Below are 46,128 nucleotides of genomic sequence, written 5' to 3'. Positions count from 1 at the left end.
CAATGCTTCATGACCAAATCCTCGAAGATTTGGTCCGGTTTGGCTAGGAATTACCCAAAGAAAAGCCCGGCACGGGGCCGGCGTTTCGCGTCATGCGGATGCCGCGGCGATCAGCCGGGGCTGAAGCCGATCGTGCGTCGCGTGGTGACCGGTGCGTCGACCGGCTCGAAACGCCAGCGTCGCACCGCATTGAGCGCTTCGCGATCGAATACGCGGGCAGGGTTGGCGCGTACCACGCGTGCGTTGGTGACGGAGCCGTCCGTGCCTACCGTGATTTCCACGAGCACTTCGCCACTGGTGCCCGATCGCAGCGCTTCCGGCGGATACCGCGGCGCCGGCGTGCTGACCGCGCGCAGGGACTGCGCCTGCGCGGCGGCGGCGGGAACCGCAGCGCGCGCGGCGGCGGCCTGGCGCTCCGCGGCTTCCCGCTGCGCAGCCGCCTGGCGTTCGGTTTCCTGGCGCGCGGCTTCCGCACGCGCGGCTTCCTGCTGCTGGACGAGCTGCTGCGCGGCTGCAGCTTCGGTCGCACGCTGCTGCTCCGCCACCTGGGTCAAGCGCTGCTGCTCCTTCAGGCGGGCATCTTCCGCCGCCTTGGTCTTCGCGGCCTCGTCGGTGACGGCGCGCTGGGCAACGGCCTGTTGCGAGGCCGCGATGCTCTGCTGCAGGCGCGGCAGCGCCGGTGCCTTCGGATCGGCCTTCTCGATGATCGCCGACAGGCGCTGGGCCTCGGTGAACTCCTCGCGGGCGATGCTCTGCTCGGCGGCGATCAGCGTGTACGGCATCAGGTCGGTCAGCGCGCTGCTGACACCCGGATCGTTCGGCAGCTTGTCGCGCAGGGCCAGGTAATACTCCATGGCGTTGTCGCCACCCGGCGCGTAGATGCGGTTCTCGCGCAGCGCCTTGGTGGCGGCCTCGCGCAGCGCATCGGCATCCATCGCCTGGACCTGGGCGGATACCGCGGGCGGTGGCGGCGCTGCGGGCGCAGCGGCCGGGGTCGCCGCAGGCGCGGCAGCCTCGTCCTTCGAGCACGCCGCCAGCGCGACGATGAGCAGCAGCGGCACGGCGTAGCGCAGGCGCCCGGTGGTCTGGATCAAGGACATCGTTTCAACTCCCCCAAGTACGTTTCTAATGGTGTCGACAGCCCATCGACCCGCGCGGCAGCGCGGAACCGGGTATCGCGAATCTCAGCTCGGGCCCGCCGCCTGCCAGGCCCCGTCCGGGCTGGAATGGCGCGATGCCTTCCGGGTACCCCTACCCGGACGCCAGAGTACGTCGCCGCATCGGGGCTCACACTTGATGTCTGTCACACTTTTGGCGGGCTACTGCACATCTGCCGGATCTTGCTATGCCGGCGTCGCAAGCAGAGCGTTCAGCCGACCCAGTGCCTCGGCCACGATGCGTCCCTGCGCTTCAATGCTGGCGACGATCTGGGCCGGGGTGCGGTCGTCGATCACGGTGATCGCGTTCGGGTTGACTGCTTTCAGGTCAAATACCGTAGCGTCGATATCCGCCGCCCCTGCTTCAAGCTCGCGTGCCGCTTTTTCCTGTTCGCGGATACCGGCTTCCAGCGCCTCGATCTTTCTTGCCTTTTCCTTGTCGCGCTTTGACTGCTTCAGGGCTTCCTTCAGATCGACCACTTTGGCCTTGATGTCCGCCGCTCGATCCAGCAACGGCTCGATCTTCCCTCGCGCCTCTGCCCGGCGAGCGGCGATATCCACCGTCCAGGAGTAACGACTGTTGCCCTGAGGCAAACCCCGATGCGATAACAACCTTGCATAGCTGGGAAACGACTGGCCCGCGTTGGCTTCGTCAGCCTGCCACTCCGCCACAAGCGCGGCCGGCAAGGACTTTTCGTCCAGCATGCTGCCGTCTTTGGCGAAACCGAAATGCGCAAGCGTCAACGGTGTTTTCTTTCCGACCTTCACCCACGACAGGTCGTAGTACCAGATTCGTTCGGTTTTCTTGCCTTTGGTGAAGAACAACAGATTGGTCTTGACGCCGGCTCCCGCGGTGGAAAAGACGCCGCCTGGCAGACTCACGATGGCCCACAGGTCGCATTCGTCCAGCAGTTTCCGCTTCGTCTCGACGAACGCGCTTTCGTTGGTGCGGAACAGCAAGCCCTCATCCAGCACGATGCCGCAGGTACCGCCAGGTGCCAGCTCGGCCAGGATGTCCTGCACGAACAGGACCTGCGTGGACCCGGTCTCGAAGGCGAAGTTCTTCTGCGCATCCTTGCCCTCTTTCCCTCCGAACGGGGGGTTGGTCAGGATCACGTCGAACTGCGCGGGCGCCTGCTGGAAGAGCGCAGCGTAGGTGGCGCGCTTGGTCAATGCGTTGCCGTGCCAGAGGTTGGGCTGGTCGATGCCGTGCAGCACCAGGTTGGCCAGCGCGATGGGGAACACCAGATTCTCTTTCTCGCGGCCGAAGAAAGTGTCGTGCTTCAGCTTTTCGATGTCGGTACTGAGCGGAACCTGTCCTAGCCTCCGCGCAATGTGTTCGTACGCCACGGCGAGGAAGCCGCCCGTGCCGCAGCAGGGGTCGTACACCGTTTGCTCCAGTGAGGGGTCGACGGTGTGCACCATCGCCCGGATGACCTCGCGCGGCGTGAAGAACTGGCCTCCGTCCGAGTTCTTCTCGCCCATCTTCAGCAGGAGGTCTTCGTAGACCTGCGACAGGGTGAAGAAATGGGTGTCGTCCACGTGATCGATATTGATCTCGTGCACCCGGTCGAGGATATCGCGCAGGTTGGCTTCGTCGTCCACGCGGACGCGCTCCACCGCCGTCATGATGCGGCCGATGATGCGCTGCTTGGGTGTGGCCGCCGGGTTCGGCAGGCCCGTGCGCAAGTCGATATCGAGCGCATGCAGGTGCGGCAGCAGTTCCTTGTTGATGAAGTCGAACAGCCTGCCGTCGCCTGCGGCGAACAGGGCCTGCCGCTTCCAGCCTTGTCGCTTTCCTTCTGGCGTCTTCGGGTGATCGGCCTTGTCCGACCAGGGTGCGGCCCAGTCCTGCCAGCGATAGGGGCTGCGCAGCGCGGGGGAGAAGTCGGCACCGAGTACTTCGGCCTGTTCGGCATCGCGGGCTTCCTGCGCATCCAAGATGCGCAGGAACAGGATCCAGGTGAGCTCAGGGACATATTGCAGGGCGCTGGCGCAGTTCGAGCGCCGCATCACATCGCAGATGCTCTTCACGAAAGCGGACAGCGACTGCGTGCTGCCGATAGCCTTGGGGGGCTTGGCGGCGGGTGATTTCCTGGGACGTGCCATTACGTGTCTTTCTTCTTCAGTTGCTTTTTCTTGGCCGTCTCGAGCTGCCGGATGCTGCTCTCGGGCGCGGGCAGGTGCTCCGGCATGGTGCCGCCGAGTTCCTGGATGGTCTGGCGGACCTTCTGTCCAACCTGCTCGTGGGTGCGATTGGCCTGTGTCTTTCCCTGTACCTGATCGCGGCGCAGCTTCTCTTCGGTCTGGGTGGCGCGGAACAGGTTGGCGGCCAGTTCCGTGCTGCCCATGTGGTCGAGGATCTTCTGGCTCTTCTTCAGGCCCTTCCGGGTGTGGATGTCTTTGGCCCCAAGGCCGCCATACAGCCCTTTGTAGCCGTGATCCTGGAAGATGGCGTAGTCCAACGGGCTGTCCACGCCTGCCTCCTTGGCCGCTGCCGCCAGGTACTTGTTATGTGCGGCCAGTTCGTTGCGGATCGCTAGGCGCTTATCGTCCTCGGACAGCTGGGCGAACTTGCGGTCGTCTTCCAGTTCCTGGCGCCGGGTCTGCAGGGCAAAGTAAGTCTGGCCGTGGGCGATCACAGGCTTGGAAGGGTCGCCGTTCTGCACGATCAGGTAGCAGGCGTAACGTGACAGGTGCACGTCTTCCACAGGGCGCTGGGCGCCGGAGCCGATGGCCACCATTCCGAGGACATCCTCGAAATGGTCGTCTACGCGCTCATCGCTGTTCTCGCAGGCGATTTTTGCCCGCTCGATGACAGGCAGGAAGTGCCGGTACTCGGAGTACTCCAACACCTGCGCCAGCTGGCGCGCACGCCAGTATTCATTGCCCTCGTCATCGACATGGCGAATGCTGTCGAACGTGGTCGGATGCGGTGTGGAGTGCTTTCCGGTCATTTCACGTCTCCTTGTGGTGGAAAGGCTTGCGCCAGCAGCTTCTGCGGCAGGCGTTCGATCTCCGCCAGTTGGGCGATGGCGGCTTGATGGATGGCATCGGTCTCGGCTAGCGCCTCTTTCAGTTTAAGGGCGACCTCTTTCTGCACATCGATTGGCAATAGCGGAATTTCTATTGCCTCGACTTGTGCCGGCGACACGTGGGGTACACCAAGGCTTTGGTCGTGGCCAGATATTCCTGCAATGAAACGTGAGGAGTGCAGGAAAGCCCACAAAAAGTCTGCGTCAATGAATTCTTTCTTCATCAGGAATCGCCCGACTCGCTGCACAAGCAACGCTGGAAGATCAGTTCCGGAAACACGAGCTACTTTGATGCCGCTCGATATTAGAGGGCGGTCAAGGCTGACAAGGATGTCACCCCTTGCAAGCGAATAGTTCCGATAGCGACGTGCTTCAACCTCGTCTAGATGGACTACGTCATCCCAATAGACCTTTCCCGGGAGAATATTCGTGTTTCGAAGCAGCCGTGTACCAGAAAGTTGGAAGTCCTCGCTTTTGAAGGCAAAACCTGACTGAAGTTTCGCAGTAGCCGCGATTGGCTGCGTTACTTCGAACTTATCGAAGGTCGAATCAACCACTCTACTTCGTAGCAGACGCAACTCCCTGAGCTGTTCTTTTGCAGCCCGCGTTGCAACCTCAACTTCGGATAGTTGGGCTTTCAGGCTGGTGGCAATCTGGCGTTGCTTTGGTAACGGATACTCAGGGACTTCGAGCTCATCAAGAAAGCCGGCAATCAGGCTGTGCACGGTAGGACCACGCTTTACGCCATGACGCAGGACGAAATTCTGTTGTGCCCTCAAAAATAGAGCCAAGAATTCCGAATCAAAGCTTGCTTTTGGAACGAGGGCCTTGATGTCTTGGTTGAACGAGGAGTTTTGCCTGGCGATTCCAACCGGCAACGTATGCGCAAGTACGCCAGACCGCCCCACAACCAGAACTGTTCCGGCCGCAACGAGTCGTGCTGCCGATCCCTCAATCGCTTCGTCGCTTATCTGATCCTGAGAACTAGACAAGTCGAAGGACTTGATGTCTTTAGGTGAGAACCAGGGAATCTGACCATTCCAGAACTCGATCTTTCCCTTCTCAGGGGTTCCGCCACTGTAAAAATCACAACAATCCGCCAGCTTCATACGCCAAACAACCTCACCTTGGCATCCTGCATCACGTCAGCCGGGTTACCCAGCATGCGAAGCGAATCAACGCCTCCCGCACGGGCGATCTCCGGTACGTCCCAAAGAGCAGAGGTTTCCAGCGCTTCGGTTCCGCCCTGTGCAAACTGTGCACCCAGTCCTTTCAGCACGATGGCCGCGTTCGTCGCCATGCCATCGAACCAAGCCGCATGGCGGCTCACGTAAGCCTGGCCACGCTCCTGTCGACGCAGCGCACGCGCGTGATACCCATGCTTGCCGAAGAAGTCGTACAGGTCGAACTCGCCCATTCGGTCCACCTCCCGGATCACGTCCGGACTGAAGTTGTCGCCCAGCAGATGATCGATCAACTGGCGGCGCTTGCGCGCCTCGATCCACAGCCGGCGGAAATCGTCCAGGTTGTGCGCTTCGGACAGCACCCGCGCCATCACCTCGCGCCGGTACTCGTCCACCGGGATCGGCGTAGCCTGACCATTGCGGTTGGCCAGGATGAAGCGGCCCTGCGCATTCACCACCACGCGCTCGCTTTCTCCCAGGGAGATCCCGGCCACCGGCGTTGATGCGTACCCGTCACCGTCGCCCCCGTCTCCACCATCCGCCCCGCCGGCTCCGCCTGCGCCGCCGGTCCTGGGTGCCGCCGTGATGAACTCCGTACCGAACAGGTCGGTAACGCCGGTGTAGTCGTACAGCCAGAACTTGTACTTCTGCGTTTCCTCGTGGATGCGCGTGCCGCGACCGACCATCTGGTAGAACTTGATGGCCGACTGCAGGTAGCGGAAGAACACCACCGCGTTCAGACGCTCGATGTCCACACCCGCTTCCAGAAGATCCACGGTGCAGGCGATGAAGTCCCGCTCGCCGCTGCCACGCATGGTTTCAATCTTGTCCGCGCCCGCAGCCGCCGTGCACTTGAAGGCGTAGCTGTCCTTGCGCTCGCGCCCGTGGTCGCGGCACCACGCCGCGTACAGGTTGTTCATCTGCATCGCCACGCGGTCGGCATGGATGTCACGGGTGCAGAAGATGATGACTTTCTGTTCCGGCCCCCCGTTCTCGCAGAGCAGCGTAAACAGGTCTTCGCACATCTTCGGCGTGCGCAGGTCGATGAACAGCTCGTCGTCGAAGTCCTTGCCCGTGTATTCGGCCTTCGTCAGGTCCTCTTCGACCAGCGGCTTGCCGGTCTTGATGTCCCGTACCCCCGCGCGCAGGACGTCCTCGCGCGTGAAGGTGCGGGCATCGATGTCGGCCTTGCGCTTGATGATCTCGCAGGCGGCCAGATAGCCATCCTCCTGCGCCTGCGCCAAGGTGTATTCGTACACCGGCTCACCGAAGTACTGGACGTTGTGTGCCGTGATGGCGTCATCCGCCGCGACGGCCTCTTCCACCGCCCTCGACTGCTTTTCCCGCCTGGCGGGTTTCAGCTTGCGCGGCGTAGCCGTCAGGCCGATGTGGATGGCGTTGGGGTTGCGGGTCAGGACCTGCGACCACTTGCCCCACGCCGAGCGGTGACACTCGTCGATGACGATGACGCTGAAGGCGTCCTCACCGTAGTGATCGGTCAGGAAGCTGCCGTCGCCATCCTCGTCGATGCCCAATGTCTGGTAGGTGGCAATGTGGACGCGCGCATTCGCGGCCGCATTCTGCCCGCGTTCGGTCTGCACGATGCGGGCGTTCCCGCCGAAAGCCGCTTTCAGTTTCGTATAGGCCTGTTCGCGCAATTCATCGCGATCGCACAGGAACAGCGCGGGTTTGGGCAACATGCCTGCCTGCGCCATGCGCCACAACAGGTTGGTGGCGATGATAGTCTTGCCTGCGCCCGTGGCGAGCGTGAGCAGGACGCGCGGCGCGTTGCCTGCCTGTTGCTCCACGATGATCTTCTCGAACGCCGCCCGGATGGCAGCGTCCTGGTAGTAGCGGCTCTGCGCCCATGCCGGGCTATCGGCCTGAAACAGCACGTTTGCGGCAGCCGATGTCAGATCGATTCCCTTGTCCTTCGCGTAGCGGGTGCACAGATCGGCATGTGAGGGGAAGTCATGCATGGGATGCGGACCGGCCTGGAGCCCGCTCGGCTTGTCGTAGTCGCCATAAAGATGCCCGTTGCTGGCGAAGACATACTGCACATCGAAGCGCTTGCAGTCCGCATATCCCTTGGCCTGCTGCATGCCTTTCAACGGATCTTCCGATTCCTTCTTGGCTTCCAGCACGGCGACCGGCATGCACGAGGGCATGCCCCCGACCTGCACGCACAACAGATAGTCCGTGCGACCCGCACCCTTGCGACGGCGGCCTTTCGGCCCTGTCGGCTCCACCGGGGCGGGAGTTTCCAACTTGATCCGCTGAGGGTCGTCATATCCCTTGCCGCGCAGGACAGGGTCGATCAGGTGGAAGCGGGTTTCTTCCTCGTTGAAAGCCACGTTGTCTCCCGCTCCCGTATCACTCAGGGCACAAGAATAGCGGATTCCACGGTCCTCTCTGGAGCTGGCACAGCTGTTCAATCGATTCGTGCTTTCCGCTCGATTGCGTCTGCGCGTAGCTGTGACTATTTACCGATGCAGAACGTGGAAAAGATGTGGCCGAGCATGTCGTCCGCGCTGAGGCGGCCGGTGATCTCGCCGAGCGCATCATGGGCCAGCCGCAACTCTTCGGCCGCCAGTTCCAGCTGCTCGTGGTGCAGCTGGTCGGCCGCCGCGGAGGCGTGGCCGGCGGCGCGGTGCAATGCCTCCACGTGGCGGGCGCGCGCGGAGAACTCGCCGTCGCCGCCGTCGCTGGCCGATCCCATCGCGAGCGTACGCAGCCGTGCATGCAACCGGTCGAGGCCGATGCCATGCGCGGCGGACACGTACACGCGGTCGTCGGTGTCCGGCGGCACATCAACCAGCAGGTCGGCCTTGTTGTGGATCCACAGGACGGTGCCCACACCCTCGATGCCCTCCTGGATCGCCGCACGGCCCGCGTCGGGATCGCGCGCGTCGACGATCGCCAGCGCCACGTCGGCGCGGGCGAGTTCCGCACGCGCACGGCGCATGCCTTCGCGCTCGATCGCATCGCCGCCCTCGCGCAGTCCGGCGGTATCCACCAGATGCAGTTCCAGTCCGTCCAGGCGGATCGTTTCACGCAGCGTATCGCGGGTGGTGCCGGCGACATCGGTGACGATGGCGCGGTCGCTGCCGGCCAGCGCATTGAGCAGCGAACTCTTGCCGGCGTTCGGCGGACCGACGATCACCGCATGCACGCCATCGCGCAGCTTGCGGCCGCGCTCGGCATCAGCGATCAGCACATCCAGACGTTGCCGCGCGTCTGCCAGCCGCGCGCGCACCTGTTCGCCGCCCAGCGTGTCGATGGATTCGTCGGCGAAGTCGATCGCCGCTTCCACATGCACGCGCAACGCCAGCAGCGATTGGCCGATGCCGTCGACGCGCTCGGAGAACACGCCGTCGAGCGAACGACGCGCCGCACGGGCCGCTCGCGCATCGGCGGCGGCGATGAGGTCGGCGATGGCCTCGGCCTGGGCGAGATCGAGCTTGTGGTTGAGGAAGGCGCGTTCGGAAAACTCGCCGGGTCGCGCCATGCGCGCACCGAGTGCGCAAGCGCGTGCAAGCAGCTGCTGCAGCACGACCGGGCTGCCATGCGCCTGCAGTTCGACCACGTCTTCGCCGGTGAAACTGGCGGGACCCGGGAACGACAGCGCGATGCCGTCGTCGATCACCTCGCCGTCGCCATCGCGGAAGCGGACGTAGTGCGCATGGCGCGGCGCCAGCGCACGTGCGCAGATCGCGTTCGAGATCGCGCCGGCCATGGGTCCGGACAGGCGCACGACACCAACGCCACCCGCACCAGCCGCGCTGGCGATCGCAACGATGGTGTCCTGGGCTGGCGTCATGGGTGCGGATTCGCAGAAGAGCTTTCAGGGTAGCGGAAACACGAAGCCCGCCGGAGGGCGGGCTTCGTGGCATTGCAGCGCGTGCGGATTACTTCGCGATCGCGGTCTTCGGCGGCGTGGCCGATTCGCCGTGGCGCTTGGTCATCCACCACTGCTGCAACAGGCCCAGCGCGCCGTTGGTGACCCAGTACAGCACCAGGCCCGAGGGGAAGAAGGCCATCATCACGCCGAACACCAGCGGCATGAACTGCATCATCTTCTGCTGCATCGGGTCCATGCCCGGTGCCGGCGTCAGCTTCTGCGTCAGCCACATCACCAGCATGTTGAGCACCGGCAGGATGAAGTAGGGATCGCGCGCGGTCAGGTCCTGGATCCATGCGAACCACGGCGCCTGGCGCAGCTCGACGGTTTCCACCAGCACCCAGTACAGCGCCAGGAACACCGGCATCTGCACGAGGATCGGCAGGCAGCCGCCCATCGGATTGATCTTCTCCTTCTTGTACAGCTCCATCATGGCGACCTGGAACTTCTGCTTGTCGTCGCCGTAGCGTTCCTTCAGCTGCTGGATGCGCGGCTGGAACTTGCGCATCTTGGCGAAGCTCTTGTACTGCGCGGCCGACAGCGGATACAGCGCCAGCTTCACCAAAATCACCAGGCCGATGATCGACCAGCCCCAGTTGCCGATGAAGCCGTGCAGGAAGTTCAGCACCCAGAACAGGCCCTGGCCCAGCAGCGCGAGGATCGCGAACTGGCTGTAGTCGACGACGCGGTCGATGCCGGGCGCCTTGATCGCATGGATCTTGTCGACCAGCTTCGGGCCGACCCACAGGCGCGCGGTGGTCGTGGCCTGCTGGCCGGGACCGACGTTGACGCCCGGACCCATCTCGCGGATCAGCGCGCGCGTGCCGTTGTCGGGCTTGTCGAGTGAGATGGTGGTGGTGTCGTCCGCCTGCGGAATCCACGCACTGAAGAAGTGGTGCTGCGGAATCGCGATCCAGCCACCCTTCACCTGCTGGTTGACGCGGCCGTCTTCCAGGTAGTCCTCGTTGAACTTGCGGCGCTGGTAGCTGCCGTCCCACCAGGTGGCGCCGTTGAAGCTGAAGGATTCCGGATTCGTCATGCCGCTCTTGACCTGCGGCGGCGTGCGCAGCAGCTGGCGGTAGATCGTGCCCTGCCAGGTACCGCTGCCGGCGTTGACGACCTGGTCGCGGACCTCGATCTCGTAGCTGGCGCGGGTGAAGGTGTAGGTGCGGCGGATGGTCACCCCATCCGCGCCCTGCCAGATGAAGGGCACACTGACGCTGTCGGCACCCTTGGCCAGGGCGACGTCGCCGGCGCCGTTCTCGGGCCTGAAGGCATGGTGGTCGGGCGCCTTCGCCGCACTGCTGACCCACCCGCTTTCCGCCGCGTAGAAATGCTGCGGGTCTTCGCTGAAGAGGCGGACCGGGCCGCTGCCAGGCACCTTGCTGAGCGGGTAATGCAGCAGGTCTGCCTCCAGCACGCTGCCGCCATCCAGCACCAGACGCAGGACGTCGGTCTGCACGGTGACACGCGGTGCCGCGGTGCCGGGTGCCGCAGCCGCCGGCATCGGCGCCACGGTGGGTGCGCTCGGCACGCTTCCAGTCGACGCCGCATCGGGTGCGACTGCGGCCGGGACGGTGCTGCCCGCCGCCTTGGTCGTCTGCGCGGCGACCGCAGGGGTCGCGGGATCCGCCTTGTTCCATTCCAGCCACAGCAGGGTCGCCACCATCAGCCAGGCGAAGATCAGGAATACACGGGTCTGGTTCATCAGGCAGGCAATCTCAACCGGCGTCGGAAACCGGTTTGGTCGAAGAAGAAGGAGTGGGTGGCGGCGCAGGCGAATTCAAGCCCGGCGGCATTGTGCCGCCCGGTGCCGGTGCCGGCAATGCACCGGCGCGTATCAGCGTGCGTTCGAAGGTCGCGCGCAGCTGGCCCGTATCGGCTTTCGCCGCAGGCGTGCGTGCGACCACGACGTAGTCGCCACCGGGCAACGTGGCACGCAGGCGACGGAAGTGTTCGCGCAGCTGGCGTTTGATGCGGTTGCGCCCCACGGCGCGGGTGTCCACCTTGCGGGACACCGCCAGGCCGAGGCGCGCCGGTCCATTCCCCGGCAACCAGTGCAGGCTCATCAGTGGATCGGAGGTGCGGCGGGCCTGCTCGAACACGCGCGCGTAATCTGCGCCTGCGCGCACCCGCGCGCTGCGCGGGAAGGCCGTGGTCATCTCAGCAAGAAGCCCGCTCGTGAACGGGCGGGCTCCTTTCGATGCAGGGAACGCATGGATGCCGGCCGTCCATCGACGGCCAAGCCATCAGGCGGTCAGGCGCTTGCGGCCCTTGGCGCGGCGACGGGCCAGGATCTTGCGGCCATCGGCCGTGGCCATACGGGCACGGAAACCATGGTCGCGCTTGCGCTTGAGGTTGCTGGGTTGGTAAGTGCGCTTGGTGGCCATGGGGCCCTCGGGCGAGTTCGGGTGGAAAGAACCGGAAATTCTATAGGAGCCACCAGCTTACGGTCAACCACTCATGTCCTTTCGATACACGGATCCCCGCGCGGCACCGCAATGGCGTGCCCCGGGACCACTCATCCACATCTTATGCACAGGATCGTTGGCGGGTACCGGCGCCGGTGGTAGTCTGGCCGACCCCATTGATCCCGCCCCGCGCTGCCCGCGGCAACGCGGGATGGCCTGTTCGACCCCACTCGCGAGTTGTTCCACCTGATGGATGCCTGGCCCCGTTGCCTCGAACGCCTGGAAGCCGAATTGCCGGCCGAGGATGTACACACCTGGCTGAAGCCCTTGCAGGCCGAGCAGCGCAGCAATGCGATGGTGCTGTACGCGCCCAACGCCTTCATCGTGGAACAGGTGCGTGAGCGCTACCTCGGCCGCATCCGCGAATTGCTGGATTATTTCGCCGGCCACGACGATGTATCGCTGGAGATCGGGTCCCGCAGCAAGGCGATCGACGCGCCCCCCGCAGCCGCCATGGCAAGCGGCACGGGTATCGCCGCGCCGTCGGAACCGTTCGCGGGCAACATGGACACCCATTACACCTTCGACAATTTCGTCGAGGGCCGCAGCAATCAGCTGGGTCGTGCCGCCGCGTGGCAGGCCGCGCAGAAGCCGGGCGACCGCTCGCACAACCCGCTGCTGCTGTACGGGGGCACCGGCCTGGGCAAGACCCACCTGATGTTCGCCGCCGGCAACGAGATGTTGCGGCAGAATCCGAGGGCCCGCGTGCTCTATCTGCGCAGCGAGCAGTTCTTCAGTGCGATGACCAAGGCGCTGATCGAGAAATCGATGGACCAGTTCAAGCGCCGCTTCCAGCAAGTCGACGCGCTGCTGATCGACGATATCCAGTTCTTCGCCGGCAAGGACCGCACCCAGGAAGAGTTCTTCCACACCTTCAACGCGCTGTTCGACGGCCGCCAGCAGATCATCCTGACCTGCGACCGCTATCCGCGCGAAGTGGAAGGCCTGGAGCCGCGCCTGAAGTCGCGCCTGGCGTGGGGCCTGAGCGTGGCGATCGATCCACCGGACTTCGAGACGCGTGCGGCGATCGTGCTGGCCAAGGCCCACGAACGCGGCGCGCAGATTCCCGACGACGTGGCCTTCCTGCTGGCCAAGAAGATGCGCAGCAACGTGCGCGATCTGGAAGGCGCGCTCAACACGCTGGCGGCGCGCGCCAACTTCACCGGCCGCGCCATCACGCCCGAGTTCGCGCAGGAAACCCTGCGCGACCTGCTGCGCGCGCAGCAGCAGGCGATCAGCATCCCTAATATCCAGAAGACCGTGGCAGACTACTACGGCCTGCAGATCAAGGATCTGCTGTCCAAGCGGCGGACGCGTTCACTGGCACGTCCGCGGCAGGTGGCGATGGCCTTGGCCAAGGAACTGACCGAACACAGCCTGCCGGAAATCGGCGACGCGTTCGCCGGCCGTGACCACACCACCGTGCTGCACGCCTGCCGACAGATCCGCACGTTGATGGAAGCGGATGGCAAGTTGCGGGAAGATTGGGACAAATTGATCCGGAAGCTCAGCGAGTAAACGCGGCAACGTGTTCAAGCGCGCGGCGCGACGTCAGAATGATGGCGCCCACGCCGCCCGGACAAGATCGTCACGATGCCGGGATTTCGTGGATACGCGTTGTGGCGGTACGCGGGACCGGATTGATGGTTGGGAGTTGCCGTTCGGTTGCAGTTCGTTTCCGCAGGCCATAGCGCCACTGTAGACAGGGCGATCAAGGCGGGCAACGGACAACTCCGTGGGCAAGTGGATGGCCGATCTGTGGATAAGATGTGTGCTGTTTCAGCGTTCAAAGTTGTCCACAGGTTTGACTGCAGGTTCACCACCCCATGTCCACCGGGTTGGTTGAAGAAAAAACAGAACAGATTCATGTGGTTATGTAGGTTTTCCCGGATTTTCCGGCCTACCACCACCACCAGCTTTTAAGCTTTTAGTCTTAAAAATCCAAAGCGAAGGGGCTCCAATACTCATGCGTTTCAGTCTGCAGCGCGAAGTCTTCCTCAAGCCCTTGGCCCAAGTGGTCAACGTGGTCGAACGCCGGCAGACGCTGCCGGTCCTGGCGAATTTCCTGGTACAGGTGCAGAACGGGCAGCTGTCGCTGACGGGTACCGACCTGGAAGTCGAGATGATTTCCCGCAGCGCAGTCGATGACGCGCAGGACGGAGAAACGACGATTCCGGCGCGCAAGCTGTTCGACATCATTCGCGCCCTGCCCGATGGCAGCAAGGTCACCGTCAGCCAGACCGGTGACAAGGTCACCGTGCAGGCCGGCCGCAGCCGCTTCACCCTTGCCACGCTGCCTGCCAACGACTTCCCGTCGGTGGACGAGGTTGAAGCGACCGAACGCATCGAGGTCCCCGAAGCGACGCTGAAGGAACTGATCGAACGCACGTCGTTCGCCATGGCCCAGCAGGATGTGCGCTACTACCTCAACGGACTGCTGTTCGACCTCAGTGAACGCACGCTGCGCTGCGTCGCCACCGACGGTCACCGCCTGGCGATGTGCGAATCGCAGCTGGAAGGCGCGCCGGTCGGCAAGCGCCAGATCATCGTGCCCCGCAAGGGCGTCACCGAACTCCAGCGTCTGCTGGAAGGTGGCGATCGCACGCTGGAACTGGAAGTCGGCCGCAGCCATATCCGCGTCAAGCGCGACGATGTGACCTTCACGTCGAAGCTGATCGATGGCCGTTTCCCGGACTACGCCGCGGTGATTCCGATCGGTGCGGATCGGGAAGTGCTGCTGGATCGCGAAGTATTGCGGGCTGCCCTGCAGCGTGCGGCCATCCTGTCGAACGAGAAGTATCGGGGCGTCCGCGTGGAGGTATCGCCCGGCCAGCTCAAGATCAGTGCCCACAACCCGGAGCAGGAAGAGGCGCAGGAAGAGATCGAAGCCGACACCAAGGTCGACGGCCTGGCGATCGGGTTCAACGTGAACTACCTGCTGGATGCCCTGTCGGCGCTGCGCGACGAACATATCGTCCTGCAATTGCGCGATGCCAATTCGTCGGCCCTGGTTCGTGAGGCGAGCAGCGAGAAATCACGCCATGTGGTGATGCCGCTGCGTCTTTGACCCGTCTGTTCCACGTGGAACACGATGCATCGCCCGGCCTGTGCCGGGCGATGTTGTTTCAGGCGTCTGCAACGGATCCGCCACGGCCGGCGCAATCGCCCACGCTAGAATTTGAGCCATGACGCTGTTGTCCGCCGCCCGTATTGCCGCCCCTCGCTCGCGCCAGCCACCGTGCGGGAGTTCTCCCCCGTGCAGGTGACACGCCTGGAAGCCAGCGGGTTACGACGTTTTCCGTCGGTCTCGCTGATGCCGGAGGCCGGCCTTAACCTGATCACCGGCGACAACGGCGCCGGCAAGACCAGTCTGCTGGAAGCCTTGCACCTGATGGCGTACGGCAGGAGCTTCCGCGGGCGCGTACGGGACGGATTGGTGCGAACGGGAGCCGAGGCGGTAGAGGTGTTTGTGGAATGGCGGGAGTCCGCGCAAGGGCGCCAGCGTCGGGCGGGGCTGCGACACAGCGGACAGGCATGGGCGGGCCGGCTGGATGGAGAAAACGTCGCCCAGTTGGGCGATCTCTGCGCCGCCCTGGCGGTCGTCAGCTTCGAACCCGGCAGCCACGCCTTGGTGACAGGTGGAGGCGAGCCACGACGACGATTCATGGACTGGGGCTTGTTCCACGTGGAACAGGGGCGCGAAGGTGGGTTTCTGCCACTGTGGCGCCGGTATGCGCGCGCGCTGAAACAGCGGAATACCCTGCTCAAGGCCGGAACAGGGGGCGCACAGCTGGATGCATGGGATCACGAGCTGGCGGAAGCGGGGGAACCGCTGACAGGCCACCGCCAAGGCTATCTGGACGCGCTTCAGGGCGAAGTGACCAACATCGTGCACGAATTGGCCCCATCCCTGGGTGCTGCGTCCCTCCAGTTCCAGCCCGGCTGGCGTCGCCATGAACTTTCGCTGGCGGATGCGCTGCTTTTGTCGCGGGACCGGGATCGTGCCGCCGGATACACGACCGTCGGCCCGCACCGGGCCGACTGGCGCATCGACTACTCCAGCCTTCCGCAACGTGAAACCCTCTCTCGAGGCCAGGCCAAACTGACAGCCCTGTCATGCCTGTTGGCGCAGGCGCAGGATTTCGCCCGCCGACGCGGGGAATGGCCGGTGATCGCGCTGGACGACCTGGCCTCCGAGCTGGACCGGCACCACCAACGCCGGATCCTCGAACGCCTGCTGACAAGTGGTGCCCAGGTCTTCATCACGGGGACCGAGCGTCCGGCGGGCCTGGACGACACCCGCATCCCGACCACCCTGTTCCACGTGGAACAAGGGGTGGTTGATCGGGTCGAAAACCCCTGAAGCAGGGCTAAGTGCCCACCAGTGCTATAATTCCGCATTGATCCTTTGGCCCCCGCAGAGCGTCCACCAATCTGGTGGCGCGGCGTTTGCCATGCAGCCGACACGAAGCGAATGACCGACGAAACGACCTCTTCTGCACCGAACGGCAACACGTACGACGCCAACAGCATCACCGCCCTCGAAGGTCTGGAAGCAGTCCGCAAGCGTCCTGGCATGTACATCGGCGACGTGCATGACGGCACGGGCCTGCACCACATGGTGTTCGAAGTCGTCGACAACTCCATCGATGAGGCCTTGGCGGGCCACGCCGACCACGTGGCGGTCACGATCCATGCCGATGGCTCGGTCTCGGTCTCGGACAACGGTCGCGGCATTCCGGTCGGCAAGCATGCACAGATGAGCGCCAAGCTGGGTCGGGACGTCTCGGCGGCCGAAGTCGTCATGACGGTCCTGCATGCCGGCGGCAAGTTCGACGACAACAGTTACAAGGTGTCCGGTGGCCTGCATGGCGTAGGCGTCAGCGTGGTCAACGCCCTTTCCGAGAAGCTGCAGCTGGATATCTTCCAGGGCGGTTTCCACTACCACCAGGAATACAGTCACGGTGCGGCCCTGGGACCGTTGAACCAGATCGAAAACACCACGAAGCGCGGCACCACGCTGCGCTTCTGGCCATCGGTGACCGCCTTCCACGGCAATATCGAGTTCCACTACGACATCCTGGCCCGCCGCCTGCGCGAATTGTCGTTCCTCAATTCCGGCGTCAAGATCGTGCTGGTCGATGAGCGCGGCGACGGCCGTCATGACGATTTCCACTACGAAGGCGGCATTCGCAGCTTCGTGGAGCACCTCGCGCAGCTGAAGACGCCGCTGCATCCGAATGTCATCTCGGTCACCGGCGAAGCCAGCGGCATCGTGGTGGACGTGGCGCTGCAGTGGACCGACGCCTACCAGGAAACGATGTTCTGCTTCACCAACAACATCCCGCAGAAGGATGGCGGTACCCACCTGATCGGCTTCCGTGCGGCGCTGACGCGCACGTTGACCAACTACATCGAACAGAACGGCATCGCGAAGCAGGCGAAGGTCAACCTGTCCGGCGACGACATGCGGGAAGGCATGATTGCCGTGCTGTCGGTCAAGGTGCCGGATCCGAGCTTTTCCTCGCAGACCAAGGAAAAACTGGTCAGTTCCGACGTCAGGCCGGTCGTTGAGAGCACGTTCGGCGCACGTTTGGAGGAGTTCCTGCAGGAACACCCCAACGAAGCCCGAGCGATCGCCAGCAAGATCGTCGATGCGGCCCGTGCCCGCGAGGCAGCGCGCAAGGCGCGCGACCTGACCCGGCGCAAGGGCGCACTCGATATCGCTGGCCTGCCCGGCAAGCTGGCCGACTGCCAGGAGAAGGATCCGGCGCTGTCCGAACTCTTCATCGTCGAGGGCGACTCGGCCGGCGGTTCCGCCAAGCAGGGCCGCAACCGCAAGAACCAGGCGGTGCTGCCTTTGAGGGGAAAAATCCTCAACGTGGAACGTGCGCGCTTCGACCGCATGCTCGCCAGCGCCGAGGTCGGCACGCTGATCACCGCGCTCGGCACCGGCATCGGCAAGGACGAGTACAACCCGGACAAGCTGCGCTACCACCGCATCATCATCATGACCGACGCCGACGTCGACGGCTCGCACATCCGCACGCTGCTGCTGACCTTCTTCTACCGGCAGATGCCGGAGCTGATCGAGCGCGGCTACATCTACATCGGCCTGCCGCCGCTGTACAAGCTCAAGCAGGGCAAGCAGGAGCTGTACCTGAAGGACGACGCGGCGCTCAACGTCTACCTCGCGAACAACGCGGTGGAAGGTGCATCGCTGATTCCCGCCGACGGCGAACCGCCGATTTCCGGCGAGGCGCTGGAGAAGTTGCTGCTCGTCTTCACCACCGCACGCGACGCGATCGCGCGCAATGCGCACCGCTACGATCCGGTGCTGCTGGAATCGCTGATCGACTTCACCCCGCTCGACGCCGAACACCTGCAGCGGAATGTCGACGAACGCCACGAACTGGACGCGCTGGAAGCGAAGCTCAATCGCGGCAGCATCGGTAGTGCGCGTTATGCGCTGACCTTGCAGCCAGCCACCGAACAACGCCCCGCCGCGCTGCTGGCCACGCGCCGGCACATGGGCGAGGAGCTGGTGCAGGTGCTGTCGCTGTCGGCCTTCGAAACCGGCGAACTGCGTCCGCTGCGCGAAGCCGCTGCCCTGCTGCATGGCCTGGTGCGCGATGGTGCGCAGGTCGTCCGCGGCAACAAGGCGCAGCCGGTGGCGACATTCGCCGACGCGCAGGCGTGGTTGCTGGAAGAAGCCAAGAAGGGCCGCAGCATCCAGCGCTTCAAGGGCCTCGGCGAAATGAATCCCGAGCAGTTGTGGGATACCACCGTCAATCCCGAGACGCGTCGTCTGTTGCAGGTGCGCATCGAAGACGCGGTGGCCGCCGACCAGATCTTCAGCACGCTGATGGGCGATGTCGTCGAACCGCGCCGCGAGTTCATCGAGGACAACGCGCTGAAGGTGTCGAACCTCGACGTCTGACGCGGCGCGAATGAGCGACGTGCGAACCACGCCCGACGTCGCGCCTGCGGCGCCTACCCCCCTGCCCTTGCGCAGCGTGCTGCCGGCATTCGCGCTTGACGTGGCGCTGGCCATCACCCTGTCGTTCTCGACGTTGATGCTCGGCCTGTTCGGCTGGGCCGCATGGCGCGGCGTGCAACTCGCTCGGCAGCAGGCAGGCTCGCTGGATGCGCAGGCGCTGCAGGCCCAGATCGGCACGCCGCCCGTCCTCTTCCTGATCGTCATGACGCTGGTCAGCACAGGCGGTACGGCCCTGGTGCTGTATTTCTGGCGTCGCCGGGCGACACCGGCCGAACGGCTCGGGTCCATCAATCGATCGCGTCGTCCGGGCACCTGGTGCTGGGCGCTGGCGGCAGGACTGGCGACCTTCCTTTTCAGTTCGCTGATGAGCGCAGCTGGTCGCGCGCAGGGGCTGGACCTCGAACCCAGCAACCTCGACGTGATCAAGGAGGGGTTCGCGCGGTTCCCCGTGTTCCTGGCCCTGTTCGCCGTCGTGTTGGCGCCGTTGTACGAGGAACTGCTGTTCCGGCGCGTCCTGTTTGGCAGGCTGTGGCGGGCCGGATGGCCGGTGCTGGGCCTGGTGCTCAGCAGCCTGGTGTTCGCCCTGGTCCACGAACTGCCGGGACTGAACGGCAAGCCGGTAGGCAGCACGGTCTTCCTGATCCTGGTCTACGCCGGCATGGGCGCGATCTTCGCCTGGGTTTACCGCCGGACCGGCACCCTGTGGGCGCCCATCGCCGCCCATATCCTGAACAATGCGATAGCGCTGGCTGTCCTGCAGGTTTACGGTGGCGCGTCCGTCTAGTGTGATTGACGAAAGTTTAAGACGCGCTTGCCCAGACTCTGGTGTCACGCAATGTCGCAGGGGGCGAGCATGAAACTCCGGATCCTTGGAACCGCCATGGTGCTGGGCCTGACGGCCTGCGCCACCACTACCTCGCCTACCGGCCGCACGCAGATGGTCGGCGGCGTTTCCCAGGCGCAGTTGGACCAGTTGGGCGCGCAGGCCTTCGCCGAAACCAAGGCCAAGGAAACCCTCAACCGGGATGCGAAACAGAACGCCTACGTCACCTGCGTGGTCAATGCCCTGGTGCGGCAGCTGCCGCCGGCACAGCGCAACGTCGCGTGGGAAACGGCGGTCTTCACCGACAAGGAGCCCAATGCGTTCGCGCTGCCGGGTGGCAAGGTCGGCGTGAATACCGGCATCTTCACCGTCGCAAAGAACCAGGATCAGCTGGCCGCCGTGCTGGGTCACGAGATCGGCCACGTGATCGCGCGCCATCACGAGGAACGCATCACCCGCCAGATGGGCGCGCAGGCCGGGTTGGGCATCGTGGGTGCGCTCGCGGGTGCTCGCTATGGTGAGGGTGCCGCCAGCACCGTCAACCAGTTGGGTGGCATGACGGCGCAAGCGGCGTTCCTGCTTCCTGGTTCGCGCACGCAGGAAAGCGAGGCCGACGTCGTCGGCCAGCGCCTGATGGCGCAAGCCGGGTTCGATCCCCGTCAGGCCGTCGGCCTGTGGCAGAACATGATGGCGGCCAGTGGCGGTCGCTCGCCGCAATGGCTGTCGACCCACCCCGATCCGGCGAATCGCATCCGCGAACTCGAACGCGACGCGCCCTCCCTCGTCCCGACGTACGAGGCGGCCAGGAAGGCCGGAAACGCACCGAAATGCGGTTGACACACGCCAGGGTATTGCTGCGAAGCAGCACCTGAAACGGTATCCGCCCTCCCCCGGTTTCTGATAGCTTTGCCGGCCCCGCACGCAGACGGCAAGGATCCTTCCTCCCCTGCATGGCCCCACGAGGTTCAGACATGAAGCACCGCACGCCGCAGAAAACCCTTCTCAGCCTGATGCTGCTGGCCGCCTTTGGTGGCGCCATCGTTGCCGATGCCGTGGCGTACGACGCCCGCTCGGCCGACCGCGGCGGCCGCAAGAACAGCGGCAAGCCCGAAGTGCGTTATCCCGATGCGACGCGTGAGGAACCCAAGCTCAAGGGTTCCAGCAAGATGCAGGGCAAGCTCGGCAAGCTCTTCAAGGCGTACGAGAAGGACGACAACGACGCAGAGACGCTGACGTTGGCGAAGGAACTGCTGGCCGAACCCAACGCGAACGAGTACGACAAGGCGATGGCGGCCCAGCTCGGTGCGCAGGCGGCCTACAACCTGGACGACACCGCGACCGCCAAGCAGCTCCTGCAGCAGGTCATCGATCTGAACGCACTCGACAACAACGGTCACTACCAGTCGATGGTAATGCTGGCGCAGCTGCAGCTGCAGGACGACGAGTTCGCCCCCGGCATGGCCAACCTCGACCGCTACCTGGCCGAGACCAAGTCCAACAAGCCGGAAGATCTGATCCAGAAGGGCCAAGCCCTGTACCAGATGGAGAAGTACGCGGAAGCCATCCCGGTGCTCGAAAAGGCCATCGCATCGACGACCGAACCCAAGGACAACTGGTACGGCCTGTTGTTGGCTTCCCTCGTCAACGCCGATCGTCCCGCCGAAGCGGTGAAGATCGCCGAGCAGATGGCCGCCAAGAATCCGGCCGACAAGAAGGGCCAGCTCAATCTGGTATCCACGTACCAGCAGGCGGACCAGTTCGACAAGGCGGCAGCCACGCTCGAGAAGATGCGTGCAGCCGGCCAGCTGACGGAAGAGAAAGAATATCGCCAGCTCTACGTGACGTACGCCAACATGGACGGCAAGGAGAAGGAAGTCATCTCCGTCGTCAATGAGGGCCTGCAGAAGGGTGTGCTGAAGCCGGACTACCAGACCCAGCTCGCGTTGGCGCAGGCCTACTATTATTCCGAGCAGATTCCGCAGGCCATCGAGGCATGGCAGAAGGCTGCCCCGCTCGCGCCCAACGGCGATACCTATCTCAACCTGGCGCGCGTGCTGTGGCAGGAAGACCGGATTCCGGAAGCCAAGGTGGCTGCCCGCGCCGCGCTGGATAAGGGATTGAAGAAGCCGGAAGACGCGAAGAAGATCATCGCGCTGCCGTGAATACGATCCACTGACACCGAAGGCCAAAAATCCATACGGATGATGGCACCGGGGCGTCAGATTGGTATAAGCTGGGGATTCCGCCGGTGAAAAACGCCGGCAGGATCCAGAATCAACGAGGCGCCCCGGCGCCCGTATCAACCTTGAGTTAATTGGCGCATGGCTGAACAACTGGTCATCAACAGGTACCGGGAACAGGAAGAGGACAACAGCCTCAACTGGCCCCGTATCATCGGCATTGCCTTCGTGATCGCATTGCATGCAGCCGCGCTGCTTGCCCTGTTGATTCCGGCGGTCGCTCCGCCTGCGGAAAAGGAAAAGGAACGCCGGACTTCGGTCGTCATCGTCGACGCTCCGCCGCCGCCCCCTCCGCCGCCGCCGCCGCCGCCGCCGCAGGATACGCCGCCGCCGCCGGTCAAGAATCTGGCGCCGCCGCGTACCACGCCGTTGCCGCCGCCGCCGGAAGCCCCGCCGGTCGACATCGCCGAGCCGCGTCCGACCGATATCGTAACGCCGCCGTCGCCACCGTCGCCGCCGTCGCCGTCGCCGGACATCGGCGCGAGCGTTGATATCTCGTCGAAGAACATGAACCCGCCTCGCTATCCGCCTGCGGCTGCGCGTGCGGGGATTACGGGCACGGTCGTCCTTATCATCGACGTGGACTCAAGCGGCAACGTGACCAACGTGTCGGTGGAGAAATCGAGCCGCAACCGTGATCTCGACCGCGCCGCGATCGATGCCGCACGCAAGTGGCGTTTCAATGCGTCGGTCGTCAATGGCCAGAAGGCTGCGGGCCGTGTGCGAGTGCCGGTGGACTTCACGCTGTAAGGAGGACCGGGGCCCATACCCATAGACCCCGGCCACTGTTTCATGCTTTCAAACCCGCAACACCCTCAATCAACACTTATATAAAGGTAAGCGTCATGCTGCAGGAAACCCTTTTCGCCGCCGCCGCCGGGGGCAACAACGCCGCGAATGCCCTGTCGCAGATGGGCTTCGAGCACATGATCAGCGAGATGGTCAGCAAGCCCGGCGAGTTCATCGTCTCCTGGGTCGTGCTGCTCACCCTGGTCATCATGTCCGCCATGTCCTGGTACTGGACCGTCATCAACGTGCTTCGCAGCACCCGCCTGAAGGGCCAGGCTGATCGCGTCACCAGCGCCTTCTGGGAAACCCCGAACGCGCAGGACGCCATCCGCCTGATGGAAGAACAGCCGAAGAACGAGCCGTTCTCCAAGATCGCCCTCGACGCCGCCCAGGCCGCTGCGCACCACCAGCGTTCGGAAGGTTCGGGCGAAACGCTGAGCCGCTCCGAGTTCGTGGACCGCGCACTGCGCCAGGCCGTGACCCGTGAGAGCACCAACCTGCAGGGCGGCATGACACTGCTCGCCACCGTCGGTGCGACCGCGCCGTTCGTGGGTCTGCTGGGTACGGTGTGGGGCATCTACGGCGCCCTGATCCGCATCGGTGCGACCGGCCAGGCCTCGATCGACGCCGTCGCCGGCCCGGTGGGTGAAGCGCTGATCATGACCGCCATCGGTCTGTTCGTCGCCATCCCGGCGGTGTTCGCCTACAACTTCTTCAGCAAGACGAATGCGGCCGTCATCGCCAAGTTCGACACGTTCGCGCACGACCTGCACGACTTCTTCGCCACCGGCTCGCGCGTTCGCTGAGCCGGCGGTACAAGCAGTCAACGCAACGTTCTAGACGGAGCCCGTCATGGCTTTCAGTAGTGGTAATAGCGGTGGCCCGATGGCCGAGATCAACGTCACGCCCCTCGTGGACGTGATGTTGGTGCTGCTGATCATCTTCATCATCACGGCGCCGTTGATGTCGCACAAGGTGAAGATCGACCTGCCCGAAACCCCCCAGATCGCGAAGGATGACGACGACGGTCCGAAGACCCCGCCGATCACCATCTCCGTCAAGGAGAACGGTGACCTGTACTGGGGCGACGAGCCGGTCAGCAAGGAGATCCTCGAATCGCGTCTGTCCAGCGTTGCGCAGTTGCAGCCGCAGCCGAAGCTCAACCTGCGTGGCGACAAGACGACCAAGATGGGCGTCATCGCCGACGTCACCAAGATCGCGCAGGGTCAGGGCATGCTGGACATCGGCTACGTGGCCACGAAAGAGAAGGGGCAGTAAGCCATGGCATTCAGTAGCGGTGGTAACAAGGGTCCCATGGCCGACATCAACGTCACGCCCCTCGTGGACGTGATGCTGGTGCTCCTGATCATCTTCATCGTGACCGCGCCGATCATGACGTACCCGATCGAAGTGGCCCTGCCGCAGCGCGTGATCAACCCGCCGCCGCAGATCAAGGAACCGCCGCCGCCGATCGAGTTGAAGATCAACGCCGACGGCACGCTTTACTGGAACAACAGTCCGGTGAACGTGACGGACCTGCAGACCCGGATGGAAAACGAGGTCCAGCGCGATCCGACCAACCAGCCGGAACTGCGCATCGAGGCGAACTCGGAAGCGCATTACGACGTGATGGCCAAGGTACTGGCCGCCGCCAAGAACGCGCAGATGCTCAAGATCGGTTTTGTGCAGTAACCCTGACGCGCAACACACCTTTGAACGCCGCCCTCCGGGGCGGCGTTTTTCTTTGCGTGGAAGAAGCCTCTTGCGGCGGTACGGGCGCGGGCGTAGCGTCCGGGGTACGGTTCCCGACAGAAGGAGGTGTGCCATGGCGTTCTCCGCTTCCGCAAGCCGTTCCGAACTGGCCGAGATCAACATCACGCCGCTGGTCGATGTGATGCTGGTCCTGCTGGTGATCTTCATGGTCACCGCTCCGATGCTGTCACGCCCCATCGAAGTGATGCTTCCGCAGCGGGTGCCTCCGGTGAAACCGGTCGAACCGCCCAATGATCTGGTGCTGAGGGTCGGGTTGGCAGGCGACTACACACTGGATGACCGGGCGGTGACGCTGGCCGAACTGCGCACGCGGCTTGAGGAAGCTGGCATCGACGATCCCCGCACCGTGCTGCAGGTGGAGACATCGGAGGGTGCCGACTACCAGCACCTGGTCAGCGCGCTCGCTCAGGCCCAGGCCAGCGGCCTGGACAACATCGTGATGAGGAACTGACGGTCCTGAAGCCAGGGCTGGCGTCAGTCAGTCCTGGTCTCCGCCAGCGGACGCATCAAGGATGCCAAGGTAACGACGCACGGTGGGGCCAAGGCCGGCATACAGCGCCTCGCCGATCAGCGCGTGCCCGATGGAGACTTCGAGTACATCGGGCACCCCAGCCAGGAATCCACCCAGGTTGTCCTGGCTGAGGTCGTGCCCCGCATTCACGCCCAGCCCCAATGCGTGCGCTTCGCGAGCGGTCCGCGCGCAGCGGGCAAGTTCATCGACGGCACCGCCTCGCGCAGCGGCTTCGGCGAACGGCCCGGTATAGATCTCGATACGATCGGCGCCGATCCGCACCGCGCTTTCCAGACCATCGCAGCCGGCGTCGACGAACAGGCTGACCCGGCAACCCATCGCCTTGAGTCCGGCCATCAGCGGGAGCAGCCGCTCGGAATCGCGGGAGAAATCGAATCCGTGGTCGGAGGTGATCTGGCCATCGCCGTCCGGTACGAGAGTCGCCTGCGCCGGCCTGACCGCCTCGCATAACGCGAGGAAGCCAGGGTAGCCCTCGCGGGCGGGTGCGAAGGGGTTGCCCTCGAGATTCAGTTCGACGCCGCGTGCCCGGGTCAGCGCCGACAGGGCGTGGACATCGCCGGTACGGATGTGGCGCTGGTCCGGCCGCGGATGCACGGTGATGCCATGTGCGCCGGCGGCCAGGCAGGCTTCCGCGGCACGCACGACATCGGGCTCGGCACCGCCACGGGAATTCCTCAGGACGGCGATCTTGTTGACGTTGACGCTGAGCAGGGTCACGGCGCCGGTGGCTCCGTCGGCGGCGTGGCAGTGTTGCGACGGGCTTCGGCGAGCTCGCGCAGGCGCCGTAATTCGACCGGGTCGATCATCATCGACGGGTCGCGACTCGTTTCGCCCAGGCGGCGTGCATGCCGCCCCATGATCCAGGCCACGAACAGGCCCAGCGACGCCAGCATCAGCGCGACCATCAACGGCATCGAGGTCGTACGCACGGCCATGAACGTGCAGCCGATCGCCATCAACAGGAAGAGCCAGTGCATCATCCACTCCCGGGTCTTGGTGGCCGCATCTTACCGTTTCCGTCCCCCGTCAAAAACGGCCGTGCTTCACAGCAGCGGCGACATCAACCGGGCCAGCGCTTCCGGTAGCCGGTGACGCCAGAGGGAACGCGCCTGCTGGAGCCGCACCCGCTGGCTGCTGGCGATCTCGCCTTCCATCCATTGCGCCAGCGTGCCTGCGACACCGCGGTCGCGGAACATCATGGATATCTCGAAGTTCAGGCGGAAACTGCGGTGGTCGAAGTTGGCGCTGCCGATGATCGCCAGCGCGTCGTCGCACAACAGCGCCTTGCTGTGCATCATCCGCGGTCCGTATTCGTAGACCTTTACGCCCGCGGCCAGCAGTTCCTCAAAATACGAGCGCGCCGCCAGCGTCACCAGCCGTGAATCGCTGACCTTGGGCACCACCAGTCGCACGTCCAGCCCGCCCAGCGCGGCCGACGTCAACGCCATGCGCGCCGCTTCACCGGGTACGAAGTAAGGCGTGACCAGCCATACGCGCTGCTTCGCCTCGTGGATGGCCGACACCTTCGCACGGTGGATCGGTTCCCAGGCCGAATCCGGCCCCGAGATCAACGCCTGCGCCGCGATGCCGCCCCGCACATTGGCGTCGTTGGCGCTCCACAGGTGCGTGCCTTGGAAATCCTTGCGCTGCTGCCCGGTCGCGTACACCCAGTCCTCGACGAACACCTGCTGGATGCTGCGCACGATCTCGCCCTCCAGCCGCAGGTGCAGGTCGCGGTAGGCATCGTCGCGCAGGGACTCGTCTTCGTCGTCGGTGACGTTGATGCCGCCGGTGAAGGCGATGCGGCCGTCGACCACGACGATCTTGCGATGCGTGCGCAGGTTCAGCCATGGCCGGGTGAAGGGCCGGAAACGGGTGGGATGGAACCATGCGAACTCCCCACCCGCCGCGACCAGTGCGTGCAGGGCGCGCTTCTTCAAGCGGTTGGAACCCACGGCATCCAGCAACAGGCGCACCTTGACGCCTTTGCGCGCTTTCACCACCAGCGCCTCGAGTACACGCTGGCCGATGCGGTCGCCGTTGAAGATGTAGTACTCGAGATGGATGTGGTTCCCGGCCAGCGCGATCGCGTCGAGGATGGCCTGGTAGGTAGCGCAGCCGTCGACCAGCTGCTGCACGGACGTGGCGCTGGAAGGCGGCAGCCCGGTGGTCTTCTGCGCCAGCATCGGCAGTTCCGCACTGTTGCCATCGGACGGCGCGAAGACTTCGTAGCTTTCGACGCTTTCGCGGGAACGGGTGCGCCGCAGCTGGTGCCGCTTGATGCGCTGCGGGCCGAGCAGGAAGTAGATCAGGTAGCCCACGTAGGGCAGCAGCGCCAGCGACAGCAGCCAGCTGAGTGTGGCCACCGGTTCGCGTTTCTGCAGGATGATCCAGGTGCACAGAGGCACCAGGTACAGCAGCCAGGCTAGGGTGATCCACCAGCCAAGGTGGGGAAGCGAGGACCAGGCCTCGCGCAGCGCGTTGAGGAATTCCGACATGTGCGGATTCTAGTGGCCGGCCCATGCCGTCGCGTCCGGTGCCCTTTGCACCGCCCTGAGTGGATGGAGGGGGTCCTGCCCAGCTCCCATGTCCTGTGCCCCGCGCTTGTCACGAATACGATCAAAACAGGCGCGTTTTGAGACATCCATCACATATTTTCGCGTGTCGGCAAGACGCGGAGATGCAAGCAAGGGGGAATGCATGAACAGGATCTTCCGCAAGGTCTGGCGTCCGACGCTGGGCCAGTGGGTGGTGGCGTCGGAGTTCGCCAAGCGGCCTGGAGGAGTGGGGCCGGTCCGCATGGTATCGGCAGGAGGACGCAGCCACCTCACCGCCGTTGCCGCCGCGGTGCTGCTGGCACTTGGCGCCCGTCCGGACAGCGCGCTGGCGCTGGATGCCGTGTGCCGGGATCCGGCGACCGGTGTCGCTGTCGGCAACGCCAGTGCGGCGGGCGATCAGGTCGCGTGTGGCCAGGGCGCGGTGGCGGGGGGCACGAGCGCGGTCGCGATCGGCATCGACGTGCTCGCGGGCACTTCATCGTCCGTGGGGATCGGCGACCGCGCCCAGGCCACCGGTTTGAGCGCCACCGCCATCGGCCTGCAGGCCGTGGCGACCGGCCGGTACAGCGTGGCGCTGGGTGCCGGCGCCGATGCCCTGGGTGAGCTGGCGTACGCCATGGGCAACGAGGCGCGCGCGAATGCGCGCGATGTCGCCATCGGCGCAGGCGCGCTGTCATCTTCGAGCGGCAGCGCGAACGGGTCGATGGAATCGGTCGCGATCGGCTCGCAAGCAGGCATGAATGCCACTAACGTCGCACGCTCCACCTTCGTCGGTGCCAATGCGGGCGCCACGAGCGTTGGCGCGGAGAATACCTATGTCGGCTACCAGGCCGGCGCCGAAACCAACGGCACCCGAAACGCCTATGCGGGCTACAACGCGGGTCTGACGAGCCAGGGCAGCTTCAACGTGGCCGCCGGCAACTACGCCTACGCGGCAGCCAACGGCAGCTACAACGTAGCCCAGGGCGTGGGCGCGGGCGCGCTCGTGACGGGCATCCATAACGTGGCCATCGGCAATCACGCCGGGACGCTGGCGCAGCTCGATGCCAACGGCAATCCCGTCGGATTGACGGCAGCGTCCTACAACCACGCGGTCAACATCGGCAGCGACACGCGGGCGCTGGCCGACGAGGCGGTGGCGATCGGCCGCTCCAGCGCCGTCGCGTCGCAGCAGGGCACGGCCGTAGGCGCTTCCAGCCAGGCGGCCGGTGTCGCTGGCACGGCGCTGGGCTTCGGCAGCAGTGCGGCGGGGACATACAGTGTCGCCGTCGGCGACAGTACGGCCGGGGCCGCCAACAGCGTCGCCGTGGGCCGCAACGCATCGGCCTCGGCTACCGACGCCACCGCGATCGGTGGCGCCGATGCGCCGGCCGACGCGGCGCGAGCTCAAGGCGCGCGTTCCACCGCCATGGGCTGGGGCGCCACGGCTGCCGCAACCGGCAGCATCTCGGTGGGCGACAGCAGCGCGAATACGCAGAACACCATCGCGATCGGCACGGGCGCCACGGCAACCGGGACCGGCGCCACCGAAGGCGCGGTGGCGATCGGCTACAACGCTCGTGCCACGCAGTACCTGAGTCTCGCCCTCGGCACGCGATCCACCGCATCCAACTACTGGGCGATCGCCATCGGCGACATGTCGAGGGCATCGGGTTCCGACAGCCTGGCCGTGGGCAGCAGCGCGCTGGCCTCCGGCGCGGCCTCGACCGCCGTCGGTGTGCTGGCCACTGCGGAGGATGAAAGCGCGGTGGCGATCGGCGGGGGCTCGCGAGCGACCGGCGAGCAATCCATCGCCATTGGCGGCGGCGACTACACCACCACGAGCATGAGTGATGGCGCGAGCGCGAGTGGCGACCGCGCCATTTCGATCGGCTATCGCGCCATCGCGAGCGTCGATGACGGCGTGGCGCTGGGCAGCCGCTCTGTGGCTACCACGGCGGCGGGCGTTGCGGGCTACGACCCGCGCACCGGCCTGGCTTCGGCCGACACATCCGCCACCTGGACCAGCACGCTGGCCGCGGTCAGCGTGGGTGGCGCCGGCCAGACGCGCCAGATCACCAACGTCGCTGCTGGCACGCAAGCCACCGATGCCGTCAACGTGGCGCAATTGCGCGCCGTTTCCACGGCCGCCAATGCCGGCTGGAACATGACCGATGCCGACGGCAACGCGGCGAACATCGGCCCGAACGGAACGGTGACGTTCCAGGGCGATGCCAACCTGGCGGTGACGCAGACCGGCGTGGACGATGACGGCGCGGTGGAAATTGCGCTCAACCGTGACCTCGACGTCGACAGCGTGACCGCCGGCGACAGCACGCTCGATACCGATGGCCTGACCGTCGATGACGGCGCGGGCAACGCGAGCATGGTGGGCGCGGGCACGATCAGCGTGAGCGATGCGAACGGCACCACGGCTATCGGCGGCAATGCAATCTCGGTGGGCGGCGCGAACCCGATCGTGATCAGCGGCGACACCGGCACCATCGGCGGCTTGACCAACACGACGTGGGATCCGGACAACTTCACCAGTGGCCAGGCGGCGACCGAAGACCAGCTTGCGCTGGTAGGCAGCGCCGCCAACGCCGGCTGGAACGCGACCGACGCCGCCGGCAACACGACCAACATCGGCCCGAACGGGACGGTGACGTTCGAAAGCGGCAACGCGAACATCGCGGTGTCGCAGACGGGCGTGGACGACGACGGCGTGGTGGATATCACGCTGAGCAATACCCTGGACCTGACCGCGGCCGGCAGTGTGACCATCGGCGATACCACGATGAACGGTGCGGGCGTGGCGGTGGGTACGACCGTGACCCTTGGCAACGCCGGCCTCAGCGTGATCGGCGGCACGACGACGACCGTGGTCAATGGTGATGGACTCACCAGTGGCTCGGTCGTGATGAGCGGCGTAAGCAATGACGTCACCGGTCTGTCGAACACCACGCTGACCGACCCGACCTTCGCCACGGTAGGACGCGCAGCGACGGAAGAGCAGCTGCAACGGGTCGACCAGGTGGCCAACGCCGGCTGGAACGCGACCGACGCCGCCGGCAACACGGCCAACATCGGCCCGGACGGACGGGTTCGTTTCGAAAGCGGCAACGCGAACATCGCGGTGTCGCAGACCGGCGTGGACGACGACGGCGTGGTGGACGTCACCCTGAGCGACACGCTGGACCTGAGCGCCACCGGCAGCGTCACCACCGGCCAGACGGTGCTGAACAATGCGGGCGTCACCGTGGGCACCAACGTGGCCCTCGGCAGTGGTGGCCTGACCGTCATCGGCGGTACCACGACCACCGTGTTGTCCGGCAGCGGATTGACCAGTGGCAACGTGGTGCTGAGTGGTACCAGCAACACCCTGGCCGGGCTGTCGAACAGGACGCTGTTCGATCCGACCTTCGCCACGGCGGGGCGTGCCGCAACGGAAGAACAATTGCGCCAGGTGCGCAACGAAATCACCAGCGGGTTCACACCGCCAACGCGCTACTACGGCGTCAACTCGCTGGGCGGCGGCAACCAGTTGGGCGAGGGCGCGACCGGCGAAGACGCCATGGCGCTGGGCAGGGATGCCGGATCGGATGGCCGGGACGCGGTCGCGATGGGCCGTGGCGCACGCGCGACCGAAGACGACAGCATGGCGCTCGGTGCCGATTCCCAGGCCCTTTCGCTGAATGCGCTCGCCATCGGCGCGGGTGCAGTGGCGTCGCACGAGAACAGCATCGCGCTGGGCGCCGGTTCGGCGACCACGGTCGGTGCGCGCGCCGACTACCAGGGCGCCTATGTCGGCAGCAGCAGCTCCAGCGGCGAGATGAACATCGGCGGGCGGCAGCTGACCGGGGTTGCCGCAGGTTCCGCCGCGACCGACGCAGTGAACGTCAGCCAGCTACAGGGCGGCGTCACCCATGCAATCAACGAGGCGAACGCCTACACCGACGCTCGCATCGCCACCATCGAAGGCGACCTGGTCGACATCCGCGGCGACATCACGGACATCCAGGGAGACATCGTGCGCATCGAGGGCGACATCACCAACCTGGGCACACGCGTCGGCGATGTCGAGGGCAGCGTGGCCAGTCTCACCACCACGGTGAACCAGTTCGACAACCGGGTGACGAACCTCGAACGCGGCGGCAGCGGTCCGTTCCAGGTCACGCAGGGAGAAACCTACGTGGCGCCCGCGCCGACCGGTGCCAACGCCAGCGCGGGCGGCAATGGCGCGGTGGCCAGCGGCGACAACAGCACGGCCGTCGGCAACCAGTCCGTGGCCAGCGGCGACAACAGCACGGCGATCGGGCAGGGCGCCGTCGCCAGCCACGACAACAGCGTCGCGCTCGGCCGCGGCTCGGCCACCACGGTGGGCGCACAGCGCGGCTACAACGCCGCCTACGTGGGCAGCAGCACGTCCACCGGCGAAGTGAACATCGGTGGCCGCACGATCAGCGGCGTGGCACCCGGCATCGCCGGCACCGACGCGGTGAACGTCAACCAGCTCGATGCCGGCGTGGACTACGCGATCAACCAGGCCAACGCCTACACGGACGACCGCTTCACCCGGTTCGACGGCGACATGTGGAACCTCGAACGCGGCTATCGCGGCGGCACCGCATCGGCGATGGCGATGGCCGGCCTGCCGCAGGCCTACCTGCCCGGCAAGAGCATGCTGTCGGTCGCGTTCGGTGGTTACCAGGGCGAATACGGCATGGCGTTCGGCCTGTCGACGATCACCGACAACGGTCGCTGGGTCTACAAGGCGCAGGCCACCGGCAATACCACGCGCGACTGGGGTTTCTCGGTCGGCGCCGGCCTGCAGTGGTGATCGCATGACCCGCCTCTTCCGCTCTCCAAGGAGTCCGCTGATGTTTCTGTCGTTCAAGCGCCGGCCTGCGGTGCCGCTGTGGATCGCCTGCGCCGCGGGGCTGGCGTTGAGCGCGTGCGGCACGCGCCATGTCAGCCGCGACCTTTCGTCTGCAGGCAACGTGGGCGAGGTCGTGTTTCCCGATCCGGCCGACGTGCTGCTCGATGACGGGACGTTCCCCAACCGCGACAACCTGCGCGCCATCGGTGCCGGGGTCACCAAGCCGCAGTTGTACGATCTGCTGGGGCGTCCGCACTTCCGCGAAGGCCTGCGTGCGCGCGAGTGGAACTACCTGTTCCACTTCCGCACGGCGCAGGGCGTGACCACCTGCCAGTACAAGGTCGTGTTCGACCGCGACTACACGGGGCGCAGCTTCCACTGGTCGCCCGCCGCATGCGCCGCGCTGCTGGACGTATCTGCCTCCGCGCCGGCGGCAGCGACCAACCGGTTCGAACTGTCGGGCGATGCGCTGTTCGCCTTCGACCGCCACGCCGTCGAAGACCTGCTGCCCGGCGGGCGCGAGCAGATCGCGGCGATCGCCGCCGAACTGAACGACAGCGATGTCGCGTCCGTGCAGGTGATCGGACACACCGACCTGCTCGGCAGCGACGCCTACAACCGCACGCTCTCCCAGCAGCGTGCGCTGTCGGTGCGCCGCCTGCTGATCGAACATGGCGTCGCGCCGGCCATGGTCACCGCGCTGGGTGCAGGCATGTCGCAACCGCTGAAGGCCTGCGACACCGCGCTTCCGCCGCCCGCGAGGATCGCCTGCGAGCAACCCAACCGGCGCGTGGAGGTACTGGCCCATGGCACGCGTTGAAGGCTTCACGGCGTGCTTGATGGCCGTGCTGCTGGCGACGGTGCCGGCTGGCGCTGCCCGGGCACAGTCGCCATCCCCGTCGGCGACGCCGGCGGCCGCGCGCATGCTCGCCCCGAGCGCGGTACTCGATGCCGCCGTCCAGGCCGCCATGCTGGTCGACGCCGGCCGGGCCGGTGAGTTGTGGGACGGCGCCTCGCCGGTCGCGAAGCGTGCGGTCACGCGCGAGGCCTTCATCGCGGGCATCACGGCCGCGCGCCAGCGACACGGCATGCTGACCGATCGCCAGTGGCTGTCGGTGAGCCGCCAGTTCCACGACGGCAGACAGGGCGCCCCCGCAGGCCATTACGTCAGCGTCGAACTGCTCGCACGGGCCAGCGGCGGCCGGTCGATACGCGAACTGGTCTCGCTGCGCATCGACGAGGATGGCACTGCGCGCCTGAGCGGCTATGTGGTGGAGTAACGGCATGTCGTCCTGCCACCGCGCCCTGCTCGCATCCGCCGCGCTGCTCGTCCTCGTCGTCGGGCGTCCGGCCTGGGCGCAGAACGCGGCGGATGCTTCGTCCTCCCCGGGAGCCTCGCTGTATGCGGTCAATGCCGCCGCGCTGGCCACTGCCATGACTTATTGCATGACGGTGCACGGGCCGCTGCGCGTCGGTTCGCGCGGCGAGACCTGTTTCCGCGAGGCGCGCAATCTGCTGGCGCGCTACGGCCTGAAGGAGCGCGCGGCGCGTATCGATGGCAGCTGCACCGATCACACGCAGTTCAACACCTGCATCACCCCGGAAATCGGCCGGCTGGTGATGGAACTGAACACCCACTTCGACGAACGCCGCCCGTAGGCCGGCGCGGCGATCTCCGGCGCTGCGACGCCGCTGCCTCAAGGTGCGCCGATGGGCGCACCGAAACACCCGGGCATCAAGGGACGCGGTTCCACCGGCTACCTGCCGGGCCGGTTCGCCGTGACCACGCCCGAGAAAACCGACGACGGCTGGCACGACGCCGATACCGAAGGCGACCCCGCATCGCCGCCACGGACCGAGCTGCGCGAGGAAACCGCGCGCAGCGTCATCACCCGCAACCAGTCGCCCGACATTCCGTTCGAGCAGTCGCTGAATCCCTACCGTGGCTGCGAGCACGGGTGTTCGTACTGCTTCGCGCGTCCGTCGCACGCATATCTCGACCTGTCGCCAGGTCTGGATTTCGAAACGAAGATCTTCGCCAAGACGAACGCGCCGGATGTGCTGCGGCGCGAACTGGCGAAGCCGGGTTATCGCGTCAGTCCGATCTCGCTGGGCATCAATACCGACGCCTACCAGCCGACCGAACGGAAGCTGCAGCTGACCCGTCGCATCATCGAGGTGCTGGCGGAAGCGAGGCATCCGTTTTCACTGATCACCAAGAACGCATTGATCGAGCGCGACCTGGACCTGCTGGCGCCGATGGCGCGCGAGCGGCTGGTGCACGTGTACGTTTCCATCACCACGCTGGACAATGGGCTGTCGTCGCGGTTGGAGCCGCGTGCATCCGCGCCACATGGCCGGCTGCGTGCGATGGCGCGGTTGAGCGACGCCGGTGTGCCGGTGGGCGTGATGTTCGCGCCGGTGATTCCGTGGGTGAACGACCATGAGCTGGAAGCGGTCCTCGATGCCGCACGCGATGCAGGCGCCACCGCCGCCGGTTACGTACTGCTGCGCTTGCCGCACGAGGTCGCGCCGCTGTTCCGCGACTGGCTGCAGACGCACCTGCCCGATCGTGCGGCGCACGTGATGAGCACGGTCCAACAGCTCCGGGGCGGCAAGGACTACGACAGCCGTTTCGGCGCACGGCTCCGTGGCGAAGGCGTCTACGCGGACCTGCTGGCGCGACGTTTCGCGCTGGCGGTGAAGCGGTCCGGGTTCGAAGGGCGGCGCCATCCGCCGCTCGACGGCAGCCGCTTCGTGCCGCCGCGCCCGCCATCGTCGCAGGGCGAACTGTTCTGACGCATCGCCATCGCTGCGACGATCGGTCACATCGAACGCGTTGCCACGATGCAGACAATGCGCGCTTCCGCCTGCGGCATGTCCTTCGATGATCCAGTCGCTTTACCTGGCCGGTCCCGACATCTTCCGCCCCGATGCCGTGGCACACGGCGAAAGGCTCAAGGTGCTGTGCGCACGTTACGGCTTCGAGGGCCTGTTTCCGTTGGATGCACAGGTCGCCGGCCATGCCACCGGTGATCCGCGGGAAACCGCGCAGTGGATCTACCGCGCCGACCTCGGCCTGCTGGAGGCGGCCGATGCCGTGCTGGCCAACCTCGATTTCTTTCGTGGCGCGGAGCCGGACAGCGGGACCTGCTTCGAAGTCGGCTATGCCATCGCGCGCGGCAAGCCCGTCTACGGCTACGTGCCGGAGGACGGAAGCCTGGCCGAGCGCATCCGTCGGCGCTGTCCCCGGTACCTGGGCGAACGTGCCGGTGTCGATGCGCAAGGCTGGGAAATGGAAGAGTTCGGCCTGCCGCTGAACCTGATGTTGGCCGTGCCGAGCGCGGTGGTGGTCGGCGACGCGGAAGCGGCACTGCGGCGCCTGCGCGCGGACATCGACGCACGTCGCCTGTGATGGCCCGATCGCCGCTCAGCGGCTGCCGTACAACCGCTCCGCGCGCTGGAACAGCACCCAGCTGGTCGCGATGTACTTGTCGCCGTCGAGCGGCCGGTTGCCGCGATGGGTGTGCGTGAATGCCGTCGGCGCGATCAGCAGGCTGCCGGTGCGCGGCACGATCTTGCGGTGCTGGTGGAAGAATTCGGTTTCGCCGGCACGGAAACCGTCGTTGAGATAGAGCGTCCACAGCACATGGCGATGGAGCGTCTCCGCATCGGCCGCTTTCGGGAACAGCTCGCAGTGCCAGTACGGATAGCCGCCTTCGCCGGCGGCGTAGCGTTGCAGGTTGATCTTGCCCGGCACGAAGACCTTCATCACCAGCTTCATCAGCGCGGCGTCGTCCATGTTCGCCACATCGTCGTAGCGCAACCGGTGCAGCGTCCCTTCCGCATCCGGCTGCTGCAGCATCAGCGGCGCGATCAGGCTGAAGGGATAGGTGCGCAGGTACCGCTGCAGGCCGGTAAGTACCGCCAGGTTGAGGCGCTGCTCCACGTCGCGCCACTCGGCCTGGCCGGTGATGCTGATGTCGCGGCTGTGCTTGAGGTCGGGATAGAGGCCACCGCCGACGCGGCCCGGTTGGTCCTGTCCGCTGCCTTCGAAGCGCGCGACGATGGCGCGGCAGGTGTCCACATCCAGGGCGTCGGGGTAGACCTCGATGAAGTCGGGGGCGGCAGTGCTCATGGCCGGATTCTAGCCGCCGCCGGCTCCGCTCCCGTCACGCCGCCGCAGTGTCGTGTGCCCGGTGGTAGCCGATCGCCGCTTCCACTTCCTGCTTCGAGCCCAGGAACACCGGTACGCGCTGGTGCAGTTGGGTGGGGCGCAGCGACAGGATGTCCTCGCGGCCGGTGCTGGCGGCGCCGCCGGCCTGTTCGACCAGCATGCCCATCGGGTTGGCTTCGTACATCAGGCGCAGCTTGCCGGCCTTGCCCGGGTCCTTGCGGTCCCACGGGTAGATGAAGATGCCGCCGCGGGTCAGGATGCGGTGCACGTCGGCGACCATGCTGGCGATCCAGCGCATGTTGAAGTCCTTGCCGCGCGGTCCTTCCTTGCCCGCGAGCAGGTCGGTGACGTAGCCCTGCATCGGCGCTTCCCAGTGGCGCTGGTTGGACATGTTGATGGCGAACTCCTTCGTCTCCTCCGGGATCCGCATGTCGCGCTGGGTCAGCACGAAGGCGCCCTGTTCGCGGTCCAGGGTGAAGGCGTGGGTGCCGTTGCCGGTGGTCAGCACCAGCATCGTGCTGGGTCCGTAGATGCAGTAGCCGGCGGCGACCTGCTCGCGTCCCGGCTGCAGGAAATGCTCGTCGCCGGGCCTGGTCACGCCATCCGGACAACGCAACACGGAGAAGATGGTGCCGACCGAGACGTTGACGTCGATGTTGGAGCTGCCGTCCAACGGATCGAACAGCAGCAGGAAGCCGCCGCGCGGGTAGGCGTCCGGGATCGGCTGGCTGTGGTCCATTTCCTCCGACGCGCATGCTGCCAGGTGGCCGCCCCAGGCGTTGGCTTCCAGCAGGATGTCGTTGCTCAGCACGTCGAGCTTCTTCTGCGCTTCGCCCTGCACGTTGCCGGTGCCCGCGTCGCCCAGCACGCCGCCCAGCGCGCCCTTGCTGACCGCGATGGAGATGCTGGTGCAGGCGCGGGCGACCACCGCGATCAGCTGGCGCAGGTCGGCGCTGATGCGGCCGGCGCGCTGTTCCTCGATCAGGTAGCGGCTCAGCGAGACGGCGGACGGAGCGGAAGCGGGCATGATGGGGTCCACGGCGGAGGTGGCGCGCATTGTCCGGGTTGACGAGACCAATGCAAGACCAATCGGCGCGCCTTCGATCCTGGACACGGAGCAAGGGATGGACGAAACGACCCCGCAGACCTGGCTGGCCCTGTCTTCGGCCCTGGGCCTGGGCCTGCTGATCGGCCTGGTGCGCGAACGCAGCGGCGACCGCGGACACCGCATCGCCGGCCTGCGCACGCACGCGCTGGTGGCGCTGATGGCGGCGGTCGCGGCGATGCTGGGAGCGGTGGCGGTGCCGGTCGGCCTGGGCGTGGTGGGGGTGCTGGCCGCCATGGCCTACCGGGCCACGCAGCAGGACGACCCGGGACTGACCAGCGAGGTGACGCTGGTGCTGACCTTCCTGCTGGGCGCGCTGGCCCTGCGGTTTCCCGGGTTGGCCACCGGGGTGGCGGTCGTGGTCGCCGTGTTGCTGTACGCCAAGCAGCCGCTGCACGCGCTGACCCGCGAAACCTTCAGCGAACGCGAGGTGTTCGATGGCCTGCTGCTGCTGGCCTCGGCCCTGGTGATCCTGCCGATCCTGCCGGACCGCCCGATCGGTCCTTTCGAGGCGATCAACCTGGCCACCATCTGGAAACTGGTGGTGCTGGTGATGGCAGTCAGCGCGCTGGGCCACATCGTGCTGCGCGTGGTCGGCAACCGCTGGGGGCTGGCGGCAGCGGGCTTCTTCGCCGGCTACGTGTCGTCGACCGCCGCGACGATCGGTTTTGGCCAGCGGGCGAAGGAAACCCCGGCGCTGATGCGTTCGGCCGTGGCGGCCGCGCTGCTGTCCAACCTGGCGTCGCTGAGCTTGTGCGTGCCGATCCTGTGGGCGGTGTCGCCGCCGCTGGTGCGCGACCTGTTGCCGGAGCTGTGCGCCATCGGTGCGGTGCTGCTGGGCGGGGGATTACTTGGCCTGCGCGCGGGTCGCGAGGAAACGGTGAAGCCGCCCACCTCGGAAAGCCGCATGTTCCGTTTCGGCCAGGCGCTGGGCTTCGCGTTGCTGGTCGCGGCGCTGACGTTCGTCGCCGCAGCGCTGGCGGCGTGGATCGGTCCGCGCGGTGCGATGGCCGCGGCGGCGATGTCGGCCCTGGCCGAACTGCACGCCGCCGTCGCCACGCTGGCCAACCAGTTCTCGCGCGGCGGACTGGAAGCGGACGAAGCGCGCTGGTGGATGCTCGCTCTCCTCGCCGCGAGCCTGACCGCGAAGTCGGTGATCGCCTGGATCAGTGGAGGCGCGGCGTACGGGCTGCGCGTGTCCGCCGGCCTGATGCTGGCGCTGGTGGCGGGCGCGGCGATGGTGTGGGTGTTCTGACCAGTGGGTTCTGTTGTGGGAGCGACGTAAGTCGCGATGACGCGCGAGTGAAAAGCATCGCGACTTACGTCGCTCCCACAAGAGACGGAGCCGCCTGCGTCAAATGATCCGCAGCGTGATCGCCTTCAGCACGGCGCGGGTGCGGTCGCGGGTGCCGAGCTTGTCGAGGATGGTGGAGACGTAGTTCTTCACCGTGCCCTCGGCGAGGAACAGCGTGCGGGCGATTTCCTTGTTCGAATAACCGCCGGCGAGCAACCTCAGGATCGCGACCTCGCGTTCGCTGAAGGTATCCGTGGGCGGCGCCTCGTCGCGGAAGCGGAAACGCGCGCGCACCGGATCGGTACTGACCGGCTGCAGCAACGTCTCGCCGTTGGCGACGCGCTGGATGGCGTCGTGCAGGTCCTCCGGCGCGGCGTCCTTCAGCAGGAAACCCTGCGCACCGGCCTCGGTCGCGCGCAGCAGCAGGTCGCTGTCATCGAAGGTGGTGAGCAGCAGGAACGGCGTGCGGTCGCCGCGCCCGCGCAACCGGACCAGTGCGTCGATGCCGTCCACGCCGGGCATGCGGATGTCGCTGAGCACCACGTCCACCGGTTGCGCCTCCAGCTTCGCCAGCAGGTCGGCGCCATCGTCGGCTTCGAACACCACGTCCACCTGCTGCGCCTTCAGCAGGGCACGCAGGCCGGCGCGCACCAGTGCCTGATCGTCGGCCAGTGCGACACGCACGCTCATGCGGGCAGCCTCACGTCCACGCGCAGTCCGCCGGTGGCGCTGCTGCCCAGGCGCAGGTCGCCGCCCAGCGCCGCCACGCGCTCGCGGATGCCCGAGAATCCGTTGCCTTCGCACAGCATGCCTCTGAGCCTGCCGTCATCCTCGATCTGCAGGTGCATGCCTGCGTCCCCCTTCTGAAGCGACACCGTCAGGGTGTCCGCGTTCGCGTGCCGTGCCGCGTTGGTCAGGCATTCCTGCACGATACGCAGCAGCGATTCGGCGACCGCAGGGTCATCGACCTTCACGCCTTCCTCGATATGCAGCACCAGCGACGGGCGCGGCAACGGTGCGGCCAGGGCACGGATCGCGGTCTGCAGGTCCAGGCCGCGCGAATCGCGCATGGCCTGCACGACGCTGCGGATGTCGTCCAGCAGTTCGGTGGACAACTGCTGCGCGATGCGGACTTCCTCCCGTTCGGCCAGCATCGGATCGCTCGCCAGCGCACGCAGGTTGAGCTTCATCGCGGTGAGCTTGTGGCCGGCGACGTCATGCAGTTCGCGCGCCACGCGCAGGCGTTCGGCATCGCGCGCGCTGTCGGCCAGCAACGCGCGCGTGGCCAACAGGTCTGCGTTGACCCGCGCCAGCGCATCGCGGGAATCCTCGGCACGGCGGGCGTAGTGGACGCACAGGCCGGCCAGCGCCTGAAAGCCCATGTTGATCAGTGTCATCGTGCCCGGCGCGCCGAACTCGTGACGGACCATCAGCGCGTAGAACGCGGCATTGAGCAACAACGCGACGCCGACCACCCACCGGGGCGACATCAGGTTGACCGCACAGGCCACCCAGATGACCAGCAACACCTGCGCAACGCCCAATCGCGGCGTGAGCGACGCCAGCAGCAACGCCAGACCGGCCATCGCAGCCAGGGCGATCAGTTTGCGACGATGCCAGGTGGGCTCCGGCGTCAGTGCCAGCAGCAGGAAGGCGACCGCGTATGCCGCCAGCGCACCCGCTGCTGCGGGCAACACCTCCGCCGGCAGGAAGCGCAGGCCCAGGGCCACGGCGGCGAGCGTGAACACGCCCGCCAGCGTCATGGGTTCGCGAAGTCGGGTCAGGGACGTCCACATGCGTCCATGCTGTCGCGTGCCCCGTGCCGAGGCAATGGGTTCAATGCAAGTGGTGACTTCCGGCAGGTCGGCCGGACCTCGTCAGAACGCGTCGCCCGGCACGCGCACCGTGCCTTCCATCAGCACGCGCGCGCTGCGGCTCATCACCGCTTTCGTCACCACCCAGGTGCCGTCGACCTGCTTGACGTCCGCGCCGACGCGCAGCGTGCCGGACGGATGTCCGAACACCAGCACCTCGCGCGTGCCGCCGCCGGCCGCGGCATTCACCAGCGTGCCGGGCACTGCCGCCGCGGTCGCAATGGCGACCGATGCCGTGCCCATCATCGCGTGGTGCAACTTGCCCATCGACATGGCGCGCGCCAGCAGGTCGATGTCGGAAGCACTCACCGGCTTGCCGCTCGACGACACGTAGTCCTTCGGTGGAGCGACGAACGCCACCTTCGGCGTCAGCGGCCGCTTCGCTGCCGCCGCGACATCGGCGACCAGTCCCATGCGCACCGCGCCATGCGCACGGATGGTTTCCAGTTTCTCCAGCGCGGCCTTGTCTTCGTTGATCGCGCCCTGCAGCTCGGTACCGTCGCAGCCAAGTGCCGCCGCCTCGACGAATACCACCGGCACGCCGGCGTTGATCATCGTGGCCTTGAATACGCCCACGCCCGGTACGTCGAGCGTATCGACCAGCTGACCCGTGGGGAACATCGCACCACCACCGTCGCCATCACCTTCGTCCGCAGGATCGATGAATTCGAGCTGCACTTCCGCGGCCGGGAACGTCACGCCGTCGAGTTCGAAATCACCGGTCTCCTGCACCTCACCGTTGGTCACCTGCACATGGGCGACGATGGTCTTGTGGATGTTGGCCTGCCAGATGCGCACGGTGACCATGCCGTTCTGGGGAATGCGCGCCGCATCGATGAATCCGTTCGCGATGGCGAACGGACCGACAGCCGACGACAGGTTGCCGCAGTTGCCACTCCAGTCGATGAAGGCCTCGTTGATCGGCACCTGCCCGTACAGGTAATCCACGTCATGGCCCGGCTGCGTGCTGGGCGAAATGATCACCACCTTGCTGGTGCTCGATGTCGCCCCGCCCATGCCGTCGGTGTGCTTGCCATACGGATCGGGCGAGCCGATCACGCGGCTCAGCAGCGCATCGCGCACCGGTCCGGGTGCCTGCGCACGCTCAGGCAGATCCCGCAGGCGGAAGAACACGCCTTTCGACGTGCCGCCACGCATGTAGGTGGCGGGGATGCGGATCTGGGGGACGTGGGACATGGAATAGGTTTCCGTTGTGGTGGCGGCTCACGCGCCGTCAGGAATCTCGGGTTCGACCAGCTTCGCCAGCAGCTCCAGCGATTCCTGCCACCCCAGGTAGCAGAAGTCGACCGGGATCGCGGCGGGAATGCCTTCCTGCACGACGTTCAGTTCGGTACCCACGATGCTCTTCTTCAGCGTCACCGTCACCTGCATCTCGCCCGGCAGGCCGGGGGCGTCGAAGGTATCGGTGTGGCGGATGCGCTCGTTCGGCACCAGCTCGACGTATTTCACCGTGAACGAATGGCTGGAACCGGTGCCGAGGTTGGTGAACGACATCCGGTAACCTCCGCCCACGCGCGCGTCCATCTCGTGCATCGTGCCGGTGAAGCCGTGCGGCGGCAGCCACTTCACCAGCGCGCCGGGATCGAGGAAGGCGCGGTAGACGCGCTCCGGCGGGGCGCGCAGCACGCGGTGCAGGCGGACGGTGCCGGGCGTGGCGTTGTCGGACATGATCGGACTCCTGTGGTTGGGATGTACCGGTACGACGAACGGGTCAGGCGGCTTTCGACGCGTCGAGGAAATCCTGTGCGAACCGTTGCAGCACGCCGCCCGCTTCGTAGATCGACACTTCCTCGTCCGAATCCAGGCGGCAGACCACCGGCACCCGCACCGTTTCGCCGTTGGCGCGGTGGATCACCAGCGTCAGCTCGGCGCGCGGTCGGCGTTCGCCTTCCACGTCGAAGGTTTCGGTACCGTCGATGCCGTAGGTCTTGCGCGTCTCGCCTGCCTTGAACTCCAGCGGCAGCACGCCCATGCCGATCAGGTTGGTGCGGTGGATGCGCTCGAAGCCTTCCGCCACGATCGCTTCCACGCCGGCCAGCCGCACGCCCTTCGCCGCCCAGTCGCGCGAGCTGCCTTGCCCGTAGTCGGCGCCGGCGATGATGACCAGCGGCTGCTTGCGGTCCATGTAGGTCTCGATCGCCTCCCACATGCGCACCACCTGCCCGTCCGGCTCGATGCGCGCCAGCGAGCCTTTCTTCACTGCGCCATCGACCACGGCCATTTCGTTGACCAGCTGCGGATTGGCGAACGTCGCGCGCTGCGCGGTCAGGTGGTCGCCGCGGTGCGTGGCGTAGGAATTGAAGTCCTCTTCCGGCAGGCCCATCTTCGCCAGATATTCGCCGGCTGCGCTGGACGCGAGGATCGCGTTCGACGGCGACAGGTGATCGGTGGTGATGTTGTCGCCCAGCACCGCCAGCGGACGCATGCCGCGCAGCGTGCGCTCGCCGGCCAGTGCGCCTTCCCAGTACGGCGGGCGGCGGATATAGGTGCTCTGCGGGCGCCACGCATACAGCGGCTCGACCTTGCCGCCGTGCTCCACGCGCACGTTGAACATCGGGTTGTAGACGGAACGGTACTGCTCCGGTTTCACGCTGGCCTTGACGACCGCGTCGATCTCTTCGTCGCTCGGCCAGAGGTCCTTCAGCGTGATGGCGTTGCCGTCGGCATCGATACCCAGTGCGTCCTTCTCGATATCGAAGCGCACCGTGCCGGCGATGGCGTAGGCGATCACCAGCGGTGGCGAGGCGAGGAACGCCTGCTTCGCGTACGGATGGATGCGGCCGTCGAAGTTGCGGTTGCCCGACAGCACGGCGGTCGCGTAGAGGTCGCGGTCGATGATTTCCTGCTGGATCGCCGGATCCAGCGCACCACTCATGCCGTTGCAGGTGGTGCAGGCGAACGCGACGATGCCGAAGCCGAGCTTCTCCAGGTCGGGCAGCAGGCCGGATTCCTCCAGGTACAACTGCACGGCCTTCGACCCCGGCGCGAGCGACGACTTGACCCACGGCTTGCGCACCAGGCCCTTCGCATTCGCGTTGCGTGCGAGCAGCGCGGCCGCGATGACGTTGCGCGGATTGCTGGTGTTGGTGCACGAGGTGATGGCCGCGATGATCACCGCGCCATCCGGCATCAGGCCCTGCGCTTCCTCCACTTTGCCGGCTTCCAGCTTGGCTTCGTCGGCGATACCGCGCTCGGCCAGCGCGCTGGTCGGCAGGCGCTTGTGCGGGTTGGATGGCCCGGCCATGTTGCGCACGACGGTCGACAGGTCGAAGTGCAGCGTGCGTTCGTACTGCGCGGCCGCCAGGTCGTCGGCCCACAGGCCGGCGGTCCTCGCGTACGTCTCGACCAGCGCGACCTGCTCGTCGCTGCGGCCGGTCAGGCGCAGGTAGTCCAGCGTGTTGTCGTCGATGAAGAACATCGCCGCGGTCGCGCCGTACTCGGGCGCCATGTTGGAGATCGTCGCGCGGTCGCCGATGGTCAGCGCCGCCGCGCCCTCGCCGCGGAATTCGAGATACGCGCCGACCACCTTCGACTGGCGCAGGAACTCGGTCAACGCCAGCACCACGTCGGTGGCGGTGATGCCCGGCGCCGGCTTGCCACCGAGTTCCACACCGACGATGTCGGGCGTGCGCATCCATGACGCGCGGCCGAGCATGACGTTTTCCGCCTCCAGGCCACCCACGCCGACGGCGATGACGCCCAGCGCATCGACGTGCGGCGTGTGGCTGTCGGTGCCGACACAGGTATCCGGGAACGCGACGCCGTCCTGCGTGTAGATCACCGGCGACATCTTCTCCAGGTTGATCTGGTGCATGATCCCGTTGCCCGGCGGGATCACGTCGACGTTCTTGAACGCGAGCTTCGTCCAGTCGATGAAGTGGAAGCGATCCTCGTTGCGGCGATCCTCGATGGCGCGGTTCTTCGCGAACGCGTCCGGATCGTAGCCGCCGCATTCCACCGCCAGCGAGTGGTCGACGATCAGCTGCACCGGCACCACCGGATTGACCGCGGCCGGATCGCCGCCCTGGTCGGCGATGGCATCGCGCAGGCCCGCCAGGTCGACCAGGGCGGTCTGGCCGAGGATGTCGTGGCAGACCACGCGGGCCGGAAACCACGGGAAATCCAGGTCGCGCCGGCGTTCGACCAGCTGGCGCAGGTAATCGTCGCGGCGCGCGGGATCGGCGCGGCGGACGATGTTCTCGGCATGGACGCGCGCGGTATACGACAGCGCGGCCCAGGCGCCCGGTTGCAGGGCGTCGACCGCAGCGCGCGCGTCGTAGTAGTCGAGCGCCGTGCCCGGGAGCGAAGTGCGGTAATCGGTATTCATGGCGTGCCGTCTGCTGTGAACGGGGCGCGCGGCGAATGCCGCACGCAGGGCCACTATGCTACGTGAGCCCCGCGTTACCGACGGCGAACGGCGACCCTTCGTCGGCACGGATCGTCGATGCGTTGATGGAGACCATCAACATGCCCGGTCCCGTCATTCGAAGACGAGGCGGCCCTTCATCATGTTCCAGTGGCCCGGGAAGCTGCAGAAGAAGGTGTAGTCGCCGCCGGTGCGCAGGCGCGACGTCGGGAACACCACCTCGGTCGTCTGTCCGCCGCCGATCACCGGCGTATGCGCGATCACGCGCGCATCGTTGCGGGGCACGTACGCGTCGGCCAGCTTCATGCGCCCGCCGGCCAGTCCGACGTCACGGTGGTGGCGCGTTTCGGTCAGCACCCAGTTGTGGCCCATCGCCTGCGCCGGCATGCGGCCGGTGTGCTTCAGCACCACGCGCAGTTGCGCGCAGTCGCCCGGCACGCGGATGGTCTTCAGGTTGAAGGTCATCATGTCCGTCGCCTCGATCGTCACCGCGCAATTGCGGGCGAAGGCAGCGTTGGAGACGGAGAACAGCGCGCAGAGCGCGATCAGCGGCAACAGGCGTCGAAGCATCGGGCATCCATGGGAACCGGGATGCCCGATTGTAAGTGGCGCGTCAGACGTCGCCGCCCTCGGCCCAGCCTTCGCCGGTGCCGCGGGTGTAGACCTTGTCTCCGTCGCGCACATCACCGGCGGGAATCGCGTCCTGCGCCTCCAGCCGTGCATAGATCGGGGTGAAGTCCGGCGCGGTGGCGTTCATCAGCTGCTCGAAGCTGTCGATGACGAAGTAGGTCTTCTGGAATGTGTCGATGCGGTAGCGCGTGCGCATGATCCGCTCCAGGTCGAAGCCGATGCGGTTGGGCGCGTCCGATTCCAGCGAGTACAGCGATTCGCCCTTCGACGACACGATGCCGGCGCCGTAGATGCGCAGGCCATCCGGCGTGTTGATCAGGCCGAACTCCACCGTGTACCA

40 protein-coding genes (1 of these 40 only partly in view) are annotated in these 46,128 nt (G+C 66.0%); 19 read left to right on the top strand and 21 right to left on the bottom strand.

The features are described from left to right. Positions 1-110: 110 nt before the first annotated feature. From V7060_RS12700 to rpmH, 9 genes are all read right to left on the bottom strand, one after another. The gene (locus V7060_RS12700) at positions 111-1,100 is read right to left on the bottom strand and encodes an energy transducer TonB (RefSeq protein ID WP_334179611.1); all 990 of its coding nucleotides are present in this window, start codon (positions 1,098-1,100) and stop codon (positions 111-113) included. 243 nt (positions 1,101-1,343) lie between these two features. Further along, complete coding sequence (locus V7060_RS12695; RefSeq protein WP_334179610.1) at positions 1,344-3,266, bottom strand: N-6 DNA methylase; 1,923 nt, start codon at positions 3,264-3,266, stop codon at positions 1,344-1,346. Beyond that, a complete protein-coding gene (dinD, locus tag V7060_RS12690) occupies positions 3,266-4,114 on the bottom strand; it encodes a DNA damage-inducible protein D (RefSeq protein WP_334179609.1) in 849 nt (282 codons plus the stop codon). Before dinD ends, V7060_RS12695 begins: the two co-directional genes overlap by 1 nt. Continuing rightward, positions 4,111-5,301 (bottom strand): restriction endonuclease subunit S, encoded by a 1,191-nt coding sequence (locus tag V7060_RS12685; protein ID WP_334179608.1) that lies wholly within the window; start codon positions 5,299-5,301, stop codon positions 4,111-4,113. The genes dinD and V7060_RS12685 overlap by 4 nt, the downstream gene beginning before the upstream one ends. After that, positions 5,298-7,730, bottom strand: a complete 2,433-nt coding sequence (locus V7060_RS12680) for a DEAD/DEAH box helicase family protein (protein WP_334179607.1) — start codon at positions 7,728-7,730, stop codon at positions 5,298-5,300. Before V7060_RS12680 ends, V7060_RS12685 begins: the two co-directional genes overlap by 4 nt. 125 nt (positions 7,731-7,855) lie before the next feature. Beyond that, complete coding sequence (gene mnmE, locus V7060_RS12675) at positions 7,856-9,196, bottom strand: tRNA uridine-5-carboxymethylaminomethyl(34) synthesis GTPase MnmE (protein WP_334179606.1); 1,341 nt, start codon at positions 9,194-9,196, stop codon at positions 7,856-7,858. Between the two features lie 88 nt (positions 9,197-9,284). After that, complete coding sequence (gene yidC / locus V7060_RS12670) at positions 9,285-10,985, bottom strand: membrane protein insertase YidC (RefSeq protein ID WP_334179605.1); 1,701 nt, start codon at positions 10,983-10,985, stop codon at positions 9,285-9,287. 13 nt (positions 10,986-10,998) lie between these two features. Beyond that, on the bottom strand, positions 10,999-11,439 hold the full coding sequence (gene rnpA, locus V7060_RS12665; RefSeq protein ID WP_334179604.1) for a ribonuclease P protein component: 441 nt from the start codon (positions 11,437-11,439) through the stop codon (positions 10,999-11,001). An 87-nt stretch (positions 11,440-11,526) separates the two neighbouring features. Beyond that, positions 11,527-11,667 carry a 50S ribosomal protein L34 gene (gene rpmH, locus V7060_RS12660; RefSeq protein ID WP_027083663.1) on the bottom strand — a complete coding sequence of 47 codons (141 nt, stop codon included), beginning with the start codon at positions 11,665-11,667 and terminating at the stop codon, positions 11,527-11,529. Between the two features lie 270 nt (positions 11,668-11,937). Between rpmH and dnaA the strand changes: the two genes are divergently transcribed. From dnaA to V7060_RS12600, 12 genes are all read left to right on the top strand, one after another. Further along, the gene (dnaA, locus tag V7060_RS12655) at positions 11,938-13,266 is read left to right on the top strand and encodes a chromosomal replication initiator protein DnaA (RefSeq protein WP_334179603.1); all 1,329 of its coding nucleotides are present in this window, start codon (positions 11,938-11,940) and stop codon (positions 13,264-13,266) included. Positions 13,267-13,714: 448 nt separating this feature from the next. Continuing rightward, positions 13,715-14,815: a DNA polymerase III subunit beta gene (gene dnaN, locus V7060_RS12650; RefSeq protein ID WP_334179602.1), complete on the top strand. Its 1,101-nt coding sequence runs from the start codon at positions 13,715-13,717 to the stop codon at positions 14,813-14,815. Between the two features lie 189 nt (positions 14,816-15,004). Next, positions 15,005-16,111, top strand: coding sequence for a DNA replication/repair protein RecF (gene recF, locus V7060_RS12645; RefSeq protein ID WP_334179601.1), 1,107 nt, complete (start codon positions 15,005-15,007; stop codon positions 16,109-16,111). A gap of 111 nt (positions 16,112-16,222) precedes the next feature. Next, the gene (gene gyrB / locus V7060_RS12640) at positions 16,223-18,688 is read left to right on the top strand and encodes a DNA topoisomerase (ATP-hydrolyzing) subunit B (RefSeq protein ID WP_334179600.1); all 2,466 of its coding nucleotides are present in this window, start codon (positions 16,223-16,225) and stop codon (positions 18,686-18,688) included. A 10-nt stretch (positions 18,689-18,698) separates the two neighbouring features. Next, positions 18,699-19,532 carry a CPBP family intramembrane glutamic endopeptidase gene (locus V7060_RS12635; protein WP_334179599.1) on the top strand — a complete coding sequence of 278 codons (834 nt, stop codon included), beginning with the start codon at positions 18,699-18,701 and terminating at the stop codon, positions 19,530-19,532. A 69-nt stretch (positions 19,533-19,601) separates the two neighbouring features. Continuing rightward, positions 19,602-20,408: a M48 family metallopeptidase gene (locus V7060_RS12630; RefSeq protein WP_334179598.1), complete on the top strand. Its 807-nt coding sequence runs from the start codon at positions 19,602-19,604 to the stop codon at positions 20,406-20,408. 134 nt (positions 20,409-20,542) lie between these two features. Further along, positions 20,543-21,733, top strand: coding sequence for a tetratricopeptide repeat protein (locus V7060_RS12625; RefSeq protein WP_334179597.1), 1,191 nt, complete (start codon positions 20,543-20,545; stop codon positions 21,731-21,733). 159 nt (positions 21,734-21,892) lie between these two features. Continuing rightward, positions 21,893-22,561: an energy transducer TonB gene (locus V7060_RS12620; RefSeq protein WP_334179596.1), complete on the top strand. Its 669-nt coding sequence runs from the start codon at positions 21,893-21,895 to the stop codon at positions 22,559-22,561. A gap of 95 nt (positions 22,562-22,656) precedes the next feature. Then, positions 22,657-23,406 (top strand): TonB-system energizer ExbB, encoded by a 750-nt coding sequence (exbB, locus tag V7060_RS12615; RefSeq protein WP_296278708.1) that lies wholly within the window; start codon positions 22,657-22,659, stop codon positions 23,404-23,406. Positions 23,407-23,452: 46 nt separating this feature from the next. Further along, entirely contained in the window at positions 23,453-23,878 is a 426-nt protein-coding gene (locus tag V7060_RS12610; RefSeq protein ID WP_334179595.1) for a biopolymer transporter ExbD, read from the top strand. Positions 23,879-23,881: 3 nt separating this feature from the next. Further along, positions 23,882-24,292 carry a biopolymer transporter ExbD gene (locus V7060_RS12605; RefSeq protein ID WP_334179594.1) on the top strand — a complete coding sequence of 137 codons (411 nt, stop codon included), beginning with the start codon at positions 23,882-23,884 and terminating at the stop codon, positions 24,290-24,292. Between the two features lie 133 nt (positions 24,293-24,425). Then, positions 24,426-24,824 (top strand): biopolymer transporter ExbD, encoded by a 399-nt coding sequence (locus V7060_RS12600; RefSeq protein WP_334179593.1) that lies wholly within the window; start codon positions 24,426-24,428, stop codon positions 24,822-24,824. Positions 24,825-24,851: 27 nt separating this feature from the next. Here V7060_RS12600 and V7060_RS12595 read toward each other — a convergent pair whose 3' ends face one another. The 3 genes from V7060_RS12595 to cls all read right to left on the bottom strand — a co-directional run bounded on the left by V7060_RS12595 (position 24,852) and on the right by cls (position 27,403). Then, a complete protein-coding gene (locus V7060_RS12595) occupies positions 24,852-25,622 on the bottom strand; it encodes a pyridoxine 5'-phosphate synthase (protein ID WP_334179592.1) in 771 nt (256 codons plus the stop codon). Then, a complete protein-coding gene (locus tag V7060_RS12590; protein ID WP_334179591.1) occupies positions 25,619-25,882 on the bottom strand; it encodes a hypothetical protein in 264 nt (87 codons plus the stop codon). Before V7060_RS12590 ends, V7060_RS12595 begins: the two co-directional genes overlap by 4 nt. Positions 25,883-25,948: 66 nt before the next feature. Next, positions 25,949-27,403, bottom strand: a complete 1,455-nt coding sequence (cls, locus tag V7060_RS12585) for a cardiolipin synthase (RefSeq protein ID WP_334179590.1) — start codon at positions 27,401-27,403, stop codon at positions 25,949-25,951. A gap of 202 nt (positions 27,404-27,605) precedes the next feature. Here cls and V7060_RS12580 point away from each other — a divergent pair, with 202 nt between their 5' ends. The 6 genes from V7060_RS12580 (at position 27,606) to V7060_RS12555 (ending at position 35,736) form a co-directional block, all read left to right on the top strand. Beyond that, positions 27,606-32,282, top strand: coding sequence for a YadA-like family protein (locus V7060_RS12580; RefSeq protein ID WP_334179589.1), 4,677 nt, complete (start codon positions 27,606-27,608; stop codon positions 32,280-32,282). A gap of 40 nt (positions 32,283-32,322) precedes the next feature. Then, positions 32,323-33,141 carry an OmpA family protein gene (locus V7060_RS12575; RefSeq protein WP_334179588.1) on the top strand — a complete coding sequence of 273 codons (819 nt, stop codon included), beginning with the start codon at positions 32,323-32,325 and terminating at the stop codon, positions 33,139-33,141. Beyond that, complete coding sequence (locus V7060_RS12570; RefSeq protein WP_334179587.1) at positions 33,128-33,601, top strand: DUF4019 domain-containing protein; 474 nt, start codon at positions 33,128-33,130, stop codon at positions 33,599-33,601. Before V7060_RS12575 ends, V7060_RS12570 begins: the two co-directional genes overlap by 14 nt. Before the next feature lie 4 nt (positions 33,602-33,605). Beyond that, positions 33,606-33,980 carry a hypothetical protein gene (locus V7060_RS12565; protein ID WP_334179586.1) on the top strand — a complete coding sequence of 125 codons (375 nt, stop codon included), beginning with the start codon at positions 33,606-33,608 and terminating at the stop codon, positions 33,978-33,980. Between the two features lie 51 nt (positions 33,981-34,031). Beyond that, complete coding sequence (locus V7060_RS12560) at positions 34,032-35,120, top strand: PA0069 family radical SAM protein (protein ID WP_334179585.1); 1,089 nt, start codon at positions 34,032-34,034, stop codon at positions 35,118-35,120. An 88-nt stretch (positions 35,121-35,208) separates the two neighbouring features. Continuing rightward, on the top strand, positions 35,209-35,736 hold the full coding sequence (locus V7060_RS12555) for a nucleoside 2-deoxyribosyltransferase (protein ID WP_334179584.1): 528 nt from the start codon (positions 35,209-35,211) through the stop codon (positions 35,734-35,736). Between the two features lie 15 nt (positions 35,737-35,751). On the opposite strand, the gene V7060_RS12550 is transcribed toward V7060_RS12555, so the two are convergent. Further along, a complete protein-coding gene (locus V7060_RS12550) occupies positions 35,752-36,459 on the bottom strand; it encodes a 2OG-Fe(II) oxygenase (RefSeq protein WP_334179583.1) in 708 nt (235 codons plus the stop codon). A gap of 34 nt (positions 36,460-36,493) precedes the next feature. Continuing rightward, a complete protein-coding gene (locus V7060_RS12545; protein WP_334179582.1) occupies positions 36,494-37,525 on the bottom strand; it encodes a class 1 fructose-bisphosphatase in 1,032 nt (343 codons plus the stop codon). Between the two features lie 97 nt (positions 37,526-37,622). Here V7060_RS12545 and V7060_RS12540 point away from each other — a divergent pair, with 97 nt between their 5' ends. Further along, entirely contained in the window at positions 37,623-38,858 is a 1,236-nt protein-coding gene (locus V7060_RS12540) for a DUF4010 domain-containing protein (RefSeq protein WP_334179581.1), read from the top strand. 99 nt (positions 38,859-38,957) lie between these two features. Here the strand turns inward: V7060_RS12540 and V7060_RS12535 are convergent, their stop codons facing one another. The 7 genes from V7060_RS12535 to phhA form a co-directional block, all read right to left on the bottom strand. Then, positions 38,958-39,587, bottom strand: a complete 630-nt coding sequence (locus V7060_RS12535) for a response regulator transcription factor (protein ID WP_334179580.1) — start codon at positions 39,585-39,587, stop codon at positions 38,958-38,960. Next, complete coding sequence (locus V7060_RS18475) at positions 39,584-40,279, bottom strand: histidine kinase (protein WP_345786317.1); 696 nt, start codon at positions 40,277-40,279, stop codon at positions 39,584-39,586. The genes V7060_RS12535 and V7060_RS18475 overlap by 4 nt, the downstream gene beginning before the upstream one ends. Positions 40,280-40,774: 495 nt before the next feature. Then, positions 40,775-41,968, bottom strand: a complete 1,194-nt coding sequence (gene prpF, locus V7060_RS12525; RefSeq protein WP_334179578.1) for a 2-methylaconitate cis-trans isomerase PrpF — start codon at positions 41,966-41,968, stop codon at positions 40,775-40,777. A gap of 27 nt (positions 41,969-41,995) precedes the next feature. Then, complete coding sequence (locus V7060_RS12520) at positions 41,996-42,460, bottom strand: SRPBCC family protein (protein WP_334179577.1); 465 nt, start codon at positions 42,458-42,460, stop codon at positions 41,996-41,998. 43 nt (positions 42,461-42,503) lie between these two features. Continuing rightward, positions 42,504-45,119: a Fe/S-dependent 2-methylisocitrate dehydratase AcnD gene (gene acnD, locus V7060_RS12515; protein WP_334179576.1), complete on the bottom strand. Its 2,616-nt coding sequence runs from the start codon at positions 45,117-45,119 to the stop codon at positions 42,504-42,506. 153 nt (positions 45,120-45,272) lie between these two features. After that, entirely contained in the window at positions 45,273-45,728 is a 456-nt protein-coding gene (gene azu, locus V7060_RS12510) for an azurin (protein WP_334179575.1), read from the bottom strand. Between the two features lie 43 nt (positions 45,729-45,771). Beyond that, positions 45,772-46,128 carry the final stretch of a phenylalanine 4-monooxygenase gene (gene phhA, locus V7060_RS12505; RefSeq protein WP_334179574.1) on the bottom strand. 528 nt of this gene lie beyond the right edge of the window, so only the last 357 of its 885 coding nucleotides appear in the window; its start codon lies off the right edge, out of view — the gene reads right to left on this strand; its stop codon occupies positions 45,772-45,774.

Source organism: Pseudoxanthomonas sp. (assembly GCF_036845285.1).
In the GTDB taxonomy this organism is placed as follows: Bacteria; Pseudomonadota; Gammaproteobacteria; order Xanthomonadales; family Xanthomonadaceae; genus Pseudoxanthomonas_A.
Note: the sequence above shows the minus strand (reverse complement) of the source record. Positions and strands in the feature narration are given on the sequence as shown.

Excerpts from the sequence above, each read along its gene's own strand:
- V7060_RS12700 (WP_334179611.1), bottom strand. The coding sequence starts at position 1,100 with ATGTCCTTGATCCAGACCACCGGGCGCCTGCGCTACGCCGTGCCGCTG.
- V7060_RS12695 (WP_334179610.1), bottom strand. The coding sequence starts at position 3,266 with ATGGCACGTCCCAGGAAATCACCCGCCGCCAAGCCCCCCAAGGCTATC.
- dinD (WP_334179609.1), bottom strand. The coding sequence starts at position 4,114 with ATGACCGGAAAGCACTCCACACCGCATCCGACCACGTTCGACAGCATT.
- V7060_RS12685 (WP_334179608.1), bottom strand. The coding sequence starts at position 5,301 with ATGAAGCTGGCGGATTGTTGTGATTTTTACAGTGGCGGAACCCCTGAG.
- mnmE (WP_334179606.1), bottom strand. The coding sequence starts at position 9,196 with ATGACGCCAGCCCAGGACACCATCGTTGCGATCGCCAGCGCGGCTGGT.
- yidC (WP_334179605.1), bottom strand. The coding sequence starts at position 10,985 with ATGAACCAGACCCGTGTATTCCTGATCTTCGCCTGGCTGATGGTGGCG.
- rnpA (WP_334179604.1), bottom strand. The coding sequence starts at position 11,439 with ATGACCACGGCCTTCCCGCGCAGCGCGCGGGTGCGCGCAGGCGCAGAT.
- rpmH (WP_027083663.1), bottom strand. The coding sequence starts at position 11,667 with ATGGCCACCAAGCGCACTTACCAACCCAGCAACCTCAAGCGCAAGCGC.
- dnaA (WP_334179603.1), top strand. The coding sequence starts at position 11,938 with ATGGATGCCTGGCCCCGTTGCCTCGAACGCCTGGAAGCCGAATTGCCG.
- dnaN (WP_334179602.1), top strand. The coding sequence starts at position 13,715 with ATGCGTTTCAGTCTGCAGCGCGAAGTCTTCCTCAAGCCCTTGGCCCAA.
- gyrB (WP_334179600.1), top strand. The coding sequence starts at position 16,223 with ATGACCGACGAAACGACCTCTTCTGCACCGAACGGCAACACGTACGAC.
- V7060_RS12635 (WP_334179599.1), top strand. The coding sequence starts at position 18,699 with ATGAGCGACGTGCGAACCACGCCCGACGTCGCGCCTGCGGCGCCTACC.
- V7060_RS12630 (WP_334179598.1), top strand. The coding sequence starts at position 19,602 with ATGAAACTCCGGATCCTTGGAACCGCCATGGTGCTGGGCCTGACGGCC.
- V7060_RS12625 (WP_334179597.1), top strand. The coding sequence starts at position 20,543 with ATGAAGCACCGCACGCCGCAGAAAACCCTTCTCAGCCTGATGCTGCTG.
- V7060_RS12620 (WP_334179596.1), top strand. The coding sequence starts at position 21,893 with ATGGCTGAACAACTGGTCATCAACAGGTACCGGGAACAGGAAGAGGAC.
- exbB (WP_296278708.1), top strand. The coding sequence starts at position 22,657 with ATGCTGCAGGAAACCCTTTTCGCCGCCGCCGCCGGGGGCAACAACGCC.
- V7060_RS12610 (WP_334179595.1), top strand. The coding sequence starts at position 23,453 with ATGGCTTTCAGTAGTGGTAATAGCGGTGGCCCGATGGCCGAGATCAAC.
- V7060_RS12605 (WP_334179594.1), top strand. The coding sequence starts at position 23,882 with ATGGCATTCAGTAGCGGTGGTAACAAGGGTCCCATGGCCGACATCAAC.
- V7060_RS12600 (WP_334179593.1), top strand. The coding sequence starts at position 24,426 with ATGGCGTTCTCCGCTTCCGCAAGCCGTTCCGAACTGGCCGAGATCAAC.
- V7060_RS12590 (WP_334179591.1), bottom strand. The coding sequence starts at position 25,882 with ATGCACTGGCTCTTCCTGTTGATGGCGATCGGCTGCACGTTCATGGCC.
- cls (WP_334179590.1), bottom strand. The coding sequence starts at position 27,403 with ATGTCGGAATTCCTCAACGCGCTGCGCGAGGCCTGGTCCTCGCTTCCC.
- V7060_RS12580 (WP_334179589.1), top strand. The coding sequence starts at position 27,606 with ATGAACAGGATCTTCCGCAAGGTCTGGCGTCCGACGCTGGGCCAGTGG.
- V7060_RS12575 (WP_334179588.1), top strand. The coding sequence starts at position 32,323 with ATGTTTCTGTCGTTCAAGCGCCGGCCTGCGGTGCCGCTGTGGATCGCC.
- V7060_RS12570 (WP_334179587.1), top strand. The coding sequence starts at position 33,128 with ATGGCACGCGTTGAAGGCTTCACGGCGTGCTTGATGGCCGTGCTGCTG.
- V7060_RS12565 (WP_334179586.1), top strand. The coding sequence starts at position 33,606 with ATGTCGTCCTGCCACCGCGCCCTGCTCGCATCCGCCGCGCTGCTCGTC.
- V7060_RS12560 (WP_334179585.1), top strand. The coding sequence starts at position 34,032 with ATGGGCGCACCGAAACACCCGGGCATCAAGGGACGCGGTTCCACCGGC.
- V7060_RS12555 (WP_334179584.1), top strand. The coding sequence starts at position 35,209 with ATGATCCAGTCGCTTTACCTGGCCGGTCCCGACATCTTCCGCCCCGAT.
- V7060_RS12550 (WP_334179583.1), bottom strand. The coding sequence starts at position 36,459 with ATGAGCACTGCCGCCCCCGACTTCATCGAGGTCTACCCCGACGCCCTG.
- V7060_RS12545 (WP_334179582.1), bottom strand. The coding sequence starts at position 37,525 with ATGCCCGCTTCCGCTCCGTCCGCCGTCTCGCTGAGCCGCTACCTGATC.
- V7060_RS12540 (WP_334179581.1), top strand. The coding sequence starts at position 37,623 with ATGGACGAAACGACCCCGCAGACCTGGCTGGCCCTGTCTTCGGCCCTG.
- V7060_RS12535 (WP_334179580.1), bottom strand. The coding sequence starts at position 39,587 with ATGAGCGTGCGTGTCGCACTGGCCGACGATCAGGCACTGGTGCGCGCC.
- V7060_RS18475 (WP_345786317.1), bottom strand. The coding sequence starts at position 40,279 with ATGGGCTTTCAGGCGCTGGCCGGCCTGTGCGTCCACTACGCCCGCCGT.
- prpF (WP_334179578.1), bottom strand. The coding sequence starts at position 41,968 with ATGTCCCACGTCCCCCAGATCCGCATCCCCGCCACCTACATGCGTGGC.
- V7060_RS12520 (WP_334179577.1), bottom strand. The coding sequence starts at position 42,460 with ATGTCCGACAACGCCACGCCCGGCACCGTCCGCCTGCACCGCGTGCTG.
- acnD (WP_334179576.1), bottom strand. The coding sequence starts at position 45,119 with ATGAATACCGATTACCGCACTTCGCTCCCGGGCACGGCGCTCGACTAC.
- azu (WP_334179575.1), bottom strand. The coding sequence starts at position 45,728 with ATGCTTCGACGCCTGTTGCCGCTGATCGCGCTCTGCGCGCTGTTCTCC.